The 57,671-nt window shown below is 56.2% G+C and carries 49 protein-coding genes, 1 tRNA gene and 1 pseudogene (1 of these 51 running past the window's edge); 13 read left to right on the top strand and 38 right to left on the bottom strand.

From position 1 onward, the window contains the following. The 3 genes from NHH03_RS22345 to NHH03_RS22335 all read right to left on the bottom strand — a co-directional run. Window positions 1-418 carry the 5' portion of a tetratricopeptide repeat protein gene (locus NHH03_RS22345; RefSeq protein WP_253159837.1) on the bottom strand. It extends 9,368 nt beyond the left edge of the window, so 418 of the gene's 9,786 nt are visible here — the first part of the coding sequence; it begins with the start codon at window positions 416-418; the stop codon falls past the left edge of the window. A 459-nt stretch (window positions 419-877) separates the two neighbouring features. Next, window positions 878-1,285: a DUF2513 domain-containing protein gene (locus tag NHH03_RS22340; protein WP_253159835.1), complete on the bottom strand. Its 408-nt coding sequence runs from the start codon at window positions 1,283-1,285 to the stop codon at window positions 878-880. 92 nt (window positions 1,286-1,377) lie between these two features. After that, window positions 1,378-1,653 carry a hypothetical protein gene (locus NHH03_RS22335; protein ID WP_253159833.1) on the bottom strand — a complete coding sequence of 92 codons (276 nt, stop codon included), beginning with the start codon at window positions 1,651-1,653 and terminating at the stop codon, window positions 1,378-1,380. Window positions 1,654-1,875: 222 nt separating this feature from the next. On the opposite strand from NHH03_RS22335, the gene NHH03_RS22330 reads away from it, so the two are divergent. Then, window positions 1,876-2,382, top strand: coding sequence for a hypothetical protein (locus tag NHH03_RS22330; RefSeq protein WP_253159831.1), 507 nt, complete (start codon window positions 1,876-1,878; stop codon window positions 2,380-2,382). Here the strand turns inward: NHH03_RS22330 and NHH03_RS22325 are convergent. From NHH03_RS22325 to NHH03_RS22245, 17 genes are all read right to left on the bottom strand, one after another. Then, window positions 2,376-3,203, bottom strand: a complete 828-nt coding sequence (locus NHH03_RS22325) for a DNA adenine methylase (RefSeq protein ID WP_253159829.1) — start codon at window positions 3,201-3,203, stop codon at window positions 2,376-2,378. The genes NHH03_RS22330 and NHH03_RS22325 overlap by 7 nt on opposite strands. A gap of 261 nt (window positions 3,204-3,464) precedes the next feature. After that, window positions 3,465-3,701, bottom strand: coding sequence for a hypothetical protein (locus tag NHH03_RS22320; RefSeq protein WP_253159827.1), 237 nt, complete (start codon window positions 3,699-3,701; stop codon window positions 3,465-3,467). Next, entirely contained in the window at window positions 3,698-4,225 is a 528-nt protein-coding gene (locus tag NHH03_RS22315) for a hypothetical protein (RefSeq protein WP_253159825.1), read from the bottom strand. The genes NHH03_RS22320 and NHH03_RS22315 overlap by 4 nt, the downstream gene beginning before the upstream one ends. Window positions 4,226-4,271: 46 nt before the next feature. Further along, window positions 4,272-4,682 carry a MarR family transcriptional regulator gene (locus NHH03_RS22310; protein ID WP_253159823.1) on the bottom strand — a complete coding sequence of 137 codons (411 nt, stop codon included), beginning with the start codon at window positions 4,680-4,682 and terminating at the stop codon, window positions 4,272-4,274. 307 nt (window positions 4,683-4,989) lie between these two features. After that, the gene (locus NHH03_RS22305) at window positions 4,990-5,211 is read right to left on the bottom strand and encodes a hypothetical protein (protein WP_253159821.1); all 222 of its coding nucleotides are present in this window, start codon (window positions 5,209-5,211) and stop codon (window positions 4,990-4,992) included. A gap of 388 nt (window positions 5,212-5,599) precedes the next feature. Beyond that, window positions 5,600-5,833: a hypothetical protein gene (locus NHH03_RS22300; RefSeq protein WP_253159819.1), complete on the bottom strand. Its 234-nt coding sequence runs from the start codon at window positions 5,831-5,833 to the stop codon at window positions 5,600-5,602. A 7-nt stretch (window positions 5,834-5,840) separates the two neighbouring features. Further along, entirely contained in the window at window positions 5,841-8,279 is a 2,439-nt protein-coding gene (locus tag NHH03_RS28265; protein ID WP_253159818.1) for a tape measure protein, read from the bottom strand. Window positions 8,280-8,528: 249 nt separating this feature from the next. Continuing rightward, complete coding sequence (locus NHH03_RS22290) at window positions 8,529-9,215, bottom strand: head maturation protease, ClpP-related (protein ID WP_253159816.1); 687 nt, start codon at window positions 9,213-9,215, stop codon at window positions 8,529-8,531. Window positions 9,216-9,217: 2 nt separating this feature from the next. Next, window positions 9,218-10,192 (bottom strand): phage major capsid protein, encoded by a 975-nt coding sequence (locus NHH03_RS22285; RefSeq protein WP_253159815.1) that lies wholly within the window; start codon window positions 10,190-10,192, stop codon window positions 9,218-9,220. Window positions 10,193-10,577: 385 nt separating this feature from the next. Beyond that, on the bottom strand, window positions 10,578-10,883 hold the full coding sequence (locus NHH03_RS22280) for a hypothetical protein (protein WP_253159813.1): 306 nt from the start codon (window positions 10,881-10,883) through the stop codon (window positions 10,578-10,580). Window positions 10,884-11,374: 491 nt separating this feature from the next. Beyond that, window positions 11,375-13,435 carry a DnaB helicase C-terminal domain-containing protein gene (locus NHH03_RS22275; RefSeq protein ID WP_253159811.1) on the bottom strand — a complete coding sequence of 687 codons (2,061 nt, stop codon included), beginning with the start codon at window positions 13,433-13,435 and terminating at the stop codon, window positions 11,375-11,377. Beyond that, window positions 13,428-13,640, bottom strand: coding sequence for a hypothetical protein (locus NHH03_RS22270; protein ID WP_253159809.1), 213 nt, complete (start codon window positions 13,638-13,640; stop codon window positions 13,428-13,430). Before NHH03_RS22270 ends, NHH03_RS22275 begins: the two co-directional genes overlap by 8 nt. A gap of 85 nt (window positions 13,641-13,725) precedes the next feature. Then, complete coding sequence (locus tag NHH03_RS22265) at window positions 13,726-14,322, bottom strand: DUF3102 domain-containing protein (protein ID WP_253159807.1); 597 nt, start codon at window positions 14,320-14,322, stop codon at window positions 13,726-13,728. Beyond that, window positions 14,319-14,666: a hypothetical protein gene (locus NHH03_RS22260; protein WP_253159805.1), complete on the bottom strand. Its 348-nt coding sequence runs from the start codon at window positions 14,664-14,666 to the stop codon at window positions 14,319-14,321. Before NHH03_RS22260 ends, NHH03_RS22265 begins: the two co-directional genes overlap by 4 nt. A gap of 79 nt (window positions 14,667-14,745) precedes the next feature. Next, the gene (locus NHH03_RS22255) at window positions 14,746-14,994 is read right to left on the bottom strand and encodes a helix-turn-helix domain-containing protein (RefSeq protein WP_253159803.1); all 249 of its coding nucleotides are present in this window, start codon (window positions 14,992-14,994) and stop codon (window positions 14,746-14,748) included. A 110-nt stretch (window positions 14,995-15,104) separates the two neighbouring features. Beyond that, a complete protein-coding gene (locus tag NHH03_RS22250) occupies window positions 15,105-15,773 on the bottom strand; it encodes a hypothetical protein (RefSeq protein ID WP_253159801.1) in 669 nt (222 codons plus the stop codon). Further along, the gene (locus NHH03_RS22245) at window positions 15,770-16,945 is read right to left on the bottom strand and encodes a tyrosine-type recombinase/integrase (protein WP_253159799.1); all 1,176 of its coding nucleotides are present in this window, start codon (window positions 16,943-16,945) and stop codon (window positions 15,770-15,772) included. Before NHH03_RS22245 ends, NHH03_RS22250 begins: the two co-directional genes overlap by 4 nt. Before the next feature lie 230 nt (window positions 16,946-17,175). Here NHH03_RS22245 and NHH03_RS22240 point away from each other — a divergent pair. Continuing rightward, a tRNA-Arg gene (locus NHH03_RS22240) sits at window positions 17,176-17,249 on the top strand. 79 nt (window positions 17,250-17,328) lie between these two features. Here the strand turns inward: NHH03_RS22240 and NHH03_RS22235 are convergent. Both NHH03_RS22235 and NHH03_RS22230 read right to left on the bottom strand, forming a co-directional pair. Then, window positions 17,329-18,558, bottom strand: coding sequence for a hypothetical protein (locus NHH03_RS22235; RefSeq protein ID WP_253159797.1), 1,230 nt, complete (start codon window positions 18,556-18,558; stop codon window positions 17,329-17,331). A 135-nt stretch (window positions 18,559-18,693) separates the two neighbouring features. After that, window positions 18,694-19,614, bottom strand: coding sequence for an alpha/beta hydrolase (locus NHH03_RS22230; RefSeq protein ID WP_253159795.1), 921 nt, complete (start codon window positions 19,612-19,614; stop codon window positions 18,694-18,696). 290 nt (window positions 19,615-19,904) lie between these two features. Between NHH03_RS22230 and NHH03_RS22225 the strand changes: the two genes are divergently transcribed. Further along, entirely contained in the window at window positions 19,905-20,666 is a 762-nt protein-coding gene (locus NHH03_RS22225; RefSeq protein WP_253159792.1) for a hypothetical protein, read from the top strand. 29 nt (window positions 20,667-20,695) lie between these two features. Here NHH03_RS22225 and NHH03_RS22220 read toward each other — a convergent pair whose 3' ends face one another. Genes NHH03_RS22220 through NHH03_RS22210 form a run of 3 tightly spaced genes read right to left on the bottom strand, consistent with a single transcriptional unit; the run spans window position 20,696 to window position 23,994 of the window. Beyond that, window positions 20,696-21,688 (bottom strand): dihydrodipicolinate synthase family protein, encoded by a 993-nt coding sequence (locus tag NHH03_RS22220; RefSeq protein WP_253159790.1) that lies wholly within the window; start codon window positions 21,686-21,688, stop codon window positions 20,696-20,698. 60 nt (window positions 21,689-21,748) lie between these two features. Then, window positions 21,749-23,026, bottom strand: a complete 1,278-nt coding sequence (locus NHH03_RS22215) for an NAD(P)/FAD-dependent oxidoreductase (RefSeq protein WP_253159788.1) — start codon at window positions 23,024-23,026, stop codon at window positions 21,749-21,751. Continuing rightward, complete coding sequence (locus NHH03_RS22210; protein WP_253159786.1) at window positions 23,026-23,994, bottom strand: proline racemase family protein; 969 nt, start codon at window positions 23,992-23,994, stop codon at window positions 23,026-23,028. The genes NHH03_RS22215 and NHH03_RS22210 overlap by 1 nt, the downstream gene beginning before the upstream one ends. Before the next feature lie 129 nt (window positions 23,995-24,123). Between NHH03_RS22210 and NHH03_RS22205 the strand changes: the two genes are divergently transcribed. Both NHH03_RS22205 and NHH03_RS22200 read left to right on the top strand, forming a co-directional pair. Next, window positions 24,124-24,873: an AraC family transcriptional regulator gene (locus NHH03_RS22205; RefSeq protein ID WP_253159785.1), complete on the top strand. Its 750-nt coding sequence runs from the start codon at window positions 24,124-24,126 to the stop codon at window positions 24,871-24,873. 39 nt (window positions 24,874-24,912) lie between these two features. After that, window positions 24,913-26,700 (top strand): DUF885 domain-containing protein, encoded by a 1,788-nt coding sequence (locus tag NHH03_RS22200; protein ID WP_253159783.1) that lies wholly within the window; start codon window positions 24,913-24,915, stop codon window positions 26,698-26,700. A 3-nt stretch (window positions 26,701-26,703) separates the two neighbouring features. On the opposite strand, the gene NHH03_RS22195 is transcribed toward NHH03_RS22200, so the two are convergent. Both NHH03_RS22195 and NHH03_RS22190 read right to left on the bottom strand, forming a co-directional pair. Further along, window positions 26,704-27,648 (bottom strand): DMT family transporter, encoded by a 945-nt coding sequence (locus NHH03_RS22195; protein WP_253159781.1) that lies wholly within the window; start codon window positions 27,646-27,648, stop codon window positions 26,704-26,706. Between the two features lie 82 nt (window positions 27,649-27,730). Then, window positions 27,731-30,157 (bottom strand): S9 family peptidase, encoded by a 2,427-nt coding sequence (locus NHH03_RS22190; RefSeq protein WP_253159779.1) that lies wholly within the window; start codon window positions 30,155-30,157, stop codon window positions 27,731-27,733. Between the two features lie 156 nt (window positions 30,158-30,313). Between NHH03_RS22190 and NHH03_RS22185 the strand changes: the two genes are divergently transcribed. Together NHH03_RS22185 and NHH03_RS22180 are read left to right on the top strand one after the other, a co-directional pair. Beyond that, window positions 30,314-31,588: a hypothetical protein gene (locus NHH03_RS22185; protein ID WP_253159777.1), complete on the top strand. Its 1,275-nt coding sequence runs from the start codon at window positions 30,314-30,316 to the stop codon at window positions 31,586-31,588. Window positions 31,589-32,079: 491 nt separating this feature from the next. After that, the gene (locus NHH03_RS22180) at window positions 32,080-34,197 is read left to right on the top strand and encodes a sodium:solute symporter family protein (RefSeq protein ID WP_253159775.1); all 2,118 of its coding nucleotides are present in this window, start codon (window positions 32,080-32,082) and stop codon (window positions 34,195-34,197) included. Between the two features lie 154 nt (window positions 34,198-34,351). Here the strand turns inward: NHH03_RS22180 and NHH03_RS22175 are convergent, their stop codons facing one another. The 7 genes from NHH03_RS22175 to NHH03_RS22145 all read right to left on the bottom strand — a co-directional run bounded on the left by NHH03_RS22175 (window position 34,352) and on the right by NHH03_RS22145 (window position 45,563). Continuing rightward, entirely contained in the window at window positions 34,352-35,506 is a 1,155-nt protein-coding gene (locus tag NHH03_RS22175; RefSeq protein WP_253159773.1) for a Gfo/Idh/MocA family protein, read from the bottom strand. Next, entirely contained in the window at window positions 35,506-36,831 is a 1,326-nt protein-coding gene (locus tag NHH03_RS22170; protein ID WP_253159771.1) for a Gfo/Idh/MocA family protein, read from the bottom strand. Before NHH03_RS22170 ends, NHH03_RS22175 begins: the two co-directional genes overlap by 1 nt. A 73-nt stretch (window positions 36,832-36,904) precedes the next feature. After that, on the bottom strand, window positions 36,905-38,623 hold the full coding sequence (locus NHH03_RS22165) for a serine protease (protein WP_253159769.1): 1,719 nt from the start codon (window positions 38,621-38,623) through the stop codon (window positions 36,905-36,907). Then, window positions 38,623-39,963 carry a DUF1501 domain-containing protein gene (locus NHH03_RS22160; protein WP_253159767.1) on the bottom strand — a complete coding sequence of 447 codons (1,341 nt, stop codon included), beginning with the start codon at window positions 39,961-39,963 and terminating at the stop codon, window positions 38,623-38,625. The genes NHH03_RS22165 and NHH03_RS22160 overlap by 1 nt, the downstream gene beginning before the upstream one ends. An 11-nt stretch (window positions 39,964-39,974) precedes the next feature. Next, on the bottom strand, window positions 39,975-42,155 hold the full coding sequence (locus tag NHH03_RS22155; RefSeq protein ID WP_253159765.1) for a DUF1549 and DUF1553 domain-containing protein: 2,181 nt from the start codon (window positions 42,153-42,155) through the stop codon (window positions 39,975-39,977). A 145-nt stretch (window positions 42,156-42,300) separates the two neighbouring features. Next, on the bottom strand, window positions 42,301-44,151 hold the full coding sequence (locus tag NHH03_RS22150) for a DUF1549 and DUF1553 domain-containing protein (protein ID WP_253159763.1): 1,851 nt from the start codon (window positions 44,149-44,151) through the stop codon (window positions 42,301-42,303). Next, window positions 44,148-45,563: a DUF1501 domain-containing protein gene (locus NHH03_RS22145; protein ID WP_253159761.1), complete on the bottom strand. Its 1,416-nt coding sequence runs from the start codon at window positions 45,561-45,563 to the stop codon at window positions 44,148-44,150. The genes NHH03_RS22150 and NHH03_RS22145 overlap by 4 nt, the downstream gene beginning before the upstream one ends. A gap of 249 nt (window positions 45,564-45,812) precedes the next feature. On the opposite strand from NHH03_RS22145, the gene NHH03_RS22140 reads away from it, so the two are divergent. Further along, window positions 45,813-49,019: a PSD1 and planctomycete cytochrome C domain-containing protein gene (locus tag NHH03_RS22140; RefSeq protein WP_253159759.1), complete on the top strand. Its 3,207-nt coding sequence runs from the start codon at window positions 45,813-45,815 to the stop codon at window positions 49,017-49,019. Between the two features lie 127 nt (window positions 49,020-49,146). On the opposite strand, the gene glsA is transcribed toward NHH03_RS22140, so the two are convergent. Beyond that, window positions 49,147-50,235 (bottom strand): glutaminase A, encoded by a 1,089-nt coding sequence (gene glsA / locus NHH03_RS22135; protein WP_253159757.1) that lies wholly within the window; start codon window positions 50,233-50,235, stop codon window positions 49,147-49,149. A gap of 68 nt (window positions 50,236-50,303) precedes the next feature. Beyond that, window positions 50,304-51,581, bottom strand: coding sequence for a DcaP family trimeric outer membrane transporter (locus NHH03_RS22130; protein WP_253159755.1), 1,278 nt, complete (start codon window positions 51,579-51,581; stop codon window positions 50,304-50,306). A 204-nt stretch (window positions 51,582-51,785) separates the two neighbouring features. Between NHH03_RS22130 and NHH03_RS22125 the strand changes: the two genes are divergently transcribed. Then, the gene (locus NHH03_RS22125; protein WP_253159753.1) at window positions 51,786-52,877 is read left to right on the top strand and encodes a lipid-binding SYLF domain-containing protein; all 1,092 of its coding nucleotides are present in this window, start codon (window positions 51,786-51,788) and stop codon (window positions 52,875-52,877) included. Between the two features lie 179 nt (window positions 52,878-53,056). Next, a complete protein-coding gene (locus tag NHH03_RS22120; RefSeq protein ID WP_253159751.1) occupies window positions 53,057-54,265 on the top strand; it encodes a hypothetical protein in 1,209 nt (402 codons plus the stop codon). 13 nt (window positions 54,266-54,278) lie between these two features. Here the strand turns inward: NHH03_RS22120 and NHH03_RS22115 are convergent, their stop codons facing one another. Continuing rightward, window positions 54,279-54,512, bottom strand: a complete 234-nt coding sequence (locus NHH03_RS22115; protein WP_253159749.1) for a hypothetical protein — start codon at window positions 54,510-54,512, stop codon at window positions 54,279-54,281. On the opposite strand from NHH03_RS22115, the gene NHH03_RS22110 reads away from it, so the two are divergent. The 3 genes from NHH03_RS22110 (at window position 54,511) to NHH03_RS22100 (ending at window position 56,762) form a co-directional block, all read left to right on the top strand. Next, entirely contained in the window at window positions 54,511-54,732 is a 222-nt protein-coding gene (locus tag NHH03_RS22110) for a hypothetical protein (protein WP_253159747.1), read from the top strand. The genes NHH03_RS22115 and NHH03_RS22110 overlap by 2 nt on opposite strands. Before the next feature lie 301 nt (window positions 54,733-55,033). Then, entirely contained in the window at window positions 55,034-55,678 is a 645-nt protein-coding gene (locus NHH03_RS22105) for a tellurite resistance TerB family protein (RefSeq protein WP_253159745.1), read from the top strand. Window positions 55,679-55,757: 79 nt separating this feature from the next. Further along, a complete protein-coding gene (locus NHH03_RS22100) occupies window positions 55,758-56,762 on the top strand; it encodes a PDZ domain-containing protein (RefSeq protein WP_253159743.1) in 1,005 nt (334 codons plus the stop codon). Between the two features lie 16 nt (window positions 56,763-56,778). Here the strand turns inward: NHH03_RS22100 and NHH03_RS22095 are convergent. After that, window positions 56,779-57,671: pseudogene (locus NHH03_RS22095) on the bottom strand (hypothetical protein); the annotation flags it as partial.

Genomic DNA, 57,671 nt, shown 5'->3' with positions numbered 1-57,671 from the left:
TGCGGCCCAAGTAATAGCTGGCGGCAAAATCGTCTGGCAGCAACTGTTCGGCTTTGGCAAACGCCTCGGCCGCCAGCGCCTGTTGCCCACGCTGGGTTTGCAACAGTCCCAGAATCATTCGCTGTTGGCCGGCGTCTTCGGCATCGTCGGGGACATCCAACGAATCAATGAATTCGTCCAAGGAACCGTTCTGAACATGGAACCCATAGACGCGGTCCAGTGACGTTCCTGGTCGAGGACGCCGCTGCAAGACTTGCAGAAAACGATCCGCCATCACCCGTTCACGCTCGATCGCCGCTGATTCGTCAGCAGCGGAATCCTGGCCCCAGGCCGGCAACGGGACGCCGTACAACTGGGCCAGTAACAGTGTGACGAGACAAATCTGTGCCAGTCGTGAAGACTTCTGTGAAAGAAACACGTTTCTTTCCCCTTATGGTCCAAGGTGGACGGTTCCAAAAGACAACATTCAGCGGGCAATCCCAGTTCGACTCAGGTCGCCGGCCTACTTTTCGGCTGGCTAGTATGACGCCAACCACAACCGCGCCGCAAATGTTTGCTGGAAAATACGGTCCGACAACCTAAAATTGGTGCCCCACAGTGAAGTGGGTGTGTTTTCTTCGCCGCGGCGGCAAGCTAAAACAGTCGGCTGTCAAAGTGCACCCATCGCGCGTCTCCAATCGCTCCCGTAGCTCAGCTGGATAGAGCAGCTCATTCCTAAGGGCATCTAAGCTTTGTGCTTTCTCTCGGGATTTACCGTGTTTTGCCGTGTGAATCTCATTTTCTCAGGCAGCGGCAATCAACCAAAAACAACGGTTTTCAACGCTTAGAGGTATACCGGGTATACCGAATGATCTGGGCAGGTAATTCTGCCAAGACTCTAAGAACGAAATTGCTGCGCAGTAAACTCGGTTGCGAACTTCTTTATCAACTCGAATCCAATGGCCGTGAGCCCCGAGGACCTCATTTTTCCATGCACACGATTCCAAACTGAATCGTTGGCGATGTTGCTGGCAAGATCTTGGCCAGTCCACGTTAGAACGATGTCGAAAAACTCATCAAAGCAATCTACTGCCCCGTGGCTACACTGAATAAGGTTCTCGGCAATCATGATCTCCATGTGATAATGAAACGAATCGTCCATGAATCGGATCGGATCTGGGTCGTGATCTTCCGCGGCAAGATTTTTGACCGAAGCGTAGACTTGGTAAATGTCTGGCCTGCCCTCCCAGTTTCGGATTGTCAGCAGTATCCGGCGAACCAAGTCCATGTCACGAATCATTTTCATTGTTCTCGCACTCGCACAGGCAACTGAGTTTGTGCCTTATCTTGGCTTGGTTCGTAACCTGTATCAACCTCCAGGGCTGATTCGCTAAATGATCACTTCATCCGCACCCACCGAAGCCCGTTGTGCATTTGAACGAAATCCGGCTTGACCCGCATCATCCAGCGGCCGGATCGGAAAAGCACCGTCGATCGGGTTCGGCTGATCGGTTCATTGAATCGGTTTTCTTTGGTGGTCTTGAACGATCGCCAGTTCCGCTGGTTCACTTCGCAGACCTCGACAAACACTCCCGCGGCCACCTTAAACGATTGCATCTGATTCCCTCCCTGATCGGTGATGATGCGATTCAGGATTGCAGGGATCGCTGTCACGTCCGGTCAGTTCGTTGTCAGTCGCCGGGTCGTCGGCAGTGACGGTGATGGCAATAGTCCAAATTTTACCTGCCACCAAAAGCTCTTCGAGCGGATACCCCCGCAATGCCCTCTGGAAAGGACCCGGATCGTGCAATCCGACACCCCTCGGCATGGCGGGGTCGACTACACTCTTGTGAGATTTCTACACAGCTTGTTTTCGAACACTCAGACGGACCCGCAATGAGACTTAAAGCAGAATTGGCAGCTTGTAAATCGTCAGACACTCCCGAGCAATTCAAGAAACGCCTGCTTGGACTCTTTGCTGAGCACATGCCCGGCAAAACGCTAGATGACTTGGTGTGCGAGCCAAGCCAGGCAAGGGAGTACTGCGAGATCGTCCGCAAAGATACCGACCTTGAATGGATGCCTGATGTGGTCCCACTGAAGACGTTGTTGAACATTCGAAAGAAAAAGGACTGCCCCAAAGGACTAAAGCGAGAGCGAACAAACCGAAGGCTTGATAAACGCCTGAAGGACGCAGGTTGCAAAATGAAGCCTGACGCCTTTCGCGATCTGTTGGTGAATGCTCATGTGGACATGTACAAAAATCAGACGGTCGACAACTTGGTTTGTCACCCTCGCGAAGCGAGGCAACTCTGCCAGTTCGTACGAAATAAAGCCAAGTGCCCAGACTTGTCAGACGAAATGATTTTGTCAACGTTGATGAACGTTCGAAAGGCTCAGTAGTTGGTCCAAACTGACTCGACCTTTTTCGGCTTCGTCTTCTGACTTGACGCTTTGTTGTCGATTTCAATGTCCGTTCGTTGCCATCCGTGCTTTGACGCAACGCTGTCGTAGAGATCGCATCGGTAGCCGCTCAACGCGAACTTCCCCTGAAGCTTCGCGAGTGTTGACAAAAGCCCCGCATGATCCTCGTCGTTCATCTCGCATGTGTAGGCTTGCTTCACAACCCGAGTCGACGATAGGTATGGCGGATCGCAGTAGAAAAACGTATGCGCTGAATCTTCCCGCTCAATCACTTGGCGGGCATCCTCGCAGTAGATCACAACTCGCTGCAGCCGTTCGTGTGCTTCATCCAATCCCTCGATGGCAGACAGCCAAGACGAAACTTGTTCGTTCATGCCCCGGCGTGTGCGACTGCGGGACATGGTCGCAAAGTCTCGTCCAAGGCCCTGTCGTGACTGTCGGTACCGAATGAAGAACGCAATCGCTCTGTCGGTGCTAGTGCCGTCAACAACATTACAAGCACGCTCAAACTCAACTTTCGAAAACGGTGTCAAGCTGACGCGTTTTTTAAACTCTTCAAAATCGGCGGCCGACTGCAAAACACGCCAAAAGTTTGTCAACTCACCGTAGCGATCGTTGATCACTTCGGAGTGTCGATCAATCATTAACCCGGGCTTGCGGAACAAGACAGCTCCGCCACCGAAAAACGGCTCCACGTAGTGCACATGCTTCGGCATCAACCCGACAATGCGTTCTGCAAGGTAGTGCTTCCCACCATGCCATTTGATAGGTGCGGATCTGCGTTTGGTTGTTGCTTTCATGGTGATCTCTGACGTGTTGGATGACCGTCTTTTTAGCGCCGCGGAGTGGATGGCGCAATACCCAATCGCTGCGTTTTTCAATGATTCGGAGCAAAAGCATGGTCGACACCAACAATCGGCAAGTGTTCGTTAATACCGATTCATCCAGCGCGGACTTCGTCCCCTTGGGTGACACTCATCACCGCCAGCGGAATCTGGTCCTGTGGTTCGCGGACGGCCGATGCGGCCTGTCCTGCATTCATCTTGCCGGCGGATTGCCAGCTATCGTGTGGGCGTCCCTGACGCCTGCTTCAGCGGCCCGTAATACAGCCGACTGGGGATCTCAACCCAGTTTCGCCAGGTCGCATCTGGACCTTGCTGCACGCTGTGACGTGACTGCTCTTCGTCGGTGACACCTGCTGCCATCGCCAACAGCTGCACCATGACGGTGACAACTGCGTTTTCCTTGGCGGTCGACGCCTGGACTCGCACGCCGCAAGTGGTGGTCGTGACTTTCATTGCAGCACTGACTCCGGATCAGATGCCAGCCAGACCAGCAACGCGCGGGAGCATTCCAGCAGGTTCGACGCGGACGTTTCTTTTTTGATTGCGTGGTTCAGTCGCCGCATAGCGTCCTTGGTGACCGCCTGTCGCAGGAACAGCTTGTGCGGCACTTCGGTTGCTGCGGGGTTGGTCAGCCTCTTGCCAGACACCCTGGCCCACGACAGACGCAACAGGGACGCCAGCAGGGCACGAGCGATCGGCAACGCATCGAGCGGTTGGTCAACTGCCATTCGTTCAACGGTGCCGTGAATGGTGTCGTATCGCTCTAGCGTCTCCATCGTGAAGACGATCTTGATCTTTGGTGGCTTGGTTGCCTCAGCAACTTTGACGGCCAGCGGGGCGACGGGTTTCTTTGCGTCCGCGAATGACTGCTTCCGACTTCGGTGCATTTCGAAGCGACGTTGACGGATTTCGTCCAGTGATCGCAGCTGGGTCAACTCGCCTTCGGTTTTGTCGATCTGGTTTGATGTTGTGATCATTGCAGTTTGATTTGAGAGTTTGGTTCGAGAGTGATCAGGAAGACGCTCAGCCGGCCATTGCCAGCGGGCGACGGGCTCGGTTGACGTGTGCAACGGCGTGGTCTCTGAAACGCTTCAGGATCGCGTCGGCGGACTCCATGCGTTCTGCATCGATGTCAACGCCGGCGACTGAATAGCCGACCGGATAGCTGCCCTCCCTGGCTTCGACCATGCCGCGGGCTATTAGATCAGCCAGATACTTGGCCACCGTTTGCGGAGTCGTTCGCAACTCGCTGGTGATTTCGGCAACGGTCGTCCCTGGGCGTCGTCTCAGCAGACGAATCAACGCCTGCTTTCGATTGCTGATCGGTTCAACGATGGATCGCCGCAGTCGAAGCTTGGAGCACTCTCGGCTGATCTGCTTCGGGGTTGGGTCGCCTGGTTCTCGATCCAGCTGGACGGCTGATAGATAACTCATGGGAAAAATCCCCTTGCGCACCGATTCGGCACGCGCACGCCCAAGCGAATCGACACGCTTCAAAAATCGGGCGTTGACTCCCGACCGAATAGGGCATTGCTCCCCGGACTTTTCCGGATCAAAACTTCGCGCACCATTCACGCATCGATTCGCTAGGGCATTTCCTTTGTCAAGAAGTCAACGATTTGGCGTCGTCACCGCTCGGATGAACAACCGAGTCGGTCAAGTCATGATCGTTTTGAAGCAACCACAACAGCCAGACAGAAACCAGAGTTTGCCCGATCCCAACCACCGTTGTCAACAACATTCACAAGAAAAGTTGTTTCGGGTCGCCGCTCGATGTTGACATGGTCAACAGTTGGCTTAACGAAATGTCCCGACGTCGGGACATTTCAAACTCACGGCGATCAACTTCGGCTGGTGCAATCTCGTGTTTATCAAGTTGATAAACAGGTTGCCCCGTTTCGTTCCTGACCGACTTCGCCTCTCCCGCCTCAATCGCCTCATCGATCGCATTGGCAGCGGTCAACTTCTGCACCGTGGATCGAGTGGCTACCAAGTTGGTAGCCACGGCACTGTTGATTTCGTGCCTACCAACTTAGTAGGCACCGGCAAGCCCCGTCTTTTCCAGTTGCGGTCATCATGACCGCAACTGCCCAGTGAGATCACCAATTCACTTATGGGGATTCCCATGTGTGCCGACAAATCGCTTGCCTGAATCGACCGGTTCAATTTTTTGACTCGACCGCTTTCGGAAATTCGGTGCAATTTTTTGTACCGAATTTCAGCCGAGTGCATGATGCACTCAACTGCCTGCATGATAAAGGCAACTGGAGAATGTCTCGCCGGCGAGACATTTCAACCGCTCACTGGGCAACCGAGTGCATGATGCACTCAGTTGGAAAAGACGCCGAATTTCAACTGTGGTCATCATGACCATAGTTGCCCATCGGTCCCCGTCGCAGCTCTGCCGCTGCCGCTGCAATCTCTGCCGGCGTCGGTAGAAACTCAGTGAACCGGCGGCTGGTCCGAACGCGGAATAGCTTTCGTGGCAATCCAGTCTGCCGGCAGGCTTCATCGATCGACAGCCCACGGTGAACCAACTGATTCGCTTCCTGCAGCGCCGTGCCGTAGTCGAAATCTATTCGCATCGGCCTGCTACACCGCACCTCCGATTTCCATTTCTCGAATCGCTTCGGCAACGGCTGCGGTTTCGTTCGCAGTGTCTCGTGACGCCTTGGCTGCTTCCTGTGCTGCAATCCGCTGCGCGGTTCGTTCGGCCATTGCTTCTCGGTGCATTCGTGACGCCTGGTTGGTCGCACGACTGCGAGCCTCTGCAATCGCTTTGTATTCCTCACGGCTGCCCTTCATGAGCGTCGGCGGCAGTTCCACCTTGACCGGCTTGTTTTCATTGCGGAACTTCTCAGTCGCTTCTTGCCGTGCTTGCTGGAATGTCTTTGGGTTGATCAGCCCGTCGACCCTCAGCCGATTGATCTTGATCAGTTCGTCGGTCAGCACTTGAAACGGCGTTCGGAACTTCTCTTGCAGTCGCTCAGCTTCGGTGGCTAGTGCGTTAGCATCGGTCGACAGCTTTTGTTGACGCTCGTTCATGCGGTCAATCTGCAATCGATTACGCTGTTCCTCCAACTCCTTCGATTTGGTCAGCATTCGGTTTCGCTTTTGCAGGTTCGCCAGTTCGGTCTGCTGAATCTGCGTCGCGCCGCTCATCATTGCGTTGTATCGCTCGGCAGCTTCGCGACCATGAATGATTTCGTAGTTTCGCTGCCGGTACTGCTCGATCTGGCTGGCGACTTCTGCCGAAACAGGTGGCAGTTCGGGCACCGCCTTCACAGCCGAGTCGAGTTTTTTGATCGTCTCAACCAGCCCGTTGACTTCCCCTTCACTGGCGTCGGCGTCTTTCCCGAGCTGCAGAACGTAGCCAGGAATCACGCCAACCCCGGTCGCGTTGAAAGCGACCTGATACTTCTTGGCGAATGCGGCCAAGTCCGATCCGATCATGTTCCGGCCCTTCTCGATGCCGTAGCCGATCCAATCGGCGGCTTCTGCGATGTCCTCCGAGAAAATGCCAGCCAGGTCACGTTTCAGGCGTCGAAGTGACTCAGAGGCACGATTGACGCTCCCCTCGGTAGTGTCGGCCATTTTGGACAACATGCCATTGAAATCACCGCCGGCACTGGTCGCATCGGTCAACGCCTGGGCGATCTCACCGGACGAAATTCTGCCTTGCTCCATCCGTTTGACCAGTTCGCCCATTGTCTCGCCAGTGCGATTGCTGATCAGCATCAGCGGACGAAAACCTGCCTCACGCAACTGGTTCGCCTCTTGCCCCATCAGCCGGCCCTTGGCGATCACCTGCCCATAGGCGAGCGACAGACGGTTCATCTGATCGGAGTTGCCCATCGAGACGTCACCGAGTCGCTGTAGGCGATCCATCACCGTATCAATCTCAACACCAAACCCAGCGAGACGCGATCCACTTTGAATCACCGACTCAAACGACAGCGGTGTTCGGCCTGCAAAACGATCCATCTGGGCGACAATGGTCTTTCCACGCTCAAGACTGCCCGTGAAGACAGCCATTTGCCGTGACGCCCGATCCATTGAGAATCCATCCTGTAGCCCGCTCTGGATCGCATTGAACGCCGTGTAGGCGGCAATCGCTCCGCCGATGTGGCCGCGGAGGAACATAAACGAACTGCCCGCTGCACGGTTGCCCGACACAGTGCTGGCTGTCTTAGACTTCAGCGCGGTCATGGTCGTCGCATACTCTTTGGCGGTGATGTTGTTTGCTCGAAACTCCATCCGCAATTCACGCATCTGGTTTTCCAGTCGTGCCGCCTGTGGAATCGTTGACGTGATGACACTCCGCACCCGAGTGAGCCTTTCGGCGTTCTTTCGTGCTGCCTCAGCGGTTCCGTTCGATTCAGCCTTTGCAGCTCGGTAGGACGCCCGTAGGGAGTTGTTCGCACGCGTGAATTGGTCGGCGGTGACTTGGCCGGCGGCATAGGCAGACCGCAGTTCACGAATCTGGATGGCCAGGCGGGTTGTCTCCGGTGTCATCTGCTGGACGGTCGACTTCGCCCGTTCCATTCGCTGCTGGTGCTGTCGAGTCTGTTCGGCCAACCCGCTTTCGGCGTTCCTCAGTTCGACCATCCGCCCTTTGATCCGTGTCAGAGCAGATTGGTATTCGTCCGAAGTGATCGCTCCTCGGTTCATCGCAACCCTCAGGTCGCGAAACGACTGCATTAGCCGATGCTTCTCAGGGACGGTCTGTTTAACGATAGCCTGGGCGCGGGAGATCGCGTCGGTGAACTTGTCGGTTCCACTCTTGGCAGTGCCATAGTTTTTGATCAGTGCACTGGTTGCCGCCGATAACTCTCCCGCGTTGAGTGCCCCGGTCTGTTGCACCCGTGACAGTGACCGCGACGCCTCCCGCAGCCGATCGCTTGCGGTTGCAGCCGTGCGGAACTCACGGTTGATGCGGCTGACGTCGGAGCGAACCGCACGAACGGCTTTCGTGACGCCCGAAGTGTCGGCACCGACGCGAAGAACGAGAGCGTTAAGACTGATTGCCACTAGAAAACCTCGGTTTTTGTTGCTATTTGCACGTTACTGGGCGGTTCGTGCGAAATTCATTTTGATGCACACGCACGCAGAGAAGGGCAACGGGTAGTCGTGCCCGGTCGGCCCCCAGAAAAAAGGCACCCCCCGGGGTGCGGGTGCGGGTGGAGACCGCGAGGCAGGCTGGACACTGAACCAGCCCACCTCGGGCCGTCCCAACCAAGGCACCGATGCACGTCGGTGATTCGCTAGATACTTGGGTGGCTATGCTCCGGCCCTCGATCTTAGGAGTTGCATCTTCGCTCGATTCATCACCGACATTGAGTTGGTGCCCTTGCTCGAATTGCCGATGATTTCATCGCAGAAACCAATTTGCTTGGCCTGGGCAGCACTGAAGACGGTGCCATCACTCACACCGTCAATCCAACCGACGATTTCCTTTCGAGGGCGACCGGACTTTGCCTGGTAGATGTCGATCAGATGCTCGTCAATCGTCGCCAGCCACTCACGTGATGCTTGGTGGTCCTTCTGGTTCCCGATTGTGATGACTGACGCACGGTGGATGCCGATGTCGCTAGCGGGATACATACGCACGTGATCACCTGCCATTGCGATAAATGACGCTGCCGAGTATGCCAGCCCCTCAATCGTCACCGTGACACGCCCAGAGTGTGACGCCATCGCGTTGTAGATCGTCAGGCCGTCGTAAACGAATCCACCCGGTGAGTTGATCCTGACTTCAACAGGCTTTTGCCGGTTGGCGTTTAGGAAATCGACAACCGACCGAGCGGAAATCCCATCGCCCCAATAGTCCTCGCCGATTTGTTCGTAGATCAAAATCTCGGCACCGTTATCGCCGTTCTGAATCTTGATTTGCAACTGTTTGCCGGCGTCACGCTTTGCCGACTTTGGGGCAGCGGCAAGATTAAAGAATCGTGTTGATTTGCTCATGCCTACACCTCAGCGAGCTGCAGGCCGACAATCGCACCTGCTGGGTCGTTGGGGTCGGTTGACCCTTGGTCCCAGCAAACAAAGTCGCTCATCTTCCGAATGCTCACCGCCGTTTGGCAGGTGGAGAAAATCTCGTGCTCTGTCACTCTTAAATCACCGTAATCGCCTAGAACCGTTGCTTGGTCCAGGTGACCGAACAGAGCGACCGTCGATCCCGCGGCGGCGTCTGCACTGGGCATTCCGGGGATGAAGTGAACGCGATGATTTAGCAGCCATCCATCAGCGTCATCAGGAGATGATTGCGTGAGAGCGTCGGCTCCAGCCAGTCGCAAAACTGATTTCGTGTATGCCGATCGACTCATGAACCAGCGAGGCTTTTCAGCGTCAAGCTCCGGCAGCTTCTCGGATACATTCAGAAAGTCGTCGATGTCGAGGGTGTCGACCGATGTGTTTCCGGTGGCCGCAGATTGCAGGCTGGATGCTTGCAGGGCATCGACGATACCGACAACAAAACCGGACGATTCGGAGCCATCGCCTATAAAAGCATTTCGGTCTTCGTCCGATGCAATAGCGTTGCCGGCCCCTTTTGCCATTGCGTTCAGTAGGGCAACAGAATCCTCTAGAAGTTCGTCCGAGAAAATGTATCGGACGTAGGTCTTTGATGGATTGGGATCCACCAGCTTTAGCCGGGGTGTCGTGTCGCCGGGATCTTTCGTTTCCAAACGCGCGACATGCGATACCTCGAGCGAATTGGAGTCCACAATTGGAATTGCGTTCATGCTTGGCGTGATGTTCGCGACGTTTCCAAAGCGACGCACGACACCGTTCTGTGCAGCGTAGTGAATCACAATCCCTGAGAGCGTTCTTGCCGCGAGCTCTACCATCTCGTTCTTTGCTTGGCTGGTCAGCAAGCTGATCAACTTGGCCCCGCTGATCGCCTGGATCTCACGTGGAATCTTAAAAGCGTTCTGTGTCATGTTCCGTCCCTGTTTGGTTATTTTGTCCCGCCAACACGCACATCATTGCAGGCGGCATTGCGATTCCAATGCTCCCGTTTAGCAGGTCTGCTAAAAAACTCATGCTGATCTGAAGAAACCAAGTTCGCGTGTCAGTTGCTCGATGAGCAGTTGCTGCCGACTGATCGTCTCTCGCATCTGGTCAACCTCCAAGATCCGCCGGCCTGCATCATCGACGATGAAAGAATCTTTTGATGTGAAGTTACAATCCTTGTTCTGGCAGGCGAGATACTGCGTCCTGCGGTTTCCGCTGGTGACCGTGTTGGAAACCCGCAGAATGCCGTTCTCGCATCCGCTGCATTTGTCGCCCGATCGCATTCGCTGGCCTCCTTGATGTTGGTGTGGCTTACGGGCCGGCCAGGATGCTGATCACGTAGACAGCGAACTGAACGTCACAATACTGAAGCAACTCGATCGCGAGACGCTTAGTGATCCAAATGTCACCATCACAATCGGTTGCCATCGCGCGGTGACGGTCGGTCGAATGGGCCTCAACGGGGTCATAGCTTCGGAATCCCACCCGAAAGCCCTCGATGTCTTTGCCATAGTCGGCCAGCATTCGGCTGGCGTTGATCGGTCGGCCGATGTCGGTTGCCTTGCCGATCCGGTCGGCGTGTCGCTGGGTCTGTTCTGAGAGCTCGGTGAGTCGCATTGGTTGGGTCCTGGGTTGGTAGTTGTCTGGGCAAGCGAGGCGTGAGTGCGAAGCAAACGAAACGCCCGCTTGCTGTTTCTGTTTCTGTGAGGAGGACATGGGTGACCTACTTTCGTGTCGCAGATGTCCTACTTTCGTGCGCCGTATGTCCTACTTTTGAAATAAAGGGGGTCACTGGTGTCCGCCTTTATTCAGCATCGTTTTGCCAGTGATCTTGCGTGTTGACGGGATTCCTCTGCCGTCACCGACGCGGATAGTTTGGATAACTCCACCGGCCTCCAATTGGCTGAAAATTCGCCTCACCTGTCGGCTAGAAAGGTTCAGTGAATCGCCTACCTGCTTTGATGTCGCGTTGAACGTGCAGTGTTGCCCTCTGGCATGAAACCAGCAGAACATCAACACAGACGCCTGTGAGTTGGTCTCAAGCGATGGCAACACGATGTCGTGAATGTGTCGGCCCGACTCCCATCTCATGTCGGATTTGCGTTTTGTCATTTGCCTGCCATCCATGCTGGTTCGTCGGCCTCGGTGCCGGCGTTGTACGAATCAAATGCGCCCTCGTATTCGCTCACTGGTTCCCTGGGACTGAACAGCATTTGCGGCCCGTTGAATAGCAAGTCCAAGCTTTGCAAGGGTCCGTTGCGATTCTTGATGCACCGCAGTTTCATTTCACGGATCGATGGCCTGTCGCCGGTGTGGTCCTCGGCTTCTTCAAGCAGGTAGGCCGACGTTCCGCTGTACTCGATGCCTGACGTGTCTCTGAACGCTCCCATGCCGCCAGCGGCGTAGGACGCCCGATTGACCGCAGATACTGCGATCACCGCCCAACCGGCCTCACAGAACCGCCTAGCGGTCGCCATCGTTTGAGCGCCACGGTCCTGGGCGTTCGCGTCGGCGGATCCGAACAGTTGGACATAATCAAGCAGCAACAGTCCCGGTCGCTGAGAGTTCGCCAGCATGGCTTCCAGGTCGCCTAGTCCGCTGTGATCCTGCTTCAGGAACCCGATGCGTTTTAGGCTGTCGCGGAACCCGTGCTGGTTTTTGACCTGTTGCCGCTGGTAATCGGTCAGATTGTTGAACCTGACTGCGTTGAACCCACAGCCCAGCAGTGCCGCCAGTTTGCGTTTGATGAGGGTCGCCGCGCCCATCTCGAGCGATGCAACAACAGCGTGCAGTTGGGTATGATTCGCGATTGCGTCATACAACACTTGCATTGCCATCGCTGATTTTCCAGCTCCCGGTGGTGCACCGATGATCGTCAGCAGCCCGGGTCCAACCTCGAGCATCGGGAACGCATCACCACAGTCGAAAAGGTTGTCGGCTTTGCCCTCGAGCAAGTCGTCGGCCACCCGATCAAAAACATCGGCACCGTTGTCTAGAACTTCAACCTGGTCAGGTCGGTCATCCTTCGAGGGCTTCGGCTGGGCCGTTCTTTCGCCTGACGGTTCCCACGGCGGCGAGTCGTTGCACGCTTCCCCCGGTTTAACTTTCGCATCGGCGATTCGCTTTGCAATCTCGTCCTTCGTCCAATCCTTGCCAAGCGGATAGTTGACAAGATGATTCTGAACAAACCGAACCCCGTCGTCGCCATCAAATCCGAATCGCTTTACCTGGCGGCAGAGCTTCACCAACACGCTCGATCCGTCGCCGTTAGATTCACCTTGGCAACCTTCCGACACTTTCTCCATCGCGCGGCGTGCCGCTGATTCATAGTCGCCGTCTTTCATCGGTTTTGGCATTCGCAGCCCGCCCGATGGCTTTTCTGGCTTTGTCGGCGGTTGCTCGGGAACCCATTCTGCCGCCACAGCTTGCAGTTGATCCAATCCGGCTGTGTCGATCTCGCCAGCGGGAGATTTAAACCAGCTCTGCCGGTGTGGTCGGTGCTCTGCCTGCGGTCGGCTTTCGGGCTGAAAGTCCGCCCCCTTTCGGGCCACGGTGCCTAACAGTTTGATGATGCGGCTAGGGTTCGCTGTCCCTGTGTCGACGTGAGCGTCATCTGTGTCGAATCTCGCCGCAAGTGCCCGCAGGACGGTATGAATCAGTCCTGTCGATTCGTCGTCGTTTGGTAGATCAATTCTGTACAACAGATAAGAACCGTTTCCGCTCATGCCTGACAGCGGGGCGGGCCAGCCGAGACCACTCAGGTAGTCGGCTAGCTCGAAACTCAACAACTGAGTCGCATAAAGTTCGGCGTCAGTAGATGAGATGCCTGAGCGTCTCTGGGCGTCGATGTCAATGAACAGCCAACTGCGGCAGGCAATGTCAGCATCCTTGGCCGTCGATTTAGCCGACCAATCGAGTGCGTTGTCGGTTACAGCCAGCAGCGAATCGTCGATCGGATTCAATGAAACATAAATGCCCGCCGGCTGGCAGCCCTCGATTTGCTGCACGCATTTTGCCGCTGCATCGTGATCATCGAAGTATCCAGCAACAGTTCGCTTGTACGTACCGTCTGGCCGATCTGGGCACTGCGGAGCGCGAATCTCGAACACACCATCAGGGTGCAAAGCCCGCAGGAACTCGGCAACGTCTGTTGATTGCTGTTCACTCATTGCTCAACCCTCCAATTCTGTTGGAAAGAAAGCACCGGTCACCAATCGGCGGGCAGCGGTCGCCCGTGACGCGAACCACAATTAGGTCATCGTGACCAACCTCTGACGCTGCGTAGCGTCGGATCCGCTGGGCGTCATCCAGGGAGAAGTAGTAGCCATCGATGCCACCATTGCGGACGTCTACGATCAGGTAGGTTTCGTTCATTGAACGGCCCTCCATCGCAGGATCCAGTGCAGACCGAACTCACTGACGGCGGCGATGAACGCCAAAACAAGGGGCTCGAATCCATTCATCGATTTGCCCTCCGCACACGTTCCCAGTCGGCTTTGGTATAGCCGGTGTCTTGATCGATGGCCGTCAAGACAAAGCGTCGTTCTGCGGGCGTCAGTGAGTTGAGATAACGCCCGGCCCCTGATTCAATGTCGATTCGAGTTGCGGCGATACTGAGAGACGTTCTTTCCGCCAGTTCCAGCAGCAAGGATAGCTCGTCAATCGTTTCCGCAGAGTCGATTTTCGAATCAAGCTCATCCGCGAATTGCTGGGCTTCGGCAAAGAGTTTGTCAGTGCGGTAAACCTGATCCTGGTCGGCAGCTGGTGCATGCCGGATCGACTGATCAATTGTCAAAAACGACGCCGCGTCGCATTTGCTGATCCGTTCCCAGTTGGCGGCAACCTTCATGTATCGCTGTGCCTGTCGGCCCGATACAGAACAATTTTTCCTAAGCCATTCCAGCCATTGGCCATGAGGGACGCTCGCCTTGGCCTCGATCAGTAGCTCACCGGCGTGCCTGGCATGCTCAATCGCCGTCCTGGCGTGGTTGGTCGCTTGGGAGTGCTGCTCATTGATTTGAACAGCGAGCGTTTCGAGTGATAGCTGTTGGTTCATTGGCCCGCCCCCAGTTCATCGCGACCGGCCGGCGTGATCACAAACACTGCAGCGGGTTTCCCCATCGGTGTCAGCCGTTTTTCACCGGTCTCAACCGCCAATTGGGCCCGCAAGATTTGCAGTGCGAGCGGGCAGGCCGATGACAACGGAATGTCCATTTCGTCGGCTAGCTGGTGACGGGTCAGCCCGTCATCGCCGGCGTTGGCCAGTAGCTCGAGTGCCTGCTGCCTACGTTCTGGCATCTTCGGTTTGGCGTCGGCGTAGGCCGCAGCCTTGGTGGCTTTTGCCGCGCCCCCGGAATCAAATAGATTTGGCTGGTCTGCTTGATGGGAATTCGCTAACATAGAAGTGCTCCGTGTCCGTGGAGTTGTAAAAAGAAAGTCGCGACGCCCAGCCATTTCGCCATGGTTGGGCGTTGTGCATTTAGACCCATTGCTTGCCGGACGCCTGGGGTGCCGGCTTTCGCTTCGGTCCCGGCTGTGCCGCCTCGGTGCGATACTGGACGAACTTCCGCAGTGCTTCGTCGCTCACAAGCCACTTGCGACGAACCTTGCCGCGTCCCATTGGCGTACCCTCCAGTTCGCCGGCGACAATCCATTGGCGGACGGTTTCGCGATGGGTCCGAAGGATGTCGGCCACCTCATCGACGGTGTGCAATTGCAGATCACGCATAAGAAAACCTCTCGAAAGTTTGCGGTTGATTACCACTGGCTTTCGTCAGGTTATCGATTGCGATTCGCGGTTCCAGCGTGTTTTTCAAACCGTGAAACGAGTGAAACTAACTAGTCGTTCGAGGTTTCACGGATGGCCCGAATCCGCTCGATGTCATCGCGTTTCCAGCATCCCCGGCTGACAGATTGCACGCCTGCCGCCTTGGCCCATCGCTGTAAAGATGCGTTTGATTTCGTACCCAACAAGGCTTTTGCCGTGTAGGTGTCGATCGTTTCGCTAGTCGCTGCCGTTAGTGAAGTTTCCAGGTGTCGAAGGAACTTTAGTAGCTCGGTTGCAAGTTGGTGGATCTCCGCGTACCAACGGTGCATTGGTTGACCCAGCAACCATTCAAGATTACCTCGGATGTTGGGTGCGTTAATCTTGTCGGTTTCAAGAGTCGCTAGTTTTGTTCGTGCCTCATCTTCCCAAAGAAATACAGCTTGTCGCAGCTCCGAAAAATCAGTTCGCAACTGGCGAGCAACCTCGGCACGATGGTTGAACATCAGCCACTCAATCAAAAGGTCAAAGAGGTTGCGGCTCTGGTCAAATGCTGAACCTCCATTGATGTCGTACCGAATAAAAGAATGGGTGGTCGCTGAGCATGTAAGCCTGCTGCAAAGACCGTCATAGCGTTCCGAGCGGCATAGCTCGATAATCTCAATACCGTCTAAATTAGCGAAATGTTCTAGATCTCCGGCGATCGGTTTCACGCCGTTTCTGACTGGGCAGTACTCGCTCATTTCGCACCCCGTTTCTTGGCGGTGCTTTTGGCTTTCGGCTTGCCGGCTTGGAACCACTTGCGGACACGTTGACAGACTTGCTTAATTCGCTTGCCGTCAACCGATTCACGATAGGTGCCGGCCATCGACGGATCAATGTGCCCCATGACGTGATTGATCGCCACTTGATCGGTGCCGCCTTCCGTCTCGAGAACATGCCGCATTGCATAGATGCCGACACCCTTTCGATAAACCCCAGCGGTCTCAGCGGCTTTTTTGAATGCCTGCTGAATGGGGTAGCTTTTATCGCCATCAAGATGCCATGGCTTGCGGTTTCGAGTGACGAAAACCAAGTCGGACCACTCGTCGCGACGAGGCGATGGGCGTGATTGAATTGCTTTGTTGATGGCCGACATCGTCTCAGGCCAGAGCCACGCCGCGCGAGCGATGGCGGTTTTTTCACGTAAGCCGGAAATCCAGTTTCGTTTGAAGTCGATGTCACTGATCCGAAGCCTGCCACAATCCGCCGGACCATAACCAGCATTTAGGCAAAGCAAGATCATTGCTTTGAGCTGAACTGGAGACGCATCGATCAGCTGGTGAACTTCGGCAGCGGTGAAATACTTCGATGGCTTTTCCGCAGCATGAAGTCGCAATCGTTTTTGGCTTACCCGTTTGAAGTTCAAGCCGAGATTGATTCGATTCGGCACAGCGCCGCTGTCGTAGGCATACTTAAAAACAGCGGAAACAGATGTGATCCGAGTGTTGACTGAGACAGGGCCCCAGTTCTTGGGGAATTTTGCTCGCATGTTCGCGAAGTCCGCCGGCCCCAGCGTGTTGAGCGGTCGCCCTTTTCCGAAGTGTGCCGCAATTGCCTTGCAGGCTAAGTGGTAGTTGTTCAGCGTTCGCTGGGACAAATCGCCATCTTTTACCTGTTGCTCCTTGGCGTTCATGAACGTATTACAGAGCCAGCCAACAGTTCCGGTGCCGTTCGCCTTCGTCGGCTGCACGCCGGCTAGGAGCGAATCTTTTTCGGCCAAGTATCGCCGCAGTGCCGCGTCAGGGTCATCCCACGCGCCGAAGTAGTAAACCTTGCCCTTGATCTTCTTCGACCATTGGCCGCAGCCGTTCGGCGTTAGGGGAAAGTCAGCGTGCGGCTTCTTGGGTTTGGTGGTTCCTCTCTTGACGCTCATCGCAGAACCTCACGCCGGCGTGAGGTTTCGGTATACCCGGTATACCCGTGCGATCGCGGACATTGCCGACAGAGAGCCAGCCAGATAAACTTCGGGAGCATTGCTCGAACCTTACTTTCGAGTGATGTGCGGGCTTTGCCGGTCCCCACGACCGGCGAAGTCCTTTCATGCTACCTGTTTTCCGGGTGGCGGGTCTACCGGACGGGTATACCAATGAAAAAAATAACGTCGCTCCCGTAGCTCAGCTGGATAGAGCAGCTCATTCCTAACGAGCAGGTCGCAGGTTCGAATCCTGCCGGGGGTGCTGGGTGACGGTGTGTCCTCCAGTCGGATCAATCCTCCACACCAACTTGCGACCGCTTGAGGGGGGACTTTGAATTCGGTCACTTCGGTGGCGCGGTGATGCCGACATCCACCCCATCGATGACGTTTCCTCCGTCGTCTACTCCATCGTTGCCGACGGAATAGACACTGATGGTTTCATTGATCGGGCGGGTCTTCATCGATTCGCCGTTGAAAGGGTCGGTTGTGATCGCTGGCGGAAGCCCCATCTGTAGGACGTCTTGGTCTTGCTCGCCACCTTGGTCTTGCCAGGCGGCTAGGATCTGCAGGGCTCGGGATCTTGCTTGTTGGCTGCGGACCGCGCTCAAACTGGATTCCAACGCCGGAACGACCAGCGCGGCCATTCCCAGCGGCGGCCGGGTGGAGTGGGGTGCGATTCCACTGGGCTCGCCAGCTAAGGTCTGAAAGTTCTCAATCGCCGCGAGGTACTGTTGCTGGTCCTCCATCATGCGTTGACCGCGCCGGAGCAGGCTATCAATTGCTTGGTACGAAGCAATCCCGAACGCGCGTTCGCCATCGAGTGTTTTGATGTAACCCGATAACAGGCCCGATTCATCACCGATTTGGTTGATCATCTGCTGTCGCAGCTCCATTTCGCTGCCGCCGGCATACAGCACTTCGGCAGCCAACTCTGCGGCAATGCCTCGCACCGCCAAGCCGACCAAACCGGAGACCAGCAACGGCTGATTGCCGACGTGCCGACTCCACTGATTGATTGCGATGGCGTCGCGTGCCGCATCATCCGGCTTGCCATCGGCCAGCGACATCAAGGCATGGTTGTACAGCACCCGGGCGATCAATCGCGGCTGACCAAGATGCGGCAGAAGTTGCGATTGGAACGCGGTGGGTGAGACGTTGTAGTCAAGCGGCAGTTGATAGTGAGTCAGGCTGGCCGATTCCCGCAGCTGATCAACCAAGTTCGGGAACTTTTTTGACATCTCTCTGGCCACACTGATCTTGGCGGCTCGCAGCTCGGATTCATCTTCTATGTTGTTGGTCGACTGCGCCAACAGACTCTCATATTGCTGCAACGCATCTTGCCGGCCTTGAAGAGCGGCAAAGGCATTTTGATCGTCGGCGACAGCTGGCGGTTGAAGTTCAAGAATCGTCAGCGGCTTACCAGCACTGCGCAGCGGTTCCAATTGGGCTGCCAACGCTTGAGCGGCTTGCCAACGGACGTAGGCAACTGCAATGCAAACGAAAACCAGGACGGCCAGGCAACTGATGACGATGCGTTTAAAAAACGACTTCTTCCGGGTGGGTTTTGGCATTTGAGAATCGTTCTGTTTGACAAAGATTAAGTTCGCTGGCCCGTGAGCAGGCAACGCGTACGATTCTTGGCACAAAGGCCGCCGAGGGAGGGCGCGGGGTCTGAGAAGAAAGCTGTATCACCAGCGCTGCGAGTCTCAGCGAGCCCCAGCCGTTTGAGGGCGTTGCTGGTCGAGAAATTCGATCAGCGATTTTAGGGGCTGGCCGCGAAAAAAGACGCCGCCGCCGTGACCTGCAGCTTCAAGCACCACCAATTGGCTGGGTAAACCGGCGTCGTCGTAACATTGCTTGATCCGTTCGCTTTGATCCATCAGAACGACTTGATCTTGCTGGCCGTGAAAGATCAACAGCGGCGGATCATCAGCAGAAACATAGTGGGATGGACTGGCATCACGTTCGATTTTGGAATCAAGCTTGCTTCCGGATTGTCCGCCCAGCAGCGCAAAACTGCCGGACACGTCGGTGTAGGCCCGCGACGGTTGGGTCTTGCCGCGGAGCACAAAATCCGAGGGGCCAAAGTAGTCGATGATCGCTTGGACTCGCGACGATTGGTCCAAGTTTCCGCCCACAGTTCCCTCCAGTGAACCGACATCACCACTGACACCCGCCAGCAACGCCAAATGGCCACCAGCGGAACTGCCGGCAACCGCGATCCAGTCCGCGGAGTATCCATAGCGATCGGCATTGGCTCGCAGCCAGCGAATCGCGGCTTTGCAATCGAAGATCTGAGCCGGAAAGATCGCCTTGTCGGTGAAGCGGTAGCTGATACTCGCCAACGCATAGCCCTGCGGCACAATCGCTTTGATCGATGCCTTGTTTTTCGAACCGGCGCGCCATCCGCCGCCGTGAATCCAGACCACCAACGGCGGTCGCTTGTGTTCGGTTGGCAGGTACAGATCCAACTTTAGTTTCTGCCCGTCGACTTCGGCAAAGACCAAGTCACGCTGAACTTGGATCTCCGCCGCATCGGCAGCCAACAGGTCTTGATTCAAACCAAAGATCAGCACCAGGATCGGCACAAGACACAGCCGGGAACTCAGAATTCGTTGATTTCGCATGTCGGGGAAAGCCAGCGAGGGAGGTGGGAATCGCGAAAAGCATCGTTCACCGTTTGCGGGTGACAGTTGCAGCAAGGCGATTCATCAGTGTATCGACGCTCGCCGGCGGACGGACTTCTAGGCAAATCGGGGCAAATAACAGAGATAGGGCGATTCCGTGTCGTGGACTTCTGTTCAGCTCCATTGAGAGGGTGTATCCTTCCTCCCTCCCCCGGGCAAGCCGTGCTGTTGTAGACGGTTTGACAGTCTGGGAACCGTTTTGCAACCAGTTTATTGGAATGGAGAAGGTAGTGAAGAAACTAGTTCTTGCGATCGTTTTTCTGGCGTTTGGCGCGACCGCCACGTCACTTTGCGCTGGCGAAGTGACCAACGCTGTGATTTTTGGGGATGGTGTGAGCAACGGCAGTTGGACCCTCGACCGAAGCAACGGAATTGAATTGGGACTGCGTGGCAAAGTCCGATTCGACGCCACCGGTCAGCCGCAAAACACGTTCAACTACGACGGCATCGATACTTACACGTTCCAGTCCGGTCAGCCGGAAGTTGGCGGATTTGGATTCGCTCCCGGTTCATCGAGCACCGCGAAGTGGAGTTTCGAATGGTCGATCAATTCGAGCTTTGATGGCAGCGGTGGAAATCTGAATGCGTACGACTACCTGCTCGATATCGATTTTGATCCCAGTGCAGGAACAAACTTTCAGAGTTTCGACCCAATCAATGTATCCCTTGCCGACCATGCCATTGGCAATAACTCAACAGCCAACGGCGATGGTGATATCGCCGACGATGATGATGATTACAAAGATTTAATCGCTGACAACAACCTGGCGCAAAACTCCTGGAACATGGAGTTCTTTGACGACGGCAGTTTCCCATTCAACGCCAACCAAAATGGAACTTACACGTTCCAACTGACGGCCTATGAGAAAGGCACCTCCAATGTCTTGGCATCAACCTCAATGATCGTGAACACGGTTCCCGAACCCACGACCATACTAAGTTTCGCCTGCATCGCATTGTTGCCGTTGGTTCGTCGTCGCTCACGTCGCTAGTCGCCGCGCTGGTCGACGGCGTGTGGGACTCAACCTTGTGCTTCCACCGTCTGTGATTCGCGTCCCGGCCAGTCTTTGTACCAAGCTTGAAACAGCTGTAACTGGTCGAGCGCGAAGCGGTGTTGTGATGGGCTTAGCCGATCGGTTTCCAAAGCCGGGCGGGCATAGATCGGATCGATCGTTTGGGCGGCGATCAACCGATAGTACAAGGTCAGATCGGGGCCTTCGTCATACTTTGACAACACCGCTAGCGCTTCGTCCAACTCTTGCGCATACTGCCTGGCCTGGCAATCTCCTGCGGCGGCGCGGCGACACAGCGAAACCAACTGCAGCACTTCGCGCGGCAGACAGTTTCCAATTCCGGTGATCGCTCCCTGGGCGCCGCAACGAACAAATCCGTAGTAGACCTGTGTGTCGACACCGACCAGCAACATGCCGCCGTCGGCTGCCGAAGTGATGTGTTCGGCGGCATAGCTCAGTGAGGCTGCGCCACCAAATTCTTTGAAACCGACTAAGTTGGAATGGGACTGCCGCAGTCGCTGGTACAAGCCGGCTTTGGTTTGATAGCCGTAATAGGGGCTGTTGTAGATCACTGATGGCAATCCAGGTGCGGCGGCCAGCACTGCGGCAAAGTGATCGGCTTGGGCGGCTTCGGAGATTCCACGTGACAGCAAGCGTGGGATGATCATCAATCCGGCGGCGCCAATTTCCGCGGCATGCGAAGCATGTTCGACCGCGGTGCGTGGACTTTGCGATCCGGTTCCGACCACCACTTTGATCCCTGCGTCGACCAAACGCCCCACACCTTCCCGACGCTGCGCATCGCTCAACAACGGCCAGTCGCCCATCGATCCACAATACACCACACCGGTCATACCGACCTGGACCAAATCCGTTGCGTGACGCACCATGGCGTCAAAATCGGGGCGTCCGTCGTCACCGATCGGAGTCATGATCGCGGGCAAACAGCCACGAAAAACGCGGTCGTCAATACGGGTGTTGGATTCGGTCGTTGCAGTCATGGTTTGCTGTAGGACGGGGTTTCAGAAGATGAAATGAAAACGTGTGGCCGCTGCCGGCGGTCAGCGATCAAAGCGATCGACTCGATAGGGTGTCGGATCCAAATGCGGGGTCAGTCCCAACGCCAATTCGCATGTCAGTTGGCCGGTGGCTGGACCGGATGCCATGCCGATCATGCCATTTCCAGCAGCAATCATCGCATTGCCGGCACGCGGTGCCGGTCCGATGCAGGGGATGTCGTCGGGCATCATCGGCCGCCATCCGGACCACCGTTTTTCTTGGCAATCTTGTTGCGGGGGTGAACCCGATTGCGATGGTTTCAGATGCTCCCGTGCCGATCGTTTCAACAACTCGATGCGTTTGGCTGGGATACTGCGACTGAAACCGGTCAATTGCATCGTCGAACCAATCCGCAACGAACTCCCCAGCGGGGTCACGGCAACATGATCCGATTCAAAGATCATTGGAATCTTGGGCACCACCGGCGCGTGGTCGATGGTCACCGAATAGCCTTTGCCGGGGATCACGGGCAGACGACATCCAAGTTGATCGGCAAAGTATCCGGCTTCGGCACCGGTGGTGAATACAAATCCGTCCGCGCTAAAACGTTCTCCGGTCGCGGATTGCACGGCCGTCAATGTCGAAGCGTTGAATTCCAATTTTGTGATTTCTGTTTGCGGGCGAATCTGTCCACCCATTTGCTCGATCTGTCGACACAGTTCGTCCAACAGGCCCTGCGGCGACAGGTGGGCATCGTTGGGAAAGTGCCAACCACCGGCAAGCCCGTCGCGCAAACTGGGTTCAAGTTGGCTGACTTCGTCGCCATCGTATCGGTCGACTTCGACATCAAAATCCTGGGCCAGTTCACTCGCATGGCGTTCATACGATTCAAAATCTTGCTTGGATTGATAGACCAACAACAATCCTTGGAATTGCCACTGAAACGCGGAACCATGCTGCGATGCGAACTGTCGGTACTGCGTCCGCGAGGAGTGCAGCAGCGCGTGGCGAGCCCGTGAGGCGTGAACAAAATCCTGTTGATTGCAGTGGCGAGAAAACTGGACCAGCCAGCGCCACAGCGTTGGATCCCAGCGGGGCGGGATCGACAGGGCGCCACCCCATCTGGCCATCGTCCGCATGCCACTGGAGATTGCCCCCGGGGCACACAGTGGATGAACGTGACCGGGACAGATAAATCCGCAGTTACCGGATGATGCACCGCTGCCGATTTGGTCGCGTTCCAGCACAGTGACTTGGCAGCCACGCTTGGCTAAATGCCAGGCGGTCCAACAACCGACAATCCCGCCGCCGACAACGATCTGACTGGAAGAATGCCCCATCACGTCGACTCCGTAAAACCATGTCGTAGCGGATCTGTTGGATCAAAGTATTGCATCGTTTCTGCGATCACATGGGCGCGTCCACGAATCGTGACCCGCACACCGCCGGCGACCGGTTGATACGACGCGATGAATTGGCTGCCGGTGACCGACTGTTGGATCCATTTTTCACCGGGCGCCAATTCACCCCGCGCAGCGAGGCAAGCCAGTTTGGCCGATGTGCCGGTGCCACAGGGAGATCGATCATAGTGGCCGCCGGGACAAAGCACAAAGTTCCGCGAACCTTGTGGCAGTTCGTCGGCGGGCGATAGATCGTTGTCGGTCGGATGCAGGGGGCAATAAAGTTCGACATGATCAATGACCGCGCCGTCGGCACCTCCAATGCCACTGCGATCCAGACTGTCACGAATCATCTGAGTGCGGGCCGTCAATTGACCAAGACTGGTTTGACCAACGCCGGGATCAGCCGTCAAGAAAAACCAGTTGCCACCATAAGCGATGTCGCCACGGACCCGCGATCCATCGTCACAGTCCACCGTCACATCGCGTCGATAACAATAGCTGGTCACACCATTGAATTGGGCACTGTGGTTGGGGAACAACGACGCGGTGACGGGGCCTGCGGGTGTGATGAACTGGGTGGTCCCGGTGTTGATCAACCCTTGATACCGAAGCGCTTCGATCACACCAAACAATCCGTGCCCACACATTCCCAGGTATCCGACGTTGTTGAAAAACACGATCCCCCAATCGTCCTCGGGGGCGACCGGCGAGGTCACGATCGCTCCGACGGCATAAGCCGAACCACGTGGTTCACTGGTCAACGCAATTCGCACCCAATCAAGTTCCCCGCGCAGCCGGACCAGTTGCCGTGCCGGCGAGTCGGCATCCAGGCCGATCTCGGCTGCCGAGACGATGCGAGTGATCTCGCCGCCGGTATGCGTGTCTAAGACGGGAAACGATTTCATTTTCGCAGCGAGTCGTCAAAAAGCGGAGAAGGCCAACGAATCAGTCCGGCGACGATTCGAGTGACGGCTGGTATTATGCTTGGCGGTAGGCATGTTTGATTGACATCGTGAGCCCAGCGGGATCTCAATTTGCGCACAAATGATGAATTCAATCCGGTGGATTTGCGGTCGGCGTTCGCCGCCCGACTGACCGATCCGTTTCTCAGTGAATCGCTATTCGATCACCTCTCGGACATCGTCTATTTTGTCAAAGACGATGCGGGTCGGTACGTGGTCGTCAACGAAACGTTGGTCAAACGTTGTGGAAAAAAAAAGAAATCGGAACTGATCGGAAAAAACGCCAGCGACCTATTCGACGATGCGACCGGCGCCCGTTTTTTGGAACAGGACCTGGCCCTGATCCGTTCCCGGGCCCCCTTGGTCAATGAACTCGAGCGCCATCCCTACACCGCGCACAGCAGCGGATGGTGTTTGACGACAAAACTACCCTTGTCGGATCCACAGGGAAACGTGATCGGCCTAGTCGGGATGTCGCGGGATCTTCAATCCCCCGGCGATGATGCCAGCGATTTGAATCGATTGGCACAACTGATCGAACACGCCAAGACGCATTTGGACCAACCGCTGCGAGTGAATGCGTTCGCCAAACAGGTTGGCATGTCGAACTATCAACTCGACCGCCGATGTCGTGAAGTGTACGGCGTGTCGCCTTCCCAACTGATTCTGCAGTTGCGAATGGGCGCCGCAGCGACCAAGCTACGACAGACGCGGGATCCCATCCTGTCGATCGCCCTGGATGTCGGCTACTCGGACCAAAGCGCGTTCACGCGTCAATTCCGTCGCACCTTTGGTGTCTCGCCGGGAAAATATCGGGGATAGACCAGTCTCAATCCATCATTCGAAGTGCCCCTGCCAGTCATGCTCCCACGAATCCTTGCCATTGTCGTTGCCGTCTCGATTTCTGGGTCTGCCCCCGCGGTTGCTATCGCGGCGACCAACCCGGCGACCACGCAACCATCGGATCCCGCACTGCGTGAGCTGATGGACCAGGTTTGGGAATTTGAACTCAATGAGTTCCCGTTGCTGGCGACCGATGTCGGCGATCCGCGCGGACAAGATCGCTTGTCACACAATTCGCTAAGCGACCTTGAGCGGCGTGACAAACAACGTGGTCAATTCCTCGATGCGCTCGACAAAATCGATGTGGATCAACTCGATAGGGAGGACCAAGTCGATGCCGATCTGCTGCGACGCAAACTGGAAACCGATCGCAGCGACTATCAATTGTCGATGCACCTGATGCCGATAAACAATCGCGAAGGCTTTCACATCAGTTTTCCCGAATTGCCTCGATTGATGAACCCGAGTTCGGTGGGCGGGTTTGAAAACTACATTGCGCGGCTGAATGATTTCCCTCGCTTTGTCGATGAACAAATCGCATTGCTACAAGGCGGCATCGACGCCGGGCTGGTGCAACCGGCGATCATTATGCGCGACAGTGTCAGCCAGGCCGAAGCCCATGTGGTCGAGGACCCAGAGCAGTCGCTGCTGATGAAGAATCTCGCGGAAGAATCGATCGCCAAACTGGACGAAAACGATTGGAAACGGATTCGCCCCGAGTTGATTCAGGCGATTGAAACGAGTGTCGTACCGGCCTATCAAAAGTTCGCCAATTATTTGCGCCAAACCTACGTGCCGGCCTGTCGTGGCAGCATTGCGGCGCGCGCGCTGCCCAATGGCCGTGAACTGTATCAGCAGCAGATCCTCAAGTTCACGACACTGGAAATGACGCCGGAAGAACTGCATCAAACCGGTATCCAAGAGAACGCAAGGATCCGTAAACAGATGGACGCGATTCGCCAGCGAGTGGAATTCGACGGCGATCTAAAAGCGTTCTTACAGCACCTGCGGACGGATCCCAAATTCTATGCAGAGACTCCGGAACAATTGCTCAAAGAAGCTTCCTATATCCTCAAACGCGTTGACGGACGACTACCGACGCTGTTCGGCAAACTGCCACGCACGCCCTACGGAATCCGTGAAGTCCCCGCCTACGTCGCGCCGCAAACCACGTCGGCCTACTATTGGCCGCCCGCAACCGATGGTTCACGCGGCGGTTTTTATTACATCAACACCTACAACCTTTCTGCCAGACCACTGTACCAATTGCAGGCGCTTTCGTTTCACGAAGCCGTTCCCGGACACCATTTGCAATTGGCTCTGCAAGCCGAACTGGAGGGACTGCATCCGATTCGAAAGCAAAGCAACTTCACAGCCTTTATCGAAGGCTGGGCGTTGTACAGCGAAAAATTGGGCGGCGAATTGGGGTTCTACAAAGACCCCTACCAGGAATTCGGCCGGTTGAGCATGGAAGCCTGGCGCGCAAGTCGCCTGGTTGTCGACACCGGAATTCATGCTAAAGGCTGGACCCGCCAACAAGCGATCGACTACATGAATGAAAACACGGCGCTGTCGCAGCACAACATTGTGGCCGAAGTCGATCGCTACATCGGCTGGCCCGGACAAGCACTGGGCTACAAGGTGGGCGAATTGTTCATCAGCAAACTGCGTGCCCGTGCCGAACAAGAACTCGGGGATGAATTTGACATCCGCCAATTTCACGACTGTGTTCTCAGTTCCGGATCGATTCCATTGCCAGTCCTAGAGGCCAAGGTGGATCAATACATCAGCGACGCCCGCAAGTAACGCTCATTTTTTGCTGGTCACCAGACTGACGCCAATGATTGCGATGAACATCCCCAGAAAATGGTAAACGGATGAAGGCTCGCGCAGGATCGTGATCGCGAGCACCATCGTCAGCACCGGGCCGACCGATCCAATCACCACCGTTCGCGTGGCTCCGATTCGCATGATTGCCTCGTTGATCATAAAACTGGGCAGTAGCGTGCAAACCAACGCCAATATGATTCCGTACAGATAAACGATCGAAGGGGTATCAGCCAATTGATCAACACCCCCTGTCGCAGCGAAATGAATGCCCACGAACACCGTTGATCCGATCATCGCCAGGCTCGTGAAACGGGCACTGCCGATCACCTGCATCGTCGGTTTGGCCAGGATGATGTACATCGAGTAACTGATCGCAGACGCAAGCACCAGAAAGACGCCCCACGCCACATGCGTGCCACCGGTCATCGATCGTTCTTGGCTGTACATCAATATCACGCCGCAGTAGCACAACACGATCGCAGCGATGATCCGTCGATTCAGTCGTTCTCCCAAAAACAACCACGCCAGAACTGCGACGATTGCCGGATAAGTAAACAGGGTCAATCGTTCGAGCTGCGCGGTGATGTACTGTAACCCCGTCAGGTCCAAGTACGACGCCAGGTAATATCCGAGCAGCCCCAGTCCAAACGCTCGGGCGATCATCGTCCACCGCATCGGCGACTTGTTCTGGCCTCTTTGGATCTTCCACAGCACCGCAATGTAAAACGGCAATGCAAAATACAATCGCAAAGTCAGCAACAATGTCGGCTCGGCCCCAGCGGCAAAGGCCAGCTTGATAAAGATCGACTTGAGTGCAAACAGAAACGTTCCCACAATCGCCAGCACCACGCCCGACGTAAACTGACTGACCGGAGCAGTCGTCGATTCAACCGCAACGGCGGGAGCATGGTCGGAATGATTCAACGGAAATCTGGCTGCGTTTCTGGCGGGGCGGTGACAAGACGCGGGAATGCAGTTCATTCCAATACCCCGACATCCGCCCCGGCTATGGGGTTCGCGAGGGACCGGCGAGATGGTGCTGCAGAAAAGCGTAGATCATTGCGTTCGAATCTGGATTCGGCGAGTGGTCGGGACGATTTGTCATCAGCACACGCCCCTCGTTCCCTAGCAACCGGTTGACAGCCACACTGTGATTAAGGGCTTTCCAGCGTTCGATCGGATCCTCCGAACCGCCGGAGACCAAAAACGGTCGTGGAGCCATCAGCGCGTGCAACTCATGCAAGTCGCGACCGCTGGAAATCAATTGCGGGTACAGACCTTGGGCCGGATTCTCAGCGGTCACCAATCCGCGCCGGCGCCAGGGCCTGGGGTGATAGCCCAGATACCACGGTTCCCAATAATTCACACTCGGGCGGTTGGCATCGAACACGATGCCCGGGTCCGACCAAGCCGCACAAGCGAAACGATCAAACAAACACGCCGCAAACATCGCCCATTTTCCACCGAACGAATGCCCCACAATTCCAATCCGTTGCTGGTCGACCTCGGGACGCCCCGCTAGCGCGTGCCAGGCATTGGCGGCGGCATAGGCCAGCATGGACAGTGGCTCGACGGTGGCGTCATCGATCGAGGGGTAATACAGTGAATAGGTCTTGTTCAAGCTGGCTTCGGTCGTGCCGATCGAAAGCGTCACAAATCCTCGACGTGCCAATTGCAGGGCAAAATCTCGCTCAGGCTTGCCTAAACCGATTGCCGTTTCGGGTTCGTAAAAAACAGTCACCACCGCCGGATGCGGTCCACTGCCCGCCGGCACCAGCAGGTACCCGATCGTTTGTTGATCGGGCATCCATTGGAATCGAACGCGATGCTGCGTGAAATTTTCACGCCGCTGCGAATCTAAAATTTCCAGTTTTGCATCGCTCACCAGCGGCGGCCACTCGCCGAGTAAACGCTGCCAATCCTCCAGGATTTCGCTACGTCGCCGCTGCCAGTCCTGATGCGTTTTGGCGACCGATCCATCGGCGAATTGCAGCGGCGATCGATACTCACCCAGATCATCGCGCAGGCCTGCCGGCGGCATGCTGTAGGGCTGCAGTTTTGCGTCCAGTGTGGCGCCGCGGTCGGGGCTGATCGGTGAATGCTGCGTCGAAGCCGCCAGTGATTCGTTGGGCCGATTCCAGCGTAATTTGGCAATGAACACGCTATTGTCACTGCCGTGACGACTGACCCCGCTGGGTTGCATCCACTCGGCTGCCGTGACCCATGTTTCATCGGGCGAGACATCGACCACACCAAAGTTGCCCAGCCGAGCGCCACGCTGAGGCACAAGCACTGTTTCACTCTCACGTTGGACTTGCAACGTTTCAGGATTGACCTGGGCCATGAACAATGGAGCGCGGTGACGCATGACGTGATCGTTATTAGCACCGCGTCGGGTATAGACCAAAAACAATCCATCACTGTGGGTGACCCAATGCTGTTGGGTGTTGTAGCTACCCAAGTCACTACCGTCGTCGAATGTCCATCGACGCGGCGTGTCAAAGTTCAATCCATCGTCACTGGTACTGACATACGCATGATCATCGTTCCGCATCGTCAGATAAAACCGCCCCTTGAACTGAGTCAATGAGGGTTCATAGAGCCCGCGTTTGACCGGCACCGTGAGCGGTTCACCATGTTCCACATAGTGCAGCGTCTGGCCATCGAATCGGCAGCGACAGACGACCGTGGAATACTGTTTTTCGGTCGGCACTTTGCAGTAGAACGGTACAAGAACATCACCACCGGGCAGGTCGACTCGCTGCACGCTGCCCGACCCGGCATCTTGAAACCGCGGTTCAGACGGAAGCCGAACCGTTTTCCAGGGCAGCCATTGACCCTTCGGTGCATCATAAACGGCGTATGCGATGCCGCGGGGGCGAACGTGCATCACACGGTTTTCGTGATACCACACCGTTTGCCCGATGCCCAATAGTCGTTGACTAGCTGCATGCCATTGCGGTGCAAAATCACAGACCGTCGTTTCATCACCGGGTTGCACCAACTGCGGCGCAATCGATGCTCCGGTCGGCAGCGTCGCCGGATCATCACCAACGATTTGACGGGCGAACGAGTCGTAGGGTTTCGGCGTCGTCCAAGATTCTCCATCGTCGCTGGAGAGAGTTCCGTGCAGACGATAGAAGACATCGGACCCGGTCAGCAGAAGCTTTTGCATCGTCATCACCACCAGCGGCGTGTCCGCATCGTTGCCGCTGACGCCAGCCGGAATCGCGCCGGCACGGGCATGGACCCAGCAGGTCTGGCCATCAAATCCCGAATGGGCCTGCGTCCGCTCGACGGTGTACGTCAATGGTGCGGGTTCGTCGGCGCAGGCTGGCGAAATCACAACACTGGCGATGGCGATTAGCAACCCCAGCATCGAATGACTGCGGATCATTGACGCCCAGTGGTTGTCGAGAATGTGAAAGGACATGCGGTAGGCTCAAGGCGGGAAAATTGGCGGGCTGATCGGTGTTGTCGCAGCTCAACATCCGAGACTTTGTCGCATCGCTGCGGCTCACACTGTATCCTGGTTTGCAAACCGCCGATTCGGATTCCCCCTCATTCCCTCCGATTCAACAACGAAAAAATGCCCTCGTCCAAAATGCCTCCATCGATTGTCCGGTACAAAAATCCGATCATTGTTTTGGCTTTGTTGACGGTCGGTATCCTCTGTGCCGGCCGATCGGATGCGGCGTCGAATCAGCCCCCCGACGGCATCCGTTTTGACGGGCTGGTGTCGGAAAGCGAACTCCAGAACATGACTGGCCAACCGTTGGCAATTAAATTGCGTTCGGGACGGTTCATTGTAAAAGTCACGGTCGATGAATTGCAGTTTGATCGAAAACAGAATGGCCTGAAATTCCTGAAGTACCTGTCCGAAACGGGACGCACGAGCACGGTCAAGGTCTCGGACCTGTATGCATTCTGGGTCAAAAACCAACGCTACCAGCTGCGTTATTTTCCGCCCACACAGCAATTGTTTGTGATCAATGCTGCCGCGGCCGATGCAACGGCGGAATCACGCTTGGCGGCCGAGGGCAACACGATCCGTGAATCACTGGACGATAAAGAACAAGTCGAAGCGACAACCGAACATCGGCAATTTCTCGAAGAAGCCGCAAACAAACTAAAAGACGTCGCCTCCTTTCGAATCGAAGAAACCGAATCCACCTTGATTTTCACAGACTATCCGCCCGCTGCGACAACTGGGTTGCGTCGCTTCGTCGATACGATGAACGAACAGTTGAACCATTTGTTTGGCATCCCAATGGGCGACTCGGTTTGGCGAGGCAAAGCGATTTTAGCCGTCTTTAGTTCCCCGGCTCTGTTCGGCCAATTCGAAGAACGGGTGATGAACAATCCAAACCATGGCGGACGCGCCGGAGTGCGTTCGGGACCGAAACGATTTCTCCAAACGGCGATCGCAAAAAAGTTAGATCAAAATGTCGCCCGGGGACTGTGTTGGGGATACAGCCTGGGTTTTGCAAACCGACTGCATTCAACTGCCCGCGGCGTTCCTTGGATCAACATGGGAATCGCCAATACGATTCAATTCGCGATCGTCCCGGACCAGAGGCGACAGAAATCGCAGCGTGCCGACGTGATCCGACAAATCAAGAACGCCGGTTCGCTGCTAGGGTTGCTCGACGCGACAAAACTGGAACAGGAGCGTTGGCCGCTGAGCGGGCAACTGGTCAATTTCTTAGTCACGTCAGATTCCATTGCATTCAGCCAACTGTTTCGCGATGTCAAATTGGGAGTTCCGCTCGAAGAAGCCTTGGAACAAAACTTCGGCGCATCAAAAGCAGAATTGGCCGATCGATTCGGCAGGTCGCTCGGTGTTGCAGGGGTGCAACCGTAGAGGCGGCAGATCGCGTCTCCCTTTTCATATTTTGAAGTTGCGCTTTTGCGATTCACTCGCCCGCCCCGCGGGAGAGTGAAGAGATCGAAGTGGCAATTTGCCGGTCCGCTTAGTTTTGAAAGTAGTTTAGCGCAACCCGACGCGTCAGCGAGGGATTTAGCCGGTTGACGGAATCCCTCGCTGACGCGTTTTGAAGTTGCGCTTTTACGGTAACCCGAAGCGTGAGCGAGGGATTTAGGGTGTTAACGGGATCCCTCGCTCACGCTTCGGGTTACCAAAAACCAATGCCCCACGCAAAAACGCAACTTCAAAACTGACGCGTCGGGTTACCAAAAACCAATGCCTGACGCGAAAGCGCTGGCTTCAAAACTCACGCGTCGCGTTTACCATTGCCACGCTAATTTATCTGCGAAGATTGGATCAACGGCCCGTGACGCGTCGGGTTGTGATAAAACCGCAACTCCCTCCCTTCCAACTAGCCCACCTAAACCATGTCAACGATCGATTACGTCGTTCTGTTTTTGTACTTTGCCACGATGATTGCGATCGGCATTTGGGCGATGCGGCGTGTGCAAAAACAGGAAGACTATTTCCTAGGTGGCCGCGGGTTTGGCAAGTTGTTGCAAACCTTTGCGGCGTTTGGAGCCGGCACCGGCGCTCATGAACCGGGAACGGTCGGCCGAACGGTTTGGACCAGCGGGTTAAGCGGTGTCTGGTCGGCGTTGATGTGGTTGTTCGTCACCCCGATCTACTGGATCACGGCGGTCTGGTATCGGCGGATGCGTCATCTGACGCTCGGCGATTGGTTCGTCGAACGCTACGAATCTCGCGCTCTGGGCGCGGCCTACACCGTGTTTGCGTTGACGTTCTACATGTTTTACTTGTCAACGATGTTCTCGGCGATCGCCAAATTTGCCGCACCGTTGATGGGTTTCAATGAAATCTGGGGAATGGAATTACAAACGGTGTTGATTCCCACCATCGCAGCGGTCGTCATTGCTTATGGAGTGTTAGGCGGATTGACCGCGGCGTATTGGACCGATTTGATTCAAGGCATCTTCATCATCGTGTTGTCCGTGTTGCTAATCCCCTATGGATTGTGGGCATTGGTGACCGAGTTCGGCGATCCGGCGACGCAGGGTATCAGCGATGGTTTTACGATCCTTCACCAGCGAGTTTCGGCAGATTATTTTGGACTGTTTGATGGGCCCGCCGCCGGTGAATTCCCGATCCAGTACATCATCTCGCTGACGCTATTGGCAATCATTGGAATCGTTGTCCAGCCTCACTTTATCGCCACCGGCGGTGGTTCGGCCAAAGACGAAAACGATGCCCGTATCGGACTGGTCGTCGGCAATTTTCTGAAACGATTGTGCACCGTCGGCTGGGCGCTGACGGCATTGATCGCGTTAGCGTTGCTGGCGGGGAACCCAGAAATCATCAAAGACCCCGATCAAGTTTGGGGCGTCGCCGCACGTGAAATTCTAGGACCACTCAACATGGGGCTGGTCGGTCTGATGCTGGCCTGTTTGCTGGCTGCGATGATGAGTTCGGCTGACACGTACATGATTGTGTCTTCGGGTTTGGTCGTGAGAAACGTTTTTGCAGCCTACATCAGCCCCGACGCCAGCGAGCAAACCTGTTTGCGGGTGGCCAGAGTAACCGGCTTGGTGATCATCGTCGGCGCCAGCGTGGTCGCGATGAAGATGTCAGACGTGTTTGGCCAATTCAAACTGGCGATGGAGTTGCCGATTCTCTTTGCGGCCCCGTTTTGGATCGGAATGTATTGGCGACGTGCAAACCGCACTGCAGTATGGATCACGATCGCAACATCGGCCCTGTTGTTTTTTGTGTTGCCGATCGGGCTGACCAATATCGAAAGCTTGCGCACCAGTCCCGCATGGACCCAAACCACAAACATCGAAACCCGGACGACGACTCGTCCAGCAACCGCGGCCGATGTGGCCCGCTATGAAGCCTGGACTCGGTTGGCCGCGGAGGAACCGGACGATGCCGGGGCGGCACCCCCTAACGCTGTCTTGGGAGAGCCCATCGAAGTCGTCACGAAGACCGGTGGCAATGCGATCTTTTGGAAAGAGGGCGTGGAAGTGATCGGCACGCCGACCTATGAAACCCTCTCGGAATCGACGACCGGAAACACGCATCTGTTGGTGCAGCGTCATACCGGCCCGCTGGCGGGAAAAGGTTGGTTCAATATCGACTTCATCGTCTACCACTGGCTGGGCATCGATCTGGCGTCGGCTAGCAAGGCGACGTTGGAAACACTGCGACTGCCGCCGCGATTGCTGTTTCCATTTGTCGTGTTGATGCTGGCCAGTTTGATCACACCGCGCAACAGCAAACTGGCGCTCGACCGTTACTATGCCAAAATGAACACCGAGGTGGATGCGGACCCCAGCGCCGACCAAGCCAAGTTACAAGCCGCCTTTGCTGATCCGACGCAATACGATTCGATTCGTTTGTTCCCGCGATCCGATTGGGAATTCACCCGGCCACGGCCGAAGGACTGGATCGGATTCCTGGTGTCCGTGGCCGTCTGCTTTGTGATCGTCGGGTTGCTCGCCTGGCTCGCTGGGATCGGATCCTAGACGCGGATGATCATGACATTTCCAGCAATCGACGCAAATTCATCGGTGGTCAGTGCTACAAGAACCTGTCAGAAAACATTCTCCGCAAATCAGCCGGCACGCGCTAGCGTCCGGTTCCGCGGACGTTGCAATGGGACTTGTAAGGAACCGTGAGCTAGCGTTCGACGGCTGATGAATCATCCGCTGCGAATACTGACCGGTCTGCCAGTAATTCATCCGCTTTCGATTCGGCGGCTTGCATCACTTCGGCGATCGTCACGGGTGTGCCGCCGCGTTGCTTGCTCTCCCAGGCGGCTTGCATGAATGCATACAGCTCGATCGTCTCTTGAGGATCAATCGGAACCTCGCCAGTGCGAAAGAACTTGGCGATCTGAATGACCAGTGGCTTGTAACCACCGTAGGTGCCGATGGGTTCAATGCCTTTCTCACCAAACGCTGTGCCGCCATATCCTTTTTTGCCATTGCGCATCCCATGAAAGGTCCCGATGCGACCGCCGGACCAGGTTCCGACCGCCAATTCGCGATTCTCAGTCGCCGTGTGCTGCACGGTTTCACAACCGCGTCCCATGCACGTGTACAACGATTCGACACCGTGAATCCCGTACCAAAAGAGATCCACATGCGACGGTTCGGTTGCGGCGGGACTGAAGGCATTGCACCCCAGCACCGCGCCGACTTTGCCGGCGCGAATGGCTTGGGCACCGGCTGAATACCGCAGCGATGAACTGGAAAACATCGGCACGTCCGCCTGATTTGCGGCGCGAAAGATCGCCACCACCTCGGCCAAATTTGCGCCCGTTGGTTTATCGATGAAGACCGGTTTCCCGGCCAGCAACACCTGCAAGGCTTGGTCCAAATGCAATGTGCCGTCATTGGTTTCCAGCAACACACTATCCACCCGCGGTAGCAGGTCGTCGATCGAATCAACGATCTCAACCCCCATCGCTTTGACTTTCTCGGTGTAGTCCGGGATACGGCTGTAGCTCGATTCGATGCTCCGGCTGCCGTAGGGATAGGCTGCGACCACTCGGCAGTTCATCATTTCCGGGTCGGCCGGTTCTTGATTGAAGGCCTGAGTGAACGCAGTGGCATGGGACGTGTCCAATCCGATCAGCCCAATCCGCAGCGGAGTATCCGTAGCGGATTGGGACGGGGCATCGGTTGTCTCCGGGACTTGCGCGGCAGTGGGTCGCCCGACCATCAGAGTGGCTAGGGTCACCAACACGATTTGATTGAACAGCGCCGTCGGTTTGGCGATGGCAAAACATTTGTATGCCAGCCGATTCAGTTTAGAAAGTTGAATGCTCATTAGATGACGGGCTCCCAGCCGTTGGCATAGTCCTGCGACCACAGTGCAGTGGCCGCGTCATTTTCGATGATGTGTCCGTTCGCAGGATCCGTGTTCAATACGCTAGAGGTTCGATAGGCGATGTTGCCCAGATGGCAAAGCAGGGTGCTCCGATGGCCGCCTTCGATATCGGAATTGGGACGACGGTGCTCGCGAATACAGTCGATGAAGTTGGCAAAGTGATCCTGGTCACCTCCAGCCCCCGTGCCGGTCGCGACCTGTTTTCGTTTCATGTCATATTGGGTGTACCCGGGACCACGGATCACGATGGTACCGTCGGTGCCGTGAATGCTGATCCCAAATCCGTCTTCATAGGGCCCCAGCGGTGACCAGCTAAGGCCTTCCCAGGTGATTGTTTTTTTATCGGGGAAGTCGTAGGTGACCATCATCGTGTCCGGGGTCTCCTGGTCATCTTCATGGCGATACTTGCCACCGCCGGCTGTGACTCGTGTCGGGAAATCGACTTGCAATCCCCACCGCGCGACGTCGATGCCATGGATGCCGTTGTTGCCCAATTCGCCATTTCCCCAGTGCCAGTGCCAATGCCAGTTGTAGGGGACCAGGTTGTCCTTGAAGGGGCGTCGGGTCACCGGGCCTTGCCACAGGTCCCAATCGAATTCCGCTGGGGAATCGACCTGTTTTCCGAAACCGATCGAAGCGCGGCGATTGTTGTACCAAGTACGTGCGTAGTGCACGTCGCCGATCTCGCCGGCATGCACTTTGCCGATCGCTTCGACAAGCCCCGGCCAGCTTCGGCGTTGGTTACCCATCTGCACGATTCGGTCGTGCTTGCGAGCCGCAGCGACCGCCATCTCACCTTCGGCCGCGGTGTGGCTGCAGGGTTTCTCGACATACACGTGCTTGCCCGCGGCACATCCCAAGATGGTTGCCGGCGCATGCCAGTGATTGGGAGCGGCACAAACCAACGCGTCGACCGCGGGGTCATCCAGGATGCGGCGGAAATCAGTGACCGTTTTCGTTTCCAAGGATTGTTGATCAGCAATCGATTTGGCGGCCCGTGCGCTGGCACGCTGATCAACGTCGCAGGCATACGCGATATCGACTCGACCGCTGGCGAGCATCCCTTTGATAATCGCCCCGCCGCGCCCGCCGGTGCCCATGATGCCGATCGTTAGCTTTTCCGACGGCGCGGTCGCAGAGGGGGCAACCGCCGCATCCGTTTCATCGGCCGACGACGACTGTGCCAGGCCATAGGCCGCGAGCGCTGCCGCACCACTTTGCAAAAACAGGCGTCGATCGCGTTGTGAGTTGTCTATCGGATTCATGGGAATGTTTCCTGAGGTCAATGAAAGTGCAAACGGTTTTGATGACTGGGCCGCATCGTGAGATGCTGGTGAGTCATGGTTGTTTTTGCGTGGGTGTTGGCTGGGGCGGAATGGTCAGCCAAAAGGTGTCCAGTGAGATTGCCGGACGCAGTGCAAACACGCTGTTCTGAGGATCGCCCTTGGTTTTTTCGTCAGCATCCAATGCACTGCCAACGATGTGGAACGGGTAGTGCCCCGGGGCTGCATCTGTGGCAACCAAATTCAGTTTGACTGATTTCGCTGTTTCCCCTTTGGGCTCGGAAACGACCGCTGCGGAGGTAACGCCGGCGGGCAATTCAGTGGCTTCGATGGAGAGTTGGCCACTGAATCCAGAATCTCGCTCGATTGTGATCGGGATCTCCAGTGGCGTTGCTGGTTGAATCACAAATCGGTCGGCAGCAGCCGACAACTGAAACCCTGGTGTGACAGCGCGAATCAGCAGTTGGTAGAAATGCCTGGGACCGGAATCGTTCACCGTGTCCGAAAGTCGGACTTCAACCCGCCCCTCTTGCTCGGCAGTGAATTCGACTCCGGCGTCATACCCACCACGTTTGATGTCATCATTGCTGGCGATCTGTTTCCCAGATTCTGAATCCACGACGACCAATTTCGAATCCAACAAAAATCCATCCGGTCGCGAGCGGACTTCGGCGCGGTAGCGAATCCCCGCAGCCACGGGCATGTGATAGCTGTCGGTTTGGTTCGGTTTTAAAATGTGACCACAGACAACGACCGGCAAAGATTCGATTTCAGATTGCCCCATGGCTAGTCGCGTCGCAGTCGGTGCCACGGCCGACACCCAGTCGTCCGATAGCCATGCCCACCCGATGCTCGCATCAGCGTAAACCGTTGGCGGTGAATGCTGCGAAACATTGCTCAACTGCACATCGAATTCATCGGACAAGTTGTGCCCAAACGCGATCGCCCGGTCAGAACCCGAGTGTTTCTCGCTCACCGCGTGGTCGATGAACGGCCCCGTCGTGACATCAATCGCATAGACCATCGCCTGCGAACCGGCAAAACCGATGGTTTGATTGGGGGTTTCAGGAAAGGCAAAGATCCGCAGGATTAATTCCGTCTCCCTTTCACTGGTGTACACGATTTGTGGATCAAAACCGCGAACATCTTCCGATTGAATCAAGACGTTGCCGTCGACGTCGGACAGTTGAAGCACTGCATCCATTGGCGAACGCAGCACTTGATGGGCAGTGACAGATGCGACCAAACGTTGCCCCGCTTTGACGCTGACCCGATAGGCATCACTGTCACCGGATTTTTCCAGTCGACCGGCAACGACAGTCGGCAACGTCAACTGGTCAGCCTCGGAACGCTTGGCATTGGGTTCCGTTTCCAATGTCACGCTCGCCGTCGACACGATCAGTGGGACCAAATCGGATAGGGAATGTTGGTCACGCAAGCGAATCCAAACGGCACCGGGCGGTGCGTCAGCGTTGACCGAAACCGATAGCTTGCCGGACTCTTTATCAACCTTCACCGAAACATCATCGCGATCCGCTTCGACCTCGGGCGGCCACACCGGAAACTTGCCTTCGGCAGTGACCGTCGTCGCATCTCCACGGGCGATCACCGGTGGGTAGAAACGGTCCAACTGCAGAGTCTCGGCCGAGAGAGACGTCGCGACACAGGCCAGCATCGTCCAGCAAACCCAGCGTGTCGTGTCTTGCATCAATCGGCGTGGTCGGCGGGCGAGACTCTCGGCACCAACCAACAACTTGTGGTGTGATCGGCGCACTACGACATCAACTCATCAATGGGGGTCGCGTTGCTGACCAGGTGAACCGGCCGGCCTTCGGGCGTGTACATGAATTGTCCCGGGTCGATGCCTAGCTTCCGATAGATCGTGGAAACAAAGTTCTCCGGCGCGAGAACTCGCTCGACCGCGGCGTAGCCCTGACGGTCGGTCGCTCCGATCACTTGGCCACCGCGAGTGCCTCCACCGGCAAACATCACACTCATCGCATTGGACCAGTGATCTCGCCCACCATCTTTATTGATTTTGGGTGTCCGACCGAATTCGCCGAGCACGACAACCAAGGTGCGCTCGAGCATTCCCTGTTGTTTCAAGTCAGAAATCAAGGCCGCAATGGTGGCCTCGAACGGTGGCAATTTTTTGTCGAGGGATTCGAAGATTTTGGTGTGATGATCCCAGCCGCCATGGTAGAGCGTGACGAACGGAACGCCGGCCCCCACCAACCGTCTGGCCAGCAGCGCCCGTTGGCCGAACGAGTCACGACCATAAGCGTCGCGGATCACGTCAGGTTCTTGATGGATGTCAAAGGCCGACTGGGCTTGGGGGCTGCCAATGATTTGCATCCCCTGCTCGTAAAACTCATCCACGGCGATGGCCGGATCGGCAACCGCAGCATCTTGATACCGCAGCAGCGTGTCGATCTCGTCACGGATCTTTTGGCGAGAATCAAAGCGTTGGTCGGTCAAACCGCTGGGCAACGTCACATCGCGGACACGAAAGCTGGAACTATTCGGGCTGTCGGGAACAACAAAGGGGGCGTATTGGCTGCCTAAGAAATTCGGGCCGCCAGACCGCGACATATTGGGAATCGAAAAATAGGCGGGAATGCCGTCCGGCGCTCCGACCTGTTGCGAGACCACGCTTCCCATACTGGGATGAAAACTAACGAAGGCACCACAGCCAACGGGAATCCGAGGCGGTGCACCTGTCATCATGTAATGATTGCCAGCACCGTGATTGCCCTGGTCATGTCGAATCGACCGAACAATCGCCAACTCATTGCTGATCGCCGCCAATTTTTGCATCGGTTTGGCGAATTGAATCCCCGGCGTCTGTGTTTGTATCGGGTGATACTGCCCGCGGATCTCGACGGGAGCCAGTGGTTTTGGATCGAAGGTTTCGTAGTGGCTGGGCCCGCCATCCTGCCAGACCAGGATGCAAGCGTCGGCCTGTCGCCCCACGGCCTGGCCCTCCGACGATTCGGACGCCTGCGCGCGACTGCGTAGCGCACCGCTTAGCCCGCCGGCAACCAGTCCGCCCAGTCCCAGTCGCAAGCAATCACGCCGGGAAACGCCGTCACAGTTTTTCCAATCGTGGATCATCGTGTTATCTGCTAGTTCTGAAGTATGAACTCGGGGGAATTCAGCATTGCCCACATGATGTCTTCGATCACATTCCGTCGATCATCACCCGATTTTTCAATCAGGGATGCAGCGTAGCGTCTTTCTTCGATCGAGGGCTGGCGTGAAAACGTGGCTAGATACAATTCGTCCACGATTTCAGTGGCTGGGATTTCCGCAGCGGACAAGCGAGCCGCGCGAGACGAGTCACTGCGAATGCGTCGATCGATGTCGCGAGAATTCATCAGGTGCAACGTCTGGGTGACAGATGAATCACTGATTCGTTCACAGGGCGGATCTTGGTTTTCGTTGGGCCGGCCGAAGGTGTCTAAAAACATCGAATCGACGCGGTGAGTCCAGATTTGATTGGCACGTGACTCGGGTGGTAACGCTGTGAATGTCTCCGACGTTTCCGTCACCGCGGTCACCGCATCGACCAGGATCTCGGCGCGCAGTCGCTGGCGATAGTGACGGGAATAGTTCAACCGGTCAGTCTTGTTGGTCGCGTTGGGCTGCGAACCGGTTGCGTAAGCATTGGACAAGACGATCAACCGAATCAGCTCTTTTTGGTCATACCCGGAATCTTGAAAGTGCTGTGCCAAAGCATCCAGCAATGCCGGATTGCTAGGCGGATTGGTGCTGCGCAGGTCATCGACGGGATCGACCAGCCCACGCCCCATCAGCAACGCCCAAATCCGATTGACGTGGACTTTGGCAAAGTACTCGTTCTCGGTGGATGTCATCCACTGTGAAAGTGCTTGACGTGGATTGTTCTCGATGGATTCATCAACGCTGCCAAACAAAGGCCGGGGATCAAGCACTTGCCCGGTCACCGGATGTTTAACTTCGCCGCGTTCGGAGTTGAACACGATTTCCTCGCCGCCGGAAATCGGCGGTGAAAGCCCCACCCCCTTGCGATCCACTTTGGCAAAGAAAGCCGCAAACGAATAAAAGTCCCGTTGACTCCATTTTTCAAACGGGTGGTGATGACATTTCGCACATTCCAAACGGATGCCCAAGAACAACTGGCTGATCAAGGTCGCAATTTCGTCGGGGCTGCGTCGATCGCGGTAAAGTGTCACCGCACCGTTGCGCCAGGTGCTGCCCTGGGCGGTGATCAATCCGCTGGCAAATTGGTCGTAGGGAACATTGTCGCGAAACTGTTGACGGATCCAATTGTCATAGTTCAGGACGGCTTTGATACCGACGCGATAGGGGTTCGGACGCAGCAGATCCGCCCAAAGGTTCGCCCAATGGTCGGCGTACTCAGGCTGGTTCAAGATTTCATCGACCAGTTCGGCGCGTTTGTCAGCAGCGTTTGATTCAAGGAATCGTTTGGCTCGTTCCGACGTCGGCAACCGACCAATCACATCGGTGTAAACACGTCGTAAAAAGACGGCGTCGCTGGCGGGCGGCGAGATCTGAATCTCCAGGGCATCTAGTTTTTGGAAAACCAGATCGTCAATGAAATTGGCACGTGGACGTTCTTCGTAAAACCCATCGGGCAAGGGATCGGTCCGGGGGATATTGACGTTGGCCACACTGATGTGATTCATGTAGCGAACCATCACCGCGGTTTCACCCGGCAGGGGCCCCGCAGTCAAATGCCCACTTGCATCGGCTTGAACCACGGCCGCATCGTTTGCCAGATAGGTGGCCAATTCGGTGACGTCGCGTGAACTGCCGTCACTGTAGTGCGCGATCACGGACAGTTCCGCCTGCTGGTTTGGTGCCAGCGAAAATTCACTCTCCGCGAGAACCACTCGATCCAGCGAGGGTTCGTCGGCGATACGACGTGGCACGCCTTGCGCGATCCAGTCCACCAACGTGTGATAGGCGTTTGAGTCGGGCTCAATCCGACGGCCACCGCCATGTGGCATTTGGGCAGTGGCTTTCTGAACCAGCAAACTGGACGACGGTGCCGTGATCGTGACGCGGCGGCCACGAGATTGTTGGGCCAAGGCACTAAAATCAAAATCGGAATCGAAACCAAGCAGTGACAATTGGAATCCGTTTTGCCCCCGCTGCTTGCCGTGACAGGCCCCGGAATTGCAGCCATGGGCGGTCAAAATCGGTTGCACGTCCAATTCAAAGCTGACCGGATGCGACGGCGCCAGCGAAGCGGCGCGGACCGGAACAACGAACGTCAGGGTCAGCATCATCGATGCAAACACGACGAACAGGATCGATAACCTTGGTGCAAGGCAACCGGACATGGCGGGCGGGGAGGCGGGAGGTGGGAAAGGTAGGGAGTCGCAGTATAACCGCATTGCCAGTGAGTTTGGGCAATCCCCGCAAAGTTATTTCCCCCCGCCGATGTCAATCGACGTACAGAAATTCATTGGAATTCAACATCGCCCGGCACAGGTCGCTCAATGCAATTCCATCGGATTGCACAAACGCGGTGGCCGCCTGCAATTCAGCGGTGTCCGCTGGCCGCGAATACAATCGCAGGTACAGTTCGTTGACTTGGTCACCCAGGTCGGCTTGGCTGGCTGTGACCACGGTGGCCAAACGACGGGCCGCGTCCATGATGATGTCCGAATTCAACAACGTCAGCGACTGGACCGCGGTGGTCGATTCGTTTCGTCGGGAACAAGGACCATCTGCGGACGGTCGGTCAAACGTGGCAAAAAAGGGGTAACGCAGATTTCGCCGGGCAAATAGATAGATGCTGCGGCGATAATAGTCGGTCGTGTCATCGGTCAGTGTCCACTGACCAGTTCGCAGTGTCTTGACCATCTCCGGTGGTAGCGGCGGCCGAACCCCAGGGCCCTCCATTTCGCCATTGATCGATTCGCTAACCGCATACAGACCATCCCGGATCGCTTCGGCGTCCAATCGCTGTCGAGGGAAATGACTGAGCAATCGATTCTCCGGATCAACCTCAGCGGCTCGCTGCCAGTCCAGACGCAACCCGTCGTCAGCCGGTGGCGCGCTGCGGGTGCGATAGACATTCGATGAGACAATCATCCGATGGATTCGTTTGGTGCTCCAATCGGATTGAATCAGTTCGGTCGCCAGATAGTCCAGCAACTGTGGATGGCTGGGAGAGTCGCCCATCACACCAAAGTCACTGGGGGTGGACGACAGTCCTGTGCCGAAATGATGTTGCCAAATCCGATTCACGATGACCCGCGCGGTCAATGGATGTGAAGGGGATGTCAACCACTCGGCCAACGCCCTGCGAGGACTGACGGAATCGGGCAATGACTGCCCGCTGGCGTTCAACACGCGGGGAAAGGCGGGGGCGACCAAGGGGCCCTTGCTGCGCCAATCACCGCGTTCCATCAGATGCGTGCGGGGAAATTCTTTGTAGGATGCCAGCACGTTGACCGATCGATTCTTGACCAGTTCAATCGACGAGTCAAAGAACGATCTCAGTCGATAAAAGTCGGCTTGACTGATCGCGTCATACTTGTGGTCATGACATTGCGCGCAACCGAATTGCAAACTCAACAAAACCGACCCCACGGTCGATGTGATTTCGTTTAGCAGCACATGACGTCGTTCGTCCATCGAGTTGATGTCCGGCATGTCTGGCCCCGACAAACAAAACGCAGTGGCCAGCACGGCATCGTCGTTGTCGGGCGCGATTTGATCCCCGGCCAGTTGCCAGCGGACAAATTCGTCATACGGAAAATCTTGGTTCATCGCCCGGATCACCCAGTCACGATATCGCCATGCTTGGTCACGGAATTTGTCGTGTTCAAAGCCATCGGTTTCGGCAAATCTTGCCAAATCCAACCAACGCTGTGACAAATGCTTGCCGTATTCAGGCGACGCCATCAACGAATCAACCAACCGTTGATAGGAATCGGGGTGTGAATCAGCCAAATAGCGATTGACCTGATCCAAACTTGGCGGCAATCCCGTCAGATCCCAACAGACACGTCGCAGCAACGTCGACTTGTCTGCTTCACTCGTCGGCCGCAGCGACTGGTCCTCGAGCTCTGCCAAAATAAATCGATCGATCGGATTTTGTGACCACCCGGCGTCGCTGGTCGCCGGCAAGGGCGGGCGTTGGATCGGTTCATAGGCCCAATGATCGCGATCAAACGCAGAGAGTTCGTCATCGATGATTTGGTCTTGCGCGTAGCCAAAGGGGTGAACCACCAGAAAATATATCCAGACCCAATGCCACCGGTGCTGTCCAATGATGCGACTCATGAAATCAATTCCTCAATCACATCCACCTCGGCTGGCCCGGTCAAGCGTTCATCCAGACCGTTATGAAAATAGGTCAGGTCGCGATGATCCATCCCCATCAAATGCAACAAACTGGCATGGAACTGGTTGACATGAACGGTGTCCACGGCGGCCCGCAGCCCGACTTCGTCGGTTTCGCCATGGGCCCGACCGCCACGTGTGCCGGCGCCGGCGATCCAACCGGAGTAGCCCCAGGGATTGTGGTCACGCCCTTTGCCTTTCTCACTCATCGGCATGCGACCGAATTCGCCGCACCAAACGACAAGCGTGTCATCTAACAATCCGGTGCGTTTGAGATCCTTTAGCAGCGCGGCGACCGGTTGGTCGGTTTTGGCGCAGTACTCGGTATGGTTTTTCGCGACATCTTCATGCGCATCCCAACCGTTGGTGTCGCCGGAATAGACCTGGACGACGCGGACGCCTCGTTCGATCAACCGCCGCGCCAATAAACAACGCTGCCCGTAGTCACGCGTGGTCGGATGATCGATTCCGTACATCGATAGGGTCTGCGCGGTTTCCTGTGAAAAATCGACCGCTTCGGGCGCAGCCGACTGCATTCGAAAGGCGAGTTCATAGGAATGAATCCGGGCCTCCAGTTCATCGTCAACGCCTCGTGCCGCCAAGTGTCGACGATTGAGTTGTTCGATGAAATCCAGCGTTGATCGCTGCCGCGGATTGGAGATGCCCGCCGGTGCGGCCAAGTTCAAGATTGGGGTGCTACCCGGACGCATCGTGGTGCCCTGATAGGTTGCCGGCAAAAATCCGTTTCCCCAAGCCGACGGCCCGCCTTTGAGTCCGCCGCCCGGATCGGGCAAGACGACAAACGCCGGCATGTTTTCATTTTCGCTTCCCAGTCCGTAGGACAGCCAAGAACCAAAACTGGGGTGCCCCATCAGAATGCTGCCGGTGTTCATCTGATACACCGACTGGGGATGGTTCACACTGTCACCGTGCAGCGATCGAATCACACACAGTTCGTCCGCAACGGTGGATAGATGCGGCAGGAAATCGGAGATCTCTAGCCCCGACTGGCCCCGCGGTCGGAACGGCCGAATCGGACCAAGTAACGGGTTGTTCGCGACTTTGCGGCGTGTCATCACCGTTCCAAAGCTTTCCGGCAGCGACTTTCCGGCATATTTCACCAAGTCCGGTTTGGGATCAAACAGATCGACATGACTGGGACCGCCATGCATGAACAACCAGATGATTCGCTTGGCGCGAGGCGGGAAGTGGGTTTTGGGAAGCGGATTCGGACCGCCAGCGAGCCCGTTTTCCGTAGACAACAAACTCTGTAAACCGATCAATCCGGCACCGCCACCGGCGTGTCGCAAAAAGTGACGTCGACTGATCGAACTTGGTAGTTGCTGGTTCATAGGCGTCATCGTAACCGAACCTCGTTCCGAGTGCCAAAAACATGCGGCACCGTCAGATACAGCGGTGAGTTTTGGTCGTAGCTGGGCCCGCCAGGGTTTAGACGGGGCGGACGTTCAGATTCTGAACCGTGGCCGGTCCAGCTACACATTGCCCCCTGACTCGTCCAGCGAGTGAATTTGATTTTGCGGCGGCCATTCTCGTTATACTGAACGTCCTCACCTCGCCCTCCCACCTTTTTCGGGCTCCACGTGCGTCATTCTTTTCACCTCGCTGCCGTCGCCGCGCTCTCGCTAGGCCATTTGATGTGTGCCAGGACTGTGGCGCAAGACATCGATTATCTAACCGAGATTAAACCCCTGTTGTCGGAGAAGTGCTACGCGTGCCATGGCGTGTTGAAACAGGAATCCGATCTGCGAGTCGAGACTCTGGCGTTGATGTTGGAAAATGACGTCGTCACTCCAGGCGATCCCGACGCCAGTCTATTGTTGCAGCGAATCACCGCTGAAGGCGACCAGCGAATGCCGCCGCCCGACGAAGGGTCCGCATTACAACCGGATCAAATCGAACTGGTTCGACGCTGGATTTTGCAAGGTGCAGTAGCCCCCGAGGAAGCCCCACCACCGGCACCTCGCGAACACTGGTCGTTTCAACCAATCGTTCGCCCCGACGTGGACGACATCGGCGGGGACACACTCGCAGAACATCCGATCGATCAACTGTTGGCCCGGCAACGCGACGCCCAAGGGATCCAACCGCTCGGTCGTGCGAGTCGGCCGATCGCACTGCGGCGTCTGTATTTGGATCTGGTCGGTTTGCCGCCCACGCGTAATCAACTGCAAGACGAACGTCCCTGGCATGAAATTGTTGACGCTCTATTGGCCAGTCCCCACCACGGTGAGCGCTGGGCACGGCACTGGATGGACGTTTGGCGTTATAGCGAAGGCTATGGACTGGGACAGCAATTGCGGTTTAGCCAACCACACATGTGGCATTGGCGTGATTGGATCATCCAATCATTGAACGATGACAAACCCTATGACCGCATGATCCAAGAGATGCTGGCGGGCGATGAACTGGCACCCGGCGATCCCCAGGCAATCTCTGCCACGGGTTTTTTAGCGCGCAACTATTACCTGTTCAATCGCACGACTTGGCTGGATTCGACGATCGAACACACCGGGAAAGCGTTCTTGGGGCTGACACTGAATTGTGCCAAATGTCACGATCACAAATATGACCCGATCACTCATCTCGATTACTACCGCTATCGCGCGATCTTTGAACCGCACCAGGTTCGATTGGATCCGGTCCCTGGCGTGATCGATTTCGAACAAGACGGCATCCCCCGCGTCTTTGACGACCACGTCGACCAACCGACCTACCTACACCGTCGCGGAGACCCCAACGATCCGGATACCGATCATCAACTGACCGCGGGTGTGCCGGAGATCTTCAGTGAATTTGAACCTCTGACGAAACCTGTTTCGCTGCCACCGAGTGCGTATGCACCTGGAACACGCGACTACTCACAACGCGATCAAATTGCGGCTGCCAAACGCAAGGTTTCCGACGCATTCAAAAATCTCCGCCAAGCCGAACAGGATCACGACCAAGCACTGCAAAACGCCAAACAACCAAGTCCCAGCTATGCAATGATCGACACGTTTGATGCGGCCAATCCCGACCGCTGGAAAATGGTCGGCGACGGCTGGCAGTACCAAGACGGCAAACTGTCCCAAACGGTTGCGACGACGGATCCACCATTCGTTCGGCTGCTTGATCCGCTACCACACGATTTCCAAGTTGAATGTTGGTACACAACCACTGGCGGTGCAAAGTATCGCTCGGTGACATTTCGTTTTGATCAGTCCGAGAACTTGGACGAGGCAAATTTTGTTTACACCAGTGCGCAGTCGCCAGGATCGAAAGTCCAGGCGGCGATCACCCGCGGTGGAAAATCGAGCTATCCGGGCGAAGGTCGCGCGGCTCAGTCGATCGAGATTGGCAATCCGATCCACCTGCGGTTTGCCCTTCGTGGCACGCTCTGCAACGTGTGGTTGAATGATGAATTCGTTCTGGCGTATCAATTTCCCGATCGCCCCATTGGAGGTTTCTCGTTTGGCGGATTTGACGCAAGTGTTGCCTTCGACAAAATCGCCATCGAATCCCTGGCCGATGATGTCGAACTCACAGCAGCCAAGAACAAGCCTGGGACAGCTGATTCCACGACCGAATCCGCCGTCAAATTGGCCCGGTTGAAACTCGATGCGGCACAGCGACGCCTGGCCGCGACAGAGTCGACGATCCGTGCCGACAACGCCCAATTCCAGTCATCGCATGGTGATGCATCTGCCATGTCACTGGCTTTCCAAGCGGCTCGATCGCAAGCCGATGCTGAAATCGCAGAGGCTAACTACCAATTGGCGGCGGCGACAAGCGACAAAGCACGGCAAACAGCCGAGCAGCAACGACAGGCGGCGACCAACCAACGCGAGCAGATCGATCCTGATCAACCCGTGTATCAATCGTTGCGAGGGGCTCAAAAAGCGTTGGAGTCGCCTGCCGACAAAGAATCGGATTACCCGCCAACCTACACACCCACCAGCACCGGGCGACGACTCGCGTTGGCACAGTGGATCACCTCCACCGAGAATCCGTTGACCGCCCGCGTCGCAGTCAACCAGGTTTGGATGCGGCATTTCGGAACACCGCTGGTCGAATCGGTCTTTGATTTTGGGCTGCGTGCGAAACAACCCCTGCAGCACGAGCTGCTGGACTTTTTGGCGGCCGAATTCATGGCTTCCGGCTGGAGCTTTAAACACTTGCACCGATTGATCGTGACCAGTGACGCCTATCGCAGAACGTCTTCACAAGCGGATGCCAATGCCGCGACGCTGGCCGCCGACCCGACCAACCAGTTTTACTGGCGCGGAAATTCACATCGAATGGAATCCCAATTGGTTCGCGACACGTTGCTGCTGCACGCCGGACAATTGGACGCAACCATCGGTGGTCCTTCGGTAGACCCGAATCAATCCTCGCGTCGGCGCAGCTTGTATCTCAAACACTCTCGCGACCAACAAGACAAGTTTCTGTCAATGTTCGACGATGCCGATATCATGCAGTGCTATCGCCGCAGTGAAAGCATCGTTCCTCAACAGGCGTTGGCGCTGTCCAACAGTGAAGTGGCGATTGAGATGTCGGACCAAATTGCACGACGAATCACACGCGAGCGTCAATCGAGTCGGTTTGAATCGTTCGTGCAGGCTTGTTTTGCGGAACTGCTCGGCCGAGACGTCACGGCAACGGAATTGGCCGAGTGCGAGCAGTTTTGGTTGACGATGAATCAACTAGACGAAGTCAAATCGCTGGTGCCCGATGCACGCGAGCATCGGATTCGATCGCGACTGGTGCAAGCGATGATCAACCACAACGACTTTGTCACCATTCGCTAGGGATCATCGAAACGGATCAGCGCGCAGCTAGACCCGCCAGGATTCAGACGGTCTGAACCCTGGCGGGATCAGCTACGGGAAACATTTCGAATGACATTGAATCTTGTGAAAGATCCCTCACAGACACCTACTGTGGCGTCACCCGGTAGGGGTTTCCGCCAAGTCGGTCGGCGATTTTCTCGATCGCTTTTTGGCTGCGGACGCTATTGCCTGCGGCATCAAGCGGAGGCGAAAAGGCAGCGATACCGTACTTGCCGGGCGCCACGGCGATGATGCCGCCGCCGACACCGCTCTTGGCCGGCAAGCCGACGTTGTACAACCAAATACCGGAATCATCGTACAGCCCGGCGGTCGCCATCACCGCCAAGACCTTTGGCACATGGTGGGCATCCAACGCCACGACGCCGGTCACCGGATTGAGACCACCGTTGGCGAGTGTGGCCGCCATCGTTGCCAAGTCTTTGGCGTTCACATTGATCGAGCACTGGCGGGTGTATACCGTGGTCACCATTTTCGGATCGTCTTTGATATGCCCATAGGCGGCCATCAATTCGGCGATCGCTTGGTTACGCTGGTTGGTGGCAGCCTCGCTTTTGAACACCGGTTCATTCACCGACAGCGTTCGACCGGCGAACAGGTTGTGACGGTTTAAGATCTTGGTCCATTTCTCATTGTCGCTGCTACCCAACACCATGCCGCTGGTGGTGATCGCGCCGGCGTTGACGAACGGGTTCTGCTGGAAACCATGATCTTGTTCAATTGCCACGATCGAGTTGAAAACTTGACCGGTTGCATCGACCCCGATGTTGTCTTCAACGATCTGTTCGCCCGATTCCTGTAGCACCTGTGCGAGCGTAAAGACTTTCGAGATCGATTCGATTGCAAACAACGCGTCACAATCGCCGATCTGAAACACTTTGCCGTCGACCGTCACCAACGCGATCCCAAATAACTTGGGATCCACCGCAGCGAGTGCGGGGATGTAGTCGGCGTTTTTGCCCTCGTCCAGTGCTGCAAACTCGGTGTGAGCCGCCTGGAGCGCAGCGGTGATGACCTGAGCGGCTTGGTCGGCCGGAGCGATGGCAGTGTTTGCCGGTGGCGCGATCACCTGCTGAGACACAGCCGGCTGTGCTGCGGCGAAACAAGAGAGCGTGACGGCCAATACGCAGCCGAATGACGAGCGTATGAACTGCAAATGATTCGTGACGGATGACATGGCGTCTGCCCGAGAGGGGGATCAAGAGGGGTGAAGCGTGATCGCCGGCCGCATCCTGTCTCGGCCGTTTAGAAACTATACTTGGCGCTGATCTGGATGCGATTGTCCTGTCCAGAATCGCCATCTTTATCGGTCCGTTGTCCCCACAAGTATTCGATTCCATACAGCAGTGAATCGGTGGGGGAATGCAACAGGTTGACCGATGCATACTGTCCGCGTTTGAAAGCGTCCGCGGTTTGCCCACCCAAATTATCGACCTCCGTCGCACTGTATCCGATGGCGCTGCTCCAGGTGTCGTTCCACTGTAAATCATAATAAACGACCATCCCACGCAGCGGTACAGTCGCCGGATCAGCAGCCATCGGAAACGATGCCGACGGTGCCAGGTCGACACCGCCATCGTTCATGTAGCTAGCGATCCCCTCGCCGGTGACGTAGGACAGGATGATTCGATCGGAATCACGAACGTTGATCGTGCTCGACAGGTTGACGCCCCAACCGGTGAACTCGGCTTCGGGGCGATTGCCCGGCGTTGGGGGCGAGCGAACAGTTTCGTAGGCGATGTTGCGCAAAATGCTGCCCACCTGAAAATGCCCCCAGTCTTGTTGATAGCGATATCGGGCACTGAAATCCGGTATTCGATTGACGCCGCGGACCTCGGCTCCCAGCCCTTGGATGACACGATCATAGGTGCCAGTGTCAATGTCTGACGATGGCTGCTCCACGGCGACTGCCAACGTGTGATCGCCACGAATTGGCGTCCAACGCAGTTGTGGGTTACGCAGAAACACCATTCCGCCGGGCCCCCAATAATCGATCACGTTGGGAAATACGTCGATGTCCATGAATAGGCTGTGCGTCTGGCCGGCCAGCCAATGCCCCCATTCGCCATAGGCATGCCGCAGCCGCATCGTCGTTTCGCCTGCGTCGGGCCCAACCCCATACATGTCAAATTCGAATACGGTGCGGACATCGCCAGCAGAGGTGGGCAGCAGTGCTTTCACACCCAAACGACTCTGGCGGACACTCAGAATGGATTGTCCATCGGCCCCGAATTCCCCCGCCTCGGTTGGAATGCGGCTCGCTCGCAGGGTCGCGGCCCAATCCGGATCAACGCGATTGAAATCCTGGATGTAATCCAGCTGGGCGAACCCATAGACGTCAAAATAGAACCGGTCCTCGGCGGCAGCGGCCGGCGATTCCAAACACGTCTCGCAATCCGCCACCCCCTCCGCGGCACGGCCGACTCCGGTCGCAGCCCATGCCGCCAGCAGGGCCAGACAAACACCTTGGATCCAGCGAAAACCTCCATTCCCGCCAAAATGCAGCGCAGTGGTGAATGACATCTCGAATCCCTCGACGATCGATCATGAAAGTCGTAGCCGTCAATCGAATTAGACCAATCCGTATGATCGTCATCGGTTAATCCATCGCATCAAACCACAAAAACCGCGATGGCGATAATCCAGGCAAATGGGCTAAGCTGGCGTGGGGGCGACTGAGTTTGTGGTTCCCCGTACCAATTGATGCTTTCAAAGGACTCCTGCGTCATGTTTCTGAACACTCGCCAGATCGCCTTTTTCAGTGCCTTGAGTTTCCTGCTCCTGCCGACGTCGCTGATCCGAGCGCAGTCGATGGACGATCAGATCGTGGCTGCATCGGCGCTGGTTTTGAACGAGGCCATGACGACGCGTCTAAACCATATTCCCCAGGCGATGCTGAAAGACTGTCATGGCGTGGCCATCATCCCCAATGTGATCAAGGGCAGCTTTATTGTTGGCGCGCGACACGGCCGCGGATTGTTGTTCGTACGTGAGTCCGATGGTGTTTGGCATGCACCGGTGTTCATCACGTTAACCGGGGGCAACGTCGGTTGGCAGGTCGGCGTGCAGTCGTCTGACATCGTCTTGGTGTTCAAAACAGAAAAGAGTATTCAAGGCATCTTGTCTGGCAAGTTGACGGTGGGTGCGGACGCAGCCGCTGCCGCCGGGCCGGTCGGCCGCGAAACGTCGGTGGCGACCGATGGACAACTCCAAGCAGAAATCTATTCCTATTCTCGCAGCCGTGGCTTATTTGCCGGCGTGTCGATCGATGGATCAGTCCTGCAAATCGACCGTTTGGCAACCGGAACCTACTATGGCAATCCGGTCCCTGGTCAACCGGTCGTGATTCCACCCGCGGCCGAGCAACTGACGCATACGATCGCAGGCTATGCCGGTGCATTGCCGTTGCCCAATGGAACGGCACCGAGCACGCTTGCTCCCTCATCCACACCCGCACTGCAACCGATGCCACCGCTGACCGGAGCCCCGGACCTGGTGCAACAGCACAGCGCCACCGAAACGGCTGTCCTACAAAGCCAGCTCGTGCAATTGGCGCCACGGTTGTACGGAATGCTCGACGAAAATTGGAAACAATACCTGGCCCTGCCGTCGTCGCTGTTTTTAAACGGCACGCCGACAAGCGCCGCCGAAATGCAAACGACACTGGATCATTTCAATGTCGCCGCGAGTGACCCGAGATTCCAATCACTGGCCGGACGCCCCGAATTTCAATCCGTTTACGGTTTGCTAAAACACTACCAGCAATCACTCAGCAGCACCTCGGGCGCGCTACAACTGCCGCCGCCACCGACCCAGTGAGACAGCGCTGGGCTGGATCGAGCATCCGGGCGATCGCCGACTGCAACGCCGACCGCAGCAGGGGCATCTGGATACCCTGTATTCGTACCAATGGCATTGATTTAGGATATCGGTTTAAGATTGACTGAGGTCGACTCGTTATTGGGTAGGTCGTCTACCGGCTCCGAAAATTCACGCCCATGGACATTCCCACAATTCCGCCTGGCAGGCACCACAGCATTGCAGTGGAAACCGCAACGCCTGGGATCGTTGTCCGCCAGGTTGAAACGAAGCGCGATCGGGATCAATTCATCCAGTTGGCATGGTCGCTGTATCAAGACGATCCGAATTGGGTACCGCCGCTAATTGCCGAAATGCGAACGCGACTGACGCCCGGCAAGAACCCCTACTTTGAACATGCCGAGGCGGCGTTGTTTGTCGCCGAGCGTGACGGCAAGATAGTCGGTCGAATATCGGCCCAGGTTTGCCAATTGGCCCAACAGCACCAAGGGCCGGGCACCGGTCACTTCGGTTTTTTTGAAGCAGAAAATTCGCAGCCCACCGCCGACGCGTTGTTCTCCGCTGCAGAACAATGGTTATTGCAGCGCGACATGAAAACGATGGTCGGGCCCTTCAATCTTTCAATCAATGAAGAGGCCGGAATGTTGGTCGCGGGATTCCACAGCCCGCCCTACATTTTCATGGGGCATCATCTGCCCTACTACGACAGTTTGGTCGCTGGCGCCGGACTGCAAAAACAGATTGATCTATTGGCCTACGAGTTGGACATCGTCAAAGCCCACTCGCCGCGTTTTGATCGCCTCCTGCGGGCAACAGCACGTGGCACCAACATCACCATGCGGACCGTCGACAAGAAACGTTTGCACACCGAACTGGCAATGGTGTTGGACGTGTTCAACGAGGCCTGGTCGGACAACTGGGGGCATATCCCGATGACCGATGCCGAGGTCAATGAATTGGCGATGCTGCTGCGACGTGTGTTTGACACCGACGCTGTGATTCTGGCGGAAATCGATGGGGAACTGGCCGGGTTCATCGTCGCGATCCCCAATCTGAACGAACTGACCGCTGACCTGGACGGCAAACTCTTTCCGCTGAATTGGCTGCGACTGTTGTATCGGTTGAAATTCGGCAGTTGTCGCAGTGTCCGCGTACCTTTAATGGGCATTCGAAAACAGTATCAAAGCACGCGCACAGGTGCCGCATTGGCGCTTTCATTGATCGAGCGTTGCCGCCAATCCAATGTAAAAAAAGGTGTTCGGTTTAGCGAACTGTCGTGGATCTTGGAATCGAACACCGCGATGCGCGGCATTCTTGATGCGATGGAGTCACCGATCACCAAAACCTATCGAATGTATTCCAAACCGCTCTCGCCGGATCACGGCTGATTCACCGCAGCCCTCATTTCTCCGCCGGGGCGCGATCCTGTTTTTTGAATCGGTTCTTAATCAGGCTGACCATTCGCCAGCCCGTCAGCATGCCCAGCACGTAGGTCCCCAAAATCACGGCGATCTTCGAAACACTGGTCGACCAGCCGAGAAAGGAAAACTCGACCGGTTCCAGATTCTGTAATGCAAAGACGGCGATGATCGCTAACACAAAAAATGCCAAACCGCCGGTGATCTTGTGCCACATGTTATTTCCTACTTTTTCGTTTCAAATGGGTGGTGCGACGGATGTCATGGCTCAATTGTTTCCGCTAACGACGCCGCATTCGGCTGGAAAACTCGGCTATTCTGCTGATGATCCGATTTCAGCGCCGCTATCCTACCGGACAGTGTTCTGGAGTCCGACCGTGGGGAATGGAGTTCATTGGGCAGCGCCACCGCGAATCAGCGGATTTGTGTTTGAATAGAGTCGTTCGCCGCCGTCCAATTGTGTCTGCTTCATCGGACACGTGCGGGACAGGGATCCAGAATCATGGCAAAGGTTCTGCCATCTTTATACCCCTGTGCTGTATCGCTGGCTTCACAAATCTCCGCGACAGCCCGCCGATGCCAACGAAGTGATCCAAGACGTTTTCGTAGCGATTGCTCAAGCGGCCGGTGATTGTGATCGGAGAGAACGGCGGGTTCTCGTCGGCTGCTGTACAATTCGTTTCGGTCTGCTGCGGTTGCAGACACCCAACGACAAATCCCCGCTTTAGGAAACGTTCCATGGACATCACCGATATTTTGGGAAGCTTGCTAGGTAGTCAAACCCGTCGCGGCGGAAAGGGAGGCGACGCGTTAAACGATATCTTCAAGCGTCGCTCTAGCCCGGCCAAACCCTCCGGTTCGACCTCCACCGCCCCGACCGACATCGACCGCCAAGCCAAGGAATTGGAAGACATCCTGAATGTCGCCAAAGATCGGAATTCCGGATCCCCGGCCCCGACAACAACGTCAACACGCAGCCCGTCGGCGCCTGCATCCCGTTCCAGCCAATCCGGTGCCGGGCAATCCAGTGTCGATCAAGAGCGGGCCACAATCTTGGTCCGCGCGATGGTCAATGCCGCCAAGGCCGACGGACAAATCGATCAAACCGAGCAACAAAACATTATCAAGCAATTGCACAACCCTTCGCGTGAGGCGTTGCAATTTTTGCAAGACGAATTTGATCGCCCGCTGGATGTGCGCGGGTTTGCGATGTCGGTGCCGGTCGGGATGGAACAACAGGTTTACACGATGTCGCTCATTGCGATCAATTTGGACACCGGTGCGGAAGCCAAGTATCTGAAAGAACTCGGTGACACGTTGCGTCTGTCACAGGAAGTTCGCGAACAAATTCACCAACGGATGGGAGCCCCCAGCGTTTACTAGGCGCTCCCGGCCGAGTGTTCTGTTTGTCTTGCTGAATTGCTATCGAGTCTCCCACTTTCCTTTCCATGAGTCCGGAACCATGACTTCTCTACTGAATCGGAATTCTTGTGCACTGACCCTGTTCGTCATGACGCTGTCCTTCACAGCTACAGCAACCTATCCATCGGCGTGGGGACAAGACACGCCAAGCGTGCAGTCGACCGATTTGATTGTGGACGGCAACGTCGAAAATGTATTTCAGTCCGGTGATGAATCTCTGGTTCAAATCCTTGTGCAGCGCTCCGAAGTGCCGCGTTTAGACGCGCTCACCGACGCGACCTATCCCGCACCCGGACAATTTGTGTACGCCCACGCCGGCGACGCCCGATCAGGTCTCAGCCGACTCGGCCGCAATCGCGCCTTGCCAAAACCAAACGCACGCATTCGCGCGTACCTGTCGGTCGGACGATCTGGCCAGTGGCAAGCCAGCGGCGACGATTGGTACCAAGAAAACCCCAGTGACGAAATCCAGGCCGCTGGCGGTTCGCCTCAACCCGGGGCAGCAGGGATTGGAATCACGGCACAACGCGTCAACATCGGGCGACAAACGGCATTGAAGGTCACTGGAGTGACCCCCGGCAGTCCGGCGGCCAACGCGGGAATCGAAACGGGTGACATCTTGGTCGAAGCCAATCGGGTCGCATTGGAAAGCGAAAGCCAATTGGCCACCGCCTATCGCGACAGCCGAGGCGAATTTTCGCTGACCGTGCGCGACGTGCGAACCGGACGTGACGTGTTGGTCCAGGTCGCTGCCGGTTCGCCTGGAACCGCACCCAGCAATCGTGAGATGCAACCGCTGGGGGCGACCACCGAGCTGGCATTTTACGATGGCCAAGCGGTCGTGAAAGTGACCGAGGTCACACCCAACAGCCCCGCCGCCCGCAGCGGACTGAAAGCGGGATTATTGATCTTGAAAGCCAATGGAACACTCATTGAAAGCCCCAAAGACCTGACCGCCGCAGAACAGGCATCGCGTGGCCGGATGGAGTTGGTGGTGGTTGACCCCAAAGAGAAACGCGAACGAACGGTCCGCGTTTCTCTTTAGAACGCACAAGTACCGATCAGCCCGCTTCGCCTTGATCTTCCAAGCGAACCATCAGCCAGGTTTCAGAATCGTCGGCACCGAAGTGAACCATCGCGTTCGCTTCGTCTTCGGTTAGATTGGAGATCCCGGCCTCCATCATCACGTCTTCGTTCTTGCCGTCGGCAAATTTCCATACCGCTCGTTGGCTTTTCTTATCCACGCTGCCTTCGACCGGTCGATCGATGTCCGCGGTGTCATTGTAGAAGGTGCCTGCAATGATTCCGTCTCTGGTCACGGCCAACTGAAGCATCATCCCGGAATCCGCACCACCCTCTTGCGCAATCGCAAACACACCCAACGGCATCCAATCCTCTTCTTTCGGGGCTGCATCCTCGGGAATGCTTGACGCGATCGTTTCCGCTTGCTCGTAATACTCCGAGGCCGACGCGTATTGTTGGTTGTTGATGTAAACGTTGTTGTCGCGGTAAACGACGTTGGTGCCGTAATTGTAAGGATACGGTTTGGACCAATTCCAGCTGGCGAACCAAGCGCCGCAGGTAGCCCAAGTCGCAGTTTGCCAATACCAACTGCTGGGGCGCGAACTCCAACCAGCATGCCATCCCCAGCCTGGGCCGTTATGGTACGCGCCGTGACGATCCCAATAGTTGCGGTCAAAGGGCCGCTGGTTAACGTTGTTGTACTTGTTGCGAATCGAGTTGATGTTCTGTTCGCGATTGACACCGACTTTGTTGCCAACATTGATATCGCCGGTATTGATATCGATGTTGTTCCTTTGATCTCGGTCGATCAAACTGGTTCGATCACCATCATCGCCGGGCAGACGATCGCGAATGGGCCCCTTGTCACCGCCATCACCGGGCAGGCGATCGCGAATGGGACCCTTGTCACCGCCATCACCGGGCAGACGAT

The sequence above is a fragment of the Stieleria tagensis genome (genome assembly GCF_024129865.1).
GTDB classification, from domain to species: Bacteria; Planctomycetota; Planctomycetia; order Pirellulales; family Pirellulaceae; genus Stieleria; species Stieleria tagensis.
Note: the sequence above shows the minus strand (reverse complement) of the source record. Positions and strands in the feature narration are given on the sequence as shown.

What these genes read in the sequence shown, in the direction of transcription:
- NHH03_RS22185 (WP_253159777.1), top strand. Translation starts at nt 30,314, where the DNA reads ATGCCCTCGTCCAAAATGCCTCCATCGATTGTCCGGTACAAAAATCCG.
- NHH03_RS22315 (WP_253159825.1), bottom strand. Translation starts at nt 4,225, where the DNA reads ATGATCACAACATCAAACCAGATCGACAAAACCGAAGGCGAGTTGACC.
- NHH03_RS22280 (WP_253159813.1), bottom strand. Translation starts at nt 10,883, where the DNA reads ATGCGACTCACCGAGCTCTCAGAACAGACCCAGCGACACGCCGACCGG.
- NHH03_RS22200 (WP_253159783.1), top strand. Translation starts at nt 24,913, where the DNA reads ATGCTCCCACGAATCCTTGCCATTGTCGTTGCCGTCTCGATTTCTGGG.
- NHH03_RS22290 (WP_253159816.1), bottom strand. Translation starts at nt 9,215, where the DNA reads ATGAGCAAATCAACACGATTCTTTAATCTTGCCGCTGCCCCAAAGTCG.
- NHH03_RS22260 (WP_253159805.1), bottom strand. Translation starts at nt 14,666, where the DNA reads ATGTTAGCGAATTCCCATCAAGCAGACCAGCCAAATCTATTTGATTCC.
- glsA (WP_253159757.1), bottom strand. Translation starts at nt 50,235, where the DNA reads ATGTCATCCGTCACGAATCATTTGCAGTTCATACGCTCGTCATTCGGC.
- NHH03_RS22105 (WP_253159745.1), top strand. Translation starts at nt 55,034, where the DNA reads ATGGACATCACCGATATTTTGGGAAGCTTGCTAGGTAGTCAAACCCGT.
- NHH03_RS22265 (WP_253159807.1), bottom strand. Translation starts at nt 14,322, where the DNA reads ATGAACCAACAGCTATCACTCGAAACGCTCGCTGTTCAAATCAATGAG.
- NHH03_RS22270 (WP_253159809.1), bottom strand. Translation starts at nt 13,640, where the DNA reads ATGAACGAAACCTACCTGATCGTAGACGTCCGCAATGGTGGCATCGAT.
- NHH03_RS22340 (WP_253159835.1), bottom strand. Translation starts at nt 1,285, where the DNA reads ATGAAAATGATTCGTGACATGGACTTGGTTCGCCGGATACTGCTGACA.
- NHH03_RS22255 (WP_253159803.1), bottom strand. Translation starts at nt 14,994, where the DNA reads ATGCGTGATCTGCAATTGCACACCGTCGATGAGGTGGCCGACATCCTT.
- NHH03_RS22120 (WP_253159751.1), top strand. Translation starts at nt 53,057, where the DNA reads ATGGACATTCCCACAATTCCGCCTGGCAGGCACCACAGCATTGCAGTG.
- NHH03_RS22230 (WP_253159795.1), bottom strand. Translation starts at nt 19,614, where the DNA reads ATGCGAAATCAACGAATTCTGAGTTCCCGGCTGTGTCTTGTGCCGATC.
- NHH03_RS22125 (WP_253159753.1), top strand. Translation starts at nt 51,786, where the DNA reads ATGTTTCTGAACACTCGCCAGATCGCCTTTTTCAGTGCCTTGAGTTTC.
- NHH03_RS22275 (WP_253159811.1), bottom strand. Translation starts at nt 13,435, where the DNA reads ATGAGTGAACAGCAATCAACAGACGTTGCCGAGTTCCTGCGGGCTTTG.
- NHH03_RS22330 (WP_253159831.1), top strand. Translation starts at nt 1,876, where the DNA reads ATGAGACTTAAAGCAGAATTGGCAGCTTGTAAATCGTCAGACACTCCC.
- NHH03_RS22190 (WP_253159779.1), bottom strand. Translation starts at nt 30,157, where the DNA reads ATGTCCTTTCACATTCTCGACAACCACTGGGCGTCAATGATCCGCAGT.
- NHH03_RS22150 (WP_253159763.1), bottom strand. Translation starts at nt 44,151, where the DNA reads ATGAGTCGCATCATTGGACAGCACCGGTGGCATTGGGTCTGGATATAT.
- NHH03_RS22245 (WP_253159799.1), bottom strand. Translation starts at nt 16,945, where the DNA reads ATGAGCGTCAAGAGAGGAACCACCAAACCCAAGAAGCCGCACGCTGAC.
- NHH03_RS22210 (WP_253159786.1), bottom strand. Translation starts at nt 23,994, where the DNA reads ATGAAATCGTTTCCCGTCTTAGACACGCATACCGGCGGCGAGATCACT.
- NHH03_RS22180 (WP_253159775.1), top strand. Translation starts at nt 32,080, where the DNA reads ATGTCAACGATCGATTACGTCGTTCTGTTTTTGTACTTTGCCACGATG.
- NHH03_RS22175 (WP_253159773.1), bottom strand. Translation starts at nt 35,506, where the DNA reads ATGAGCATTCAACTTTCTAAACTGAATCGGCTGGCATACAAATGTTTT.
- NHH03_RS22110 (WP_253159747.1), top strand. Translation starts at nt 54,511, where the DNA reads ATGTTATTTCCTACTTTTTCGTTTCAAATGGGTGGTGCGACGGATGTC.
- NHH03_RS22310 (WP_253159823.1), bottom strand. Translation starts at nt 4,682, where the DNA reads ATGAGTTATCTATCAGCCGTCCAGCTGGATCGAGAACCAGGCGACCCA.
- NHH03_RS22170 (WP_253159771.1), bottom strand. Translation starts at nt 36,831, where the DNA reads ATGAATCCGATAGACAACTCACAACGCGATCGACGCCTGTTTTTGCAA.
- NHH03_RS22215 (WP_253159788.1), bottom strand. Translation starts at nt 23,026, where the DNA reads ATGGGGCATTCTTCCAGTCAGATCGTTGTCGGCGGCGGGATTGTCGGT.
- NHH03_RS22235 (WP_253159797.1), bottom strand. Translation starts at nt 18,558, where the DNA reads ATGCCAAAACCCACCCGGAAGAAGTCGTTTTTTAAACGCATCGTCATC.
- NHH03_RS22100 (WP_253159743.1), top strand. Translation starts at nt 55,758, where the DNA reads ATGACTTCTCTACTGAATCGGAATTCTTGTGCACTGACCCTGTTCGTC.
- NHH03_RS22160 (WP_253159767.1), bottom strand. Translation starts at nt 39,963, where the DNA reads ATGATCCACGATTGGAAAAACTGTGACGGCGTTTCCCGGCGTGATTGC.
- NHH03_RS22145 (WP_253159761.1), bottom strand. Translation starts at nt 45,563, where the DNA reads ATGAACCAGCAACTACCAAGTTCGATCAGTCGACGTCACTTTTTGCGA.
- NHH03_RS22320 (WP_253159827.1), bottom strand. Translation starts at nt 3,701, where the DNA reads ATGAAAGTCACGACCACCACTTGCGGCGTGCGAGTCCAGGCGTCGACC.
- NHH03_RS22250 (WP_253159801.1), bottom strand. Translation starts at nt 15,773, where the DNA reads ATGAGCGAGTACTGCCCAGTCAGAAACGGCGTGAAACCGATCGCCGGA.
- NHH03_RS22130 (WP_253159755.1), bottom strand. Translation starts at nt 51,581, where the DNA reads ATGTCATTCACCACTGCGCTGCATTTTGGCGGGAATGGAGGTTTTCGC.
- NHH03_RS22285 (WP_253159815.1), bottom strand. Translation starts at nt 10,192, where the DNA reads ATGACACAGAACGCTTTTAAGATTCCACGTGAGATCCAGGCGATCAGC.
- NHH03_RS22220 (WP_253159790.1), bottom strand. Translation starts at nt 21,688, where the DNA reads ATGACTGCAACGACCGAATCCAACACCCGTATTGACGACCGCGTTTTT.
- NHH03_RS22300 (WP_253159819.1), bottom strand. Translation starts at nt 5,833, where the DNA reads ATGCGAATAGATTTCGACTACGGCACGGCGCTGCAGGAAGCGAATCAG.
- NHH03_RS22325 (WP_253159829.1), bottom strand. Translation starts at nt 3,203, where the DNA reads ATGAAAGCAACAACCAAACGCAGATCCGCACCTATCAAATGGCATGGT.
- NHH03_RS22115 (WP_253159749.1), bottom strand. Translation starts at nt 54,512, where the DNA reads ATGTGGCACAAGATCACCGGCGGTTTGGCATTTTTTGTGTTAGCGATC.